General features: G+C 48.2%; 45 protein-coding genes (1 of these 45 cut by a window edge). 33 read left to right on the top strand and 12 right to left on the bottom strand.

Features of this window, described 5'->3' with window-relative positions:
- Positions 1-1,329, bottom strand: partial view of a hypothetical protein gene (locus EXU85_RS28100; RefSeq protein ID WP_142775272.1) — the 5' portion only. The gene continues 693 nt to the left of window position 1, outside the view; only the first 1,329 of its 2,022 coding nucleotides appear in the window; it begins with the start codon at positions 1,327-1,329; its stop codon lies beyond the left edge, outside the window.
- Positions 1,330-1,479: 150 nt separating this feature from the next.
- Complete coding sequence (locus tag EXU85_RS28105) at positions 1,480-2,001, bottom strand: GNAT family N-acetyltransferase (protein ID WP_142775273.1); 522 nt, start codon at positions 1,999-2,001, stop codon at positions 1,480-1,482.
- A gap of 78 nt (positions 2,002-2,079) precedes the next feature.
- On the opposite strand from EXU85_RS28105, the gene EXU85_RS28110 reads away from it, so the two are divergent.
- From EXU85_RS28110 to EXU85_RS28200, 19 genes are all read left to right on the top strand, one after another.
- Positions 2,080-2,679, top strand: a complete 600-nt coding sequence (locus EXU85_RS28110; RefSeq protein WP_142775274.1) for a nucleoside triphosphate pyrophosphatase — start codon at positions 2,080-2,082, stop codon at positions 2,677-2,679.
- A gap of 140 nt (positions 2,680-2,819) precedes the next feature.
- Complete coding sequence (locus tag EXU85_RS28115; protein WP_142775275.1) at positions 2,820-4,376, top strand: alpha-amylase family glycosyl hydrolase; 1,557 nt, start codon at positions 2,820-2,822, stop codon at positions 4,374-4,376.
- A 95-nt stretch (positions 4,377-4,471) separates the two neighbouring features.
- Positions 4,472-4,684, top strand: a complete 213-nt coding sequence (locus EXU85_RS28120) for a DUF2281 domain-containing protein (protein ID WP_142775276.1) — start codon at positions 4,472-4,474, stop codon at positions 4,682-4,684.
- Entirely contained in the window at positions 4,681-5,073 is a 393-nt protein-coding gene (locus EXU85_RS28125; RefSeq protein ID WP_142775277.1) for a type II toxin-antitoxin system VapC family toxin, read from the top strand. The genes EXU85_RS28120 and EXU85_RS28125 overlap by 4 nt, the downstream gene beginning before the upstream one ends.
- A gap of 144 nt (positions 5,074-5,217) precedes the next feature.
- Complete coding sequence (locus tag EXU85_RS28130; protein ID WP_210422413.1) at positions 5,218-6,459, top strand: efflux RND transporter periplasmic adaptor subunit; 1,242 nt, start codon at positions 5,218-5,220, stop codon at positions 6,457-6,459.
- A gap of 22 nt (positions 6,460-6,481) precedes the next feature.
- Positions 6,482-9,682: an efflux RND transporter permease subunit gene (locus tag EXU85_RS28135; RefSeq protein WP_142775278.1), complete on the top strand. Its 3,201-nt coding sequence runs from the start codon at positions 6,482-6,484 to the stop codon at positions 9,680-9,682.
- A 179-nt stretch (positions 9,683-9,861) separates the two neighbouring features.
- Positions 9,862-11,301, top strand: a complete 1,440-nt coding sequence (locus tag EXU85_RS28140) for an efflux transporter outer membrane subunit (RefSeq protein WP_142775279.1) — start codon at positions 9,862-9,864, stop codon at positions 11,299-11,301.
- A 99-nt stretch (positions 11,302-11,400) separates the two neighbouring features.
- Positions 11,401-11,970, top strand: coding sequence for a hypothetical protein (locus EXU85_RS28145; protein ID WP_142775280.1), 570 nt, complete (start codon positions 11,401-11,403; stop codon positions 11,968-11,970).
- Positions 11,971-12,052: 82 nt separating this feature from the next.
- Complete coding sequence (locus EXU85_RS28150) at positions 12,053-12,985, top strand: M20/M25/M40 family metallo-hydrolase (RefSeq protein WP_142775281.1); 933 nt, start codon at positions 12,053-12,055, stop codon at positions 12,983-12,985.
- A gap of 17 nt (positions 12,986-13,002) precedes the next feature.
- A complete protein-coding gene (locus EXU85_RS28155; protein WP_142775282.1) occupies positions 13,003-14,424 on the top strand; it encodes an arylsulfatase in 1,422 nt (473 codons plus the stop codon).
- Positions 14,425-14,943: 519 nt separating this feature from the next.
- Complete coding sequence (locus EXU85_RS28160; protein ID WP_142775283.1) at positions 14,944-15,867, top strand: aspartate carbamoyltransferase catalytic subunit; 924 nt, start codon at positions 14,944-14,946, stop codon at positions 15,865-15,867.
- Between the two features lie 48 nt (positions 15,868-15,915).
- Positions 15,916-16,110 (top strand): type II toxin-antitoxin system HicA family toxin, encoded by a 195-nt coding sequence (locus EXU85_RS28165; RefSeq protein ID WP_246859274.1) that lies wholly within the window; start codon positions 15,916-15,918, stop codon positions 16,108-16,110.
- Positions 16,111-16,125: 15 nt separating this feature from the next.
- Positions 16,126-16,347 (top strand): type II toxin-antitoxin system HicB family antitoxin, encoded by a 222-nt coding sequence (locus EXU85_RS28170; protein ID WP_210422414.1) that lies wholly within the window; start codon positions 16,126-16,128, stop codon positions 16,345-16,347.
- Between the two features lie 265 nt (positions 16,348-16,612).
- On the top strand, positions 16,613-17,617 hold the full coding sequence (locus EXU85_RS28175; protein WP_142775284.1) for an ABC transporter transmembrane domain-containing protein: 1,005 nt from the start codon (positions 16,613-16,615) through the stop codon (positions 17,615-17,617).
- Positions 17,610-18,962, top strand: coding sequence for an HlyD family secretion protein (locus EXU85_RS28180; RefSeq protein WP_142775285.1), 1,353 nt, complete (start codon positions 17,610-17,612; stop codon positions 18,960-18,962). The genes EXU85_RS28175 and EXU85_RS28180 overlap by 8 nt, the downstream gene beginning before the upstream one ends.
- On the top strand, positions 18,959-20,512 hold the full coding sequence (locus EXU85_RS28185) for a TolC family protein (RefSeq protein ID WP_246859275.1): 1,554 nt from the start codon (positions 18,959-18,961) through the stop codon (positions 20,510-20,512). Before EXU85_RS28180 ends, EXU85_RS28185 begins: the two co-directional genes overlap by 4 nt.
- Before the next feature lie 117 nt (positions 20,513-20,629).
- Positions 20,630-22,528 (top strand): CocE/NonD family hydrolase, encoded by a 1,899-nt coding sequence (locus tag EXU85_RS28190; protein ID WP_142775286.1) that lies wholly within the window; start codon positions 20,630-20,632, stop codon positions 22,526-22,528.
- Between the two features lie 261 nt (positions 22,529-22,789).
- Complete coding sequence (locus tag EXU85_RS28195) at positions 22,790-23,893, top strand: VWA domain-containing protein (protein ID WP_142775287.1); 1,104 nt, start codon at positions 22,790-22,792, stop codon at positions 23,891-23,893.
- Positions 23,894-23,901: 8 nt separating this feature from the next.
- On the top strand, positions 23,902-24,579 hold the full coding sequence (locus EXU85_RS28200) for a uracil-DNA glycosylase family protein (protein ID WP_142776864.1): 678 nt from the start codon (positions 23,902-23,904) through the stop codon (positions 24,577-24,579).
- A gap of 152 nt (positions 24,580-24,731) precedes the next feature.
- Here EXU85_RS28200 and EXU85_RS28205 read toward each other — a convergent pair whose 3' ends face one another.
- The gene (locus EXU85_RS28205; RefSeq protein WP_142775288.1) at positions 24,732-25,265 is read right to left on the bottom strand and encodes a lipocalin family protein; all 534 of its coding nucleotides are present in this window, start codon (positions 25,263-25,265) and stop codon (positions 24,732-24,734) included.
- A 178-nt stretch (positions 25,266-25,443) separates the two neighbouring features.
- A complete protein-coding gene (locus EXU85_RS28210; protein WP_142775289.1) occupies positions 25,444-25,959 on the bottom strand; it encodes a lipocalin family protein in 516 nt (171 codons plus the stop codon).
- 176 nt (positions 25,960-26,135) lie between these two features.
- On the opposite strand from EXU85_RS28210, the gene EXU85_RS28215 reads away from it, so the two are divergent.
- Both EXU85_RS28215 and EXU85_RS28220 read left to right on the top strand, forming a co-directional pair.
- The gene (locus EXU85_RS28215) at positions 26,136-27,500 is read left to right on the top strand and encodes an alpha-L-fucosidase (protein ID WP_142775290.1); all 1,365 of its coding nucleotides are present in this window, start codon (positions 26,136-26,138) and stop codon (positions 27,498-27,500) included.
- A gap of 125 nt (positions 27,501-27,625) precedes the next feature.
- Positions 27,626-27,946 (top strand): heavy metal-binding domain-containing protein, encoded by a 321-nt coding sequence (locus tag EXU85_RS28220; protein ID WP_142775291.1) that lies wholly within the window; start codon positions 27,626-27,628, stop codon positions 27,944-27,946.
- A gap of 80 nt (positions 27,947-28,026) precedes the next feature.
- On the opposite strand, the gene EXU85_RS28225 is transcribed toward EXU85_RS28220, so the two are convergent.
- Both EXU85_RS28225 and EXU85_RS28230 read right to left on the bottom strand, forming a co-directional pair.
- Complete coding sequence (locus EXU85_RS28225; RefSeq protein ID WP_142775292.1) at positions 28,027-29,004, bottom strand: SMP-30/gluconolactonase/LRE family protein; 978 nt, start codon at positions 29,002-29,004, stop codon at positions 28,027-28,029.
- A 239-nt stretch (positions 29,005-29,243) separates the two neighbouring features.
- The gene (locus EXU85_RS28230) at positions 29,244-30,770 is read right to left on the bottom strand and encodes a magnesium chelatase (RefSeq protein ID WP_142775293.1); all 1,527 of its coding nucleotides are present in this window, start codon (positions 30,768-30,770) and stop codon (positions 29,244-29,246) included.
- A gap of 231 nt (positions 30,771-31,001) precedes the next feature.
- Here EXU85_RS28230 and EXU85_RS28235 point away from each other — a divergent pair, with 231 nt between their 5' ends.
- Positions 31,002-32,795 carry an IPT/TIG domain-containing protein gene (locus EXU85_RS28235; protein ID WP_142775294.1) on the top strand — a complete coding sequence of 598 codons (1,794 nt, stop codon included), beginning with the start codon at positions 31,002-31,004 and terminating at the stop codon, positions 32,793-32,795.
- A gap of 98 nt (positions 32,796-32,893) precedes the next feature.
- On the opposite strand, the gene EXU85_RS28240 is transcribed toward EXU85_RS28235, so the two are convergent.
- Entirely contained in the window at positions 32,894-33,832 is a 939-nt protein-coding gene (locus tag EXU85_RS28240) for a 2-hydroxyacid dehydrogenase (protein WP_142775295.1), read from the bottom strand.
- 153 nt (positions 33,833-33,985) lie between these two features.
- Here EXU85_RS28240 and pdxA point away from each other — a divergent pair, with 153 nt between their 5' ends.
- The 3 genes from pdxA to EXU85_RS28255 all read left to right on the top strand — a co-directional run bounded on the left by pdxA (position 33,986) and on the right by EXU85_RS28255 (position 37,160).
- Positions 33,986-35,491 (top strand): 4-hydroxythreonine-4-phosphate dehydrogenase PdxA, encoded by a 1,506-nt coding sequence (gene pdxA / locus EXU85_RS28245; RefSeq protein ID WP_142775296.1) that lies wholly within the window; start codon positions 33,986-33,988, stop codon positions 35,489-35,491.
- Positions 35,492-35,606: 115 nt separating this feature from the next.
- Entirely contained in the window at positions 35,607-36,494 is an 888-nt protein-coding gene (locus EXU85_RS28250; protein ID WP_142775297.1) for a YicC/YloC family endoribonuclease, read from the top strand.
- A gap of 15 nt (positions 36,495-36,509) precedes the next feature.
- Entirely contained in the window at positions 36,510-37,160 is a 651-nt protein-coding gene (locus tag EXU85_RS28255) for a DNA-3-methyladenine glycosylase (RefSeq protein ID WP_142775298.1), read from the top strand.
- Positions 37,161-37,216: 56 nt separating this feature from the next.
- Here EXU85_RS28255 and lepB read toward each other — a convergent pair whose 3' ends face one another.
- Positions 37,217-38,386: a signal peptidase I gene (gene lepB / locus EXU85_RS28260; RefSeq protein WP_142776865.1), complete on the bottom strand. Its 1,170-nt coding sequence runs from the start codon at positions 38,384-38,386 to the stop codon at positions 37,217-37,219.
- A gap of 177 nt (positions 38,387-38,563) precedes the next feature.
- Positions 38,564-40,369: a gamma-glutamyltransferase gene (ggt, locus tag EXU85_RS28265; RefSeq protein ID WP_142775299.1), complete on the bottom strand. Its 1,806-nt coding sequence runs from the start codon at positions 40,367-40,369 to the stop codon at positions 38,564-38,566.
- 225 nt (positions 40,370-40,594) lie between these two features.
- Here ggt and EXU85_RS28270 point away from each other — a divergent pair, with 225 nt between their 5' ends.
- Entirely contained in the window at positions 40,595-41,836 is a 1,242-nt protein-coding gene (locus EXU85_RS28270; protein ID WP_142775300.1) for an ABC transporter permease, read from the top strand.
- Positions 41,837-41,888: 52 nt separating this feature from the next.
- Here the strand turns inward: EXU85_RS28270 and EXU85_RS28275 are convergent, their stop codons facing one another.
- Positions 41,889-43,463 carry an NFACT RNA binding domain-containing protein gene (locus EXU85_RS28275; RefSeq protein WP_371731959.1) on the bottom strand — a complete coding sequence of 525 codons (1,575 nt, stop codon included), beginning with the start codon at positions 43,461-43,463 and terminating at the stop codon, positions 41,889-41,891.
- 406 nt (positions 43,464-43,869) lie between these two features.
- On the opposite strand from EXU85_RS28275, the gene EXU85_RS28280 reads away from it, so the two are divergent.
- The 7 genes from EXU85_RS28280 (at position 43,870) to EXU85_RS28310 (ending at position 54,866) form a co-directional block, all read left to right on the top strand.
- Positions 43,870-47,160 (top strand): TonB-dependent receptor, encoded by a 3,291-nt coding sequence (locus tag EXU85_RS28280; RefSeq protein WP_142775302.1) that lies wholly within the window; start codon positions 43,870-43,872, stop codon positions 47,158-47,160.
- Between the two features lie 40 nt (positions 47,161-47,200).
- Positions 47,201-48,937 (top strand): RagB/SusD family nutrient uptake outer membrane protein, encoded by a 1,737-nt coding sequence (locus tag EXU85_RS28285; protein ID WP_142775303.1) that lies wholly within the window; start codon positions 47,201-47,203, stop codon positions 48,935-48,937.
- A gap of 123 nt (positions 48,938-49,060) precedes the next feature.
- Positions 49,061-49,321, top strand: a complete 261-nt coding sequence (locus EXU85_RS28290; RefSeq protein ID WP_142775304.1) for a hypothetical protein — start codon at positions 49,061-49,063, stop codon at positions 49,319-49,321.
- Between the two features lie 113 nt (positions 49,322-49,434).
- Complete coding sequence (locus EXU85_RS28295; protein WP_142775305.1) at positions 49,435-50,640, top strand: AGE family epimerase/isomerase; 1,206 nt, start codon at positions 49,435-49,437, stop codon at positions 50,638-50,640.
- A 121-nt stretch (positions 50,641-50,761) separates the two neighbouring features.
- Entirely contained in the window at positions 50,762-53,209 is a 2,448-nt protein-coding gene (locus EXU85_RS28300) for an endonuclease MutS2 (protein ID WP_142775306.1), read from the top strand.
- A gap of 109 nt (positions 53,210-53,318) precedes the next feature.
- On the top strand, positions 53,319-53,981 hold the full coding sequence (locus EXU85_RS28305) for an HAD family phosphatase (RefSeq protein ID WP_142775307.1): 663 nt from the start codon (positions 53,319-53,321) through the stop codon (positions 53,979-53,981).
- A 102-nt stretch (positions 53,982-54,083) separates the two neighbouring features.
- Positions 54,084-54,866 (top strand): carboxypeptidase-like regulatory domain-containing protein, encoded by a 783-nt coding sequence (locus tag EXU85_RS28310; RefSeq protein WP_142775308.1) that lies wholly within the window; start codon positions 54,084-54,086, stop codon positions 54,864-54,866.
- A gap of 22 nt (positions 54,867-54,888) precedes the next feature.
- On the opposite strand, the gene EXU85_RS28315 is transcribed toward EXU85_RS28310, so the two are convergent.
- Positions 54,889-55,641 (bottom strand): response regulator, encoded by a 753-nt coding sequence (locus tag EXU85_RS28315; RefSeq protein WP_142775309.1) that lies wholly within the window; start codon positions 55,639-55,641, stop codon positions 54,889-54,891.
- A 4-nt stretch (positions 55,642-55,645) separates the two neighbouring features.
- Positions 55,646-57,427, bottom strand: a complete 1,782-nt coding sequence (locus EXU85_RS28320; protein WP_142775310.1) for a histidine kinase dimerization/phosphoacceptor domain -containing protein — start codon at positions 57,425-57,427, stop codon at positions 55,646-55,648.
- Positions 57,428-57,671: the final 244 nt, after the last annotated feature.

A 57,671-nucleotide genomic window follows, 5' to 3' on the forward strand; every position in this document is an offset into this window, starting at 1 on the left:
GTCCTCTGTCCGACCAAATCCATAGATAAGTACATCGCGGGTATATTTACGTCGGGAGAATCCTACACTAAACAGCGTAGTGCGGCTGTCCTGATAAATCTGATTTGTGTCGGCGGTAACGTCGGGGCGTTTGAAATACTCATAGTTTGTATTTCGCAGGGCCACAACGAGCCGTGATCTCCCTTTTTCTTCGGTATCCCGTTGTTTATAAAACAGTCGAAACGATCGTCCTATCCACACATCGGAATAGTTATAGCTGACAGGTACCAGCAACACACTGTCATTTCGGGTGATAAGCCTATTGTTGACCTGTGTGTGGTTTAGTTCGATAGAGCCTGCATACTTGGTATCTGGAGTCAGAAAAGGTCGATACAGTTTAACAGCTACCTGTTTCAGGTCGCGTAGGTACAACATATCGGCCTCGGCAGTTAAAAAAGTTTTTCCAATAAAGGGCACTTTGTAGCGAGCCTGGTATTCTGTTTTCTGACGCGGATCATTCCCTGAATAGGCAAACTGGGCAAAGAGCTGATGGCCCAGGCCACGAAAATTGACCTGATCAAAACCAACGCTGAAATTAGTAAAACCACCAAAGCCGCCGTTGGGCAACAGCGACCAGACATCCTGCGTAATCACATACACATCTACAAACTGCTGGCTGCCAGGGCGTGGCACCACCAGAATACGGGCATCGTGAAAAATAGACGTACTACGCAACAGCCGTTCATTATCGCGCAATATAGTTGGATTCAATGCATCACCCTGCTGAAAAAGAAGATACGAGTTACGAATCACATGCTCACGTGTATTGGTGTGCACGTTGCTGCCAACTCGTTCGATCCAGTTGCCGGGTTTTCGAAGCGTATCATAAACCGTCTGGCCAAATACACCAAGTCGGCGAATGTAAATATCGCCAATAATTCGCCCCTCAAATACCTTAAATGGATTCACTTCTATTTGGCTCACTTCGCCCGTTTGGATACGGCTGTTGTAAACGTCCCGGAATACAGCATCGTAGAGTTGGCGGGTTAGTCGGTGCTTGTACATGGAAGCTTTTAGTCGCGTATAAAAAACACTGTCCCGACGCATCAAAACGCTATCCGTTTGGGCGGTTATATGGATAGCCGCCAGCGAATCTGTTGGTCCGGTTTTAATTCCTATATGCCGAAGCGTATCAACCTGAATTTGATTGGTTGATCCTTGCCCACTCTTATTATTATGCGTTGTATCAATCTGGGCAACTGCCGATAGGACGCATCCAAAAAAAAGTATCAGCCACACCAAAAACTGGCGCAACGCTGACTTACATTCGTTCGGATATACTTGATACATTGGAAAAATAGAACGGTAATTAGAGTCGTATTTGCCGAAATGGTTTAAGCAAGCAGAAGATGAAGTTGTTTCTGTTTAATAGATAACGATTTCCTATATAACGGTTTAATTATAAACCAATTAAAACAATAAATCATATTACCCAACAGCTTAACTGATTAATTGTTTCTGAAGCCAGAAATCCCGCTGACGTTCGGTACCAAACTGAAAATAATGAAAGCCGAATCGCTCGAAGCCCATTCGTTCATAGAAGGCGATGGCGCGCCCATTACGCTCCCATACACCAAGCCATACGGCGTCATAACCCTGCCCGCGCGCCCAATTGAGGCAATACTCCATGAGCATACGACCCTGTCCCTGGCCAATTTGATTTTGTAACAGATAGATTCGCTGAATCTCGATCGCATTCCGGTGCGTCATTCTTCGTGGAGGAGCATGCTGGCGTAGTTTAGCATACCCAACCGGCTGTCCGTCCGATGATTCGACCAGAAAAAAGAAGGATCTTCGGTCAGTCAGTTCAGCTTCCATAACTGGCACGCTTATGGCCGACTGAATATACTCCTCAACGAGTTCGGTGGGATTGTGGGGAGGCCCAAAAGCCTCGCGCATCGTGGTGGCTGCCAGTTCAGTTAGCGAAGCAGCGTCGGAGATAGTAGCAGATCGAATGGTCATAGTATACAATAAGCAATCAACCAATGTACGTAAAAACCCTGTATTTGGGTTAATTTTGCGCTTCGCCTTTCTACGTACATGCTCACCTTACGCTATCCACTTGTGCTGGCTTCGGGCTCGCCCCGACGCAAACAACTGATGACCGACGCCGGTTTTTCATTCACCATCGAAACCCGGCCTACCGACGAACTGTTTCCGCAAACCATGCCAGCGAATGAGGTGGCCGAATACCTCGCCCGTCAGAAAGCCGAGCAGTTTCTGCCTGACTTTGGCAATCGAATCATCCTCTGCGCCGATACCGTTGTGATTTTAGAGGATCAAATTCTAAACAAGCCTCAGGATGAAGCTGATGCCCGCCGGATGCTCCAGGCCTTGTCGGGACGCACGCACCGGGTTCGAACGGGGGTTGCTATTCTGTCGCCAGATTCTACTGGTGAACCCCAGCTTTATTCCTTCACCGACGAAACAAGCGTTCAGTTTGCCTCGTTGACAGATGAGGAGATTACCTATTACATCCGGGAATGCAAACCCTTTGATAAAGCGGGCTCTTATGGAGCTCAGGATTTTATTGGGTTAGTGGGTATCGAACGACTGGAGGGCTCATTTTATACGGTGATGGGACTCCCCACGCATCGGGTTTATCAGGCACTGAAACAGTATAGTACTTTGGTTAACTAGATTCTAGTGGCTCCTATCGATTCTTTAGCTACTATTCTTTCTGATTATTACTACAACAGAATCTAAGAATCCTGGAATCGATAGAATCTATTTGGATCTAGTAACAGTTAGTAAGAACAAAACCGATCAGTTCGCACGGAATGACTTCATCAAACCTAGTTCAATACACTACACTTCCACATCCTGCCCAATCCGACTCAATACCTATCGGCTATACGGGCGTCCACTACGAGATCTTCGTTCGCTCCTTTGCCGACTCCAACGGCGATGGTATCGGTGACCTCAATGGCATTACTAACAAACTTGATTACCTGAATGATCTAGGGGTGTCGGCCATCTGGCTCATGCCGATAAGTCCTTCTCCAAGTTCGCATAAGTACGACGTAACGGATTATTACGGAATCGATCCCGAATACGGCACGATGGACGATTTCAAACGGTTGATTGCGGAAGCTCATCAACGTGGTATTGCTGTCATAATCGATCTAGTATTACACCACACCAGCATCCAGCATAACTGGTTTCGGGAGGCCTCAAAAGGGCCAGAAAACCCCTATTGGCATTACTATAAATGGTTGACACCCGACGAGATCAAACGCCGGAAACTAGCTACCCGCGATATTACTGCCGATTCGGGCGAGAAAAACCCCTGGCATACAGTACGAGGGGCCACTTATCCTGAGCAATATTATGGCATGTTCTGGAGCGGCATGCCCGATCTGAACTTTGACCACCAGCCGGTTCGGGATGAGTTTTTCAAGATAGCCCGGTATTGGCTTAACGAGATCGGAGTAGACGGATTTCGGCTTGATGCGGCCCGCCACCTCTACCGGGAGGCCGAAGAGCCCAAGAATCATGAATTCTGGCAGGAGTTCGGAAAAGTCGTTGAAGCCGCAAAATCGGGAGCTTACACCGTGGGCGAAGTCTGGACACGTCCCGAACGTATAGCGCCCTATTTTCGGGGGTTGAAAGCCAACTTCAATTTCGACCTTCAACTGGCCATTGCCGAAATCGTTGGGCAGGAAAACGACACTGAAGATTTGGTTGAGTTTCTGCAATACGTTCACAATACATTCGGTACTGTCAATCCCAACTTTATTGATGCACTGCTCCTTTCCAACCATGATCAGAACCGGATTGGCAGTTTACTCAAGGGAAATCTCGACCGCTTGAAAGTAGCAGCCAACCTGTTGCTTACACTACCAGGTTTACCCTATCTCTACTACGGCGAGGAAATTGGTATGCTCGGCATGAAACCCGACGAAAACATCCGTGAGCCTTTTTTGTGGGATATTCGGGCGCAGGATACCCAACGCACCCGCTGGCGTCGGGGAAAATATAGTACCAGTCAAACCGTTCGGCCGCTGGCTCAGCAGCAGAGCGATCCAAATTCGCTGTTCAATCATTACAAACGCCTGATTCACTACCGGAATAGTCACCCAATTCTGAATAATAATCTCAGCAAGCTTTTACCATCCGGTATTCGGCAGAAAGGGATTGTCGCGTTTATTCGGCAGGATGCCAGCGGTGGGCCGTGTGTATTATTGGTTCACAACCTGACGAACAAACCCATTGAGGTCGTCTTTTCACCGGGCGAAGAATGGTGTCGGTGCATTGTGTTCGAAACAATTTCAGGCGGCTCGTTCACTGGCGACCGGGTCACGGTACCGGGTTATGGGTGTGTGGTTGTTGAGTAATTCTGTGTCGTAGATCAATCAACGAAAACGTCTTTGAAACCCAATTTTGAGTTGTATATTCGTTAAGCTATAAGTTGATTTTAATAGCAATAAAAATGGACACTCAATCCCAAAAATTAGAGTTAATTCAATGGATTGCCGGACTTAACGATCTACGATTATTAAGTCAAGTCTCAGCCATTAAGCAACACGATGCAGGCAAACAAAAGCTTACAAAACGCCATTTTGGAGGTGGTAAGCATATAATTACTCACATAGATGATGACTTTAACGAGCCATTGGATGAGTTCAAAGACTATATGCCATGAATGAGGCTTATCTTATTGATACGCATGTGTTGCTATGGTATATTAAAGGTGAGAAACGGCTCTCCCAACCCACAAAGGAGCTTATTGATTCGATTGATAACACCATTTATATTAGCAAAGCCAGCCTTTGGGAAATGGCGATCAAGTCATCATTAGGCAAATTGACGATAGGCATTTCCTTGGATAAACTAGCCAGCTATCTTGAAGAGGAAGGTTTTGTCGTATTAGATTTTGACTTTTCGGATCTACTCCAGTTACATCAACTCCCTTTTCATCATGGCGATCCGTTCGACCGCCTTATCATCGCCCAGGCCTTAGTCCACCAGCTGACTATAATTTCTGATGACCGTAACTTTGGTCACTATACAGCCAATCTATTATCGGCATAACCAGCTTCTGCTAACGTCTTTCCGCCCCATAAATCCCCGATTCGCCCACCCAAAATCGGGATTCGCATCCTTTTAATCCCATCCTAATAACTCTACGAGGCTTTCACCTTGTTATTCAGTATCCGATGAGGATACGAATAGATTATGAAAGCGTTTCGAAAACATCCACAATACACGACGAATTGCCAATGGATCATGGTGCTGTTGGCCGGAATTTGCCTGACAGCCTGTAGCAGTTCCGACAAGAAAAAAGGGGGGCAAACTGACTCCACCGCCTTAAAACAGCCGAAGACCTATTCCGTACTGACGCTTGCGCCCCGCAAGACGGTTCTCTACGTCGATTTCCCTACTACCATTCAGGGTGAGCAGAACGTCGAGATTCGCCCCAAAGTAGATGGATTTGTCGAGGCTATTTACGTGGACGAAGGCGCTACGGTCAAAAAAGGACAGCGACTTTTTCGCATCAATGCGCCCCAATATGCCCAGGACGTGCTCACCGCACAGGCGGGGGTTCGAACAGCGCAGGCCGATGTTAGTTCCGCTCTATTGGCGGTCAATAAGGTTCGGCCTCTGGTTGAGAAAGACATCATCAGCAAGTACGAACTGGAAACAGCCCAGTATACACTAGCCTCCAAGCAAGCTGCGTTGGCACAGGCGCAGGCCGCTCTGGCAAATGCCCAAACCAATCTGGGGTACACGAATTTAGTCAGCCCGGTTAGTGGAGTGGTTGGCTCGATTCCCTACAAAATCGGCAGCTTGGTAACCAGCGCAACGACCAATCCCTTGACGACCATTTCCGGTATCAGTGAAGTGTATGCCTACTTCGCCCTCAACGAAAAACAGCTCCTCGACTTTACCCGCGATGTAAGTGGCAACACACTTCAAGAGAAACTAGCTAAACTGCCCGACGTTATCCTCCTGCTGGCCGACGGATCGACTTACAACTACAAAGGCCGGATCAAAACGGCCATTGGCCAGATCGATACCCAAACGGGTTCCAGTAATTTCCGCGCCACGTTTCCCAACCCGCAAGCCCTACTCCGCAGCGGCAATAGCGGTACTGTCCGCGTTCCCAGAACCATTGACTCGGCCCTGGTTGTACCACAAAGTGCCACTTCGGAGCTTCAGGACAAGCGCTTCCTGTTTGTCGTCGAAAAAAATAATACCGTCAAAACCACAGCCGTGCTCGTAACGCCCACCCCCGACGGGCAGTATTTCGTCGTGCAGAAAGGGTTAAAAGCGGGCGATAAGGTCGTGCTTGATGGCGGCACTGGTTTGAAAGATGGCGCATCTATTAAACCGAAGGCCGCTTTGCCAGCCAGCGTTTATAAAACGACAGCGCCAAGCACGACAACCGCCACGACCGACACAAACACAGACTTGTAAGCCATTCTCAACAAACTGTCTTATGCTTCGCATATTCATAGAACGACCGGTATTAAGTACCGTTATTTCGGCCCTCATCGTATTGCTGGGGATTCTGGGCATGGTCAAACTACCCATTGCCCAGTATCCCGATATTTCGCCACCAACGGTACAGGTTTCGGCCAGCTACAGTGGTGCCAATGCTGATGTAGTGCTCAAAAGCGTCATTGTGCCGCTTGAAGAACAGATTAACGGCGTGGAAGGTATGACCTACATGACCTCGTCGGCCACCAACGACGGGGCTGGCAACATCAGCATTTATTTCGCCGTTGGCACCGATCCAAACCAGGCCGCTGTGGATGTCCAGAACCGGGTTTCGGCCGCTACCAGCCTGCTGCCGCAAGAGGTTACGCAGGCAGGCGTAACGGTTCGGAAGCAGCAAAGCAGCAACCTGCTGATTATGTCGATCTATAGCGACAATGCCGCTTACGATCAGACATTTCTGCAAAATTATGCCGCCATCAACGTCATTCCACAACTCCAGCGGGTCAATGGTGTGGGCGCGGCCAACGTGTTTGGCTCGGCTAAAACGTATTCAATGCGAATCTGGCTGAAGCCCGATGTTATGTCCATTTATGGCATTACCCCTGCCGATGTGTCAACCGCATTGACGGACCAAAATGTGGATGCGGCCCCCGGCAAGTTCGGTGAAAATGACAACCAGACATTCCAATACGTGATTCGGTACAGCGGTCGGTTGCAGTCTACGCAGCAGTTTGGTGATATTATCATTAAAACAACCGGCAACGGCCAATTGCTGCGATTACGAGATATTGCGCGAATTGAGCTGGGATCACAGACCTACACCAGTTTTACGACGACCAATGGCAAACAGTCGGTAGGTATTTCGGTGAGCCAGACGCCCGGTTCCAATGCGCGGGATGTGATCAACAACTCCAAGAAAGTCATTGAGGCAGCGGCCAAGTCGTTTCCGGCGGGGGTTCATTTCGTCTATCTGGTCGATATCAATCAGTTTCTGGATGCGTCGATCAGCAAAGTACTGCATACGCTGCTGGAATGCTTCGCGCTGGTGTTTCTGGTGATTTTCATCTTTCTACAGGATTTCCGCTCGACCATTATTCACGGCGTTTCGGTGCCGGTGGCCATTACGGGTACGTTTTTCTTCCTGTACCTATTCAACTTCAGTATCAATTTATTAACCCTATTCGCATTGGTGCTGGCCATTGGTATTGTGGTCGATGACGCCATTGTGGTGGTGGAAGCGGTTCACGCCAAACTGGAAAGCGGCTATAAATCATCCCGCAAAGCGGCCATCGACGCGATGAGCGAAATATCGGGCGCTATTATTTCGATTACCCTCGTAATGGCATCGGTGTTTTTGCCCGTTACGTTCATCACGGGGTCGGCGGGGGTGTTTTACCGGCAGTTTGGTATTACGCTGGCAGTGGCCATTATTATTTCGGCGGTCAACGCCCTGACCCTTTGTCCAGCACTGGCGGCTATGTTCCTGAAACCACCGGAGCACACCGACGATGCCCAACCAAAGAATCTACTTAAGCGATTTGGGGTGGGATTCAACGCGGCTTACGATGCACTGACAGATAAATACACCAAGTCGGTCACGTTTCTGTCCGTCCGAAAATGGCTGGTTCTCGTTGGCATTGGGCTATTTGGTGGGCTGTTTTATACACTCTTCAAAACCACGCCAACCAGCTTCGTGCCCAAAGAAGACATGGGAAGCATTTTCGTAAATATCACGCTGCCACCCGCTTCGTCGGTCGAACGCACCACGGCGATGGCCGATAAGGTAGACTCCATTGCGCATACCATCCCCGAAGTACAAAACAGTCTGCGCAACCTCGGGCAAAACTTCGTAGCTGGAAATGGGAGCGCCTATGGCCTAATTATCGTGCGATTAAAGCCCTGGGATGAGCGACCCGGCGTTAGCGACGACGATGTGATTAAGCTGCTTAAGCAGAAAACAGCCAACATCCGGGATGCCGACCTTGTCTTTATCCAACAGCCAACCATCACGGGCTTCGGCACTAGTGGCGGCTTCACGTTTCAGTTGCAGGATAAAGGCGGACACACCACCGACGAGTTCTATAAGGTGACCCAGAACTTTCTGGCCACGCTGAGCAAACGCCCTGAAATACAATACGCTACGACCTCATTCAATCCAAATTTCCCTCAGTATCAGATGGATGTGAATGTGGCAAAATGCAAGGAGGCAGGCATTCTGGTGGGCGACGTACTCAAGGCAATGCAGGTATTCTACGGCAGTTCGTACGTGTCTAACTTCAACGAGTTTGGCAAACAGTACCGCGTCATCATGCAGGCCGACACAAATTACCGGGCCAATCCAGACGGTTTAACCAAAATTTCCGTCCGAACATCGGCGGGTACGATGGCACCGATCACCGAGTTTATCAACCTCAAACGAATTTACGGTCCTGAGAGTGTTTCCCGCTTCAACCTGTTTTCGTCGATGTCCGTCAACGGGTCGCCTAATCCGAACTATAGCACCGGGCAAGCCTTGCTGGCGATTCAGGAAGTGGCTACCCAGACGCTTCCGGCGGGCTATGGTTTCGAGTATTCTGGTATTAGTCGGGAAGAGCAAAACGTGGGTTCCCAAACGCTGTATGTATTCATTCTATGTCTGGCGTTTGTGTATCTGCTGTTGAGCGCGCAATACGAAAGCTACTTGTTGCCGTTTGCGGTCTTATTCTCCTTGCCGGTTGGCTTATCGGGTGTGTATGTGTTTGCCCGGATTTTTGGGCTGGACAATAACATTTACATGCAAATCTCGCTCATCATGCTCATTGGTTTGCTGGCCAAGAACGCCATCCTGATCGTGCAGTTTGCCGTTGAGCGGAGGCAGACCGGAATGGAATTATTAGCGTCAGCCATAGAAGGAGCCAAAGCCCGGTTACGGCCAATTCTGATGACCTCCTTTGCTTTCATTTTCGGACTGATGCCCCTCATGTTTGCCAGCGGTGCCGGTGCCCAAGGCAACCGATCGATTGGTACAGGTGCTATCGGCGGTATGCTATTCGGCACGTTGCTCGGGGTGTTTTTCGTGCCAACACTGTTCGTCATTTTCCAGGGATTGCAGGAAAAAATAAGTGGCCCACCCGGTCAGCACAATCCTGATGATGAGGAAGAAGAGCCAGCGAAAGTTGATGGTAAAGAAAAACAGGTTGCAACTCCAATGAACACATAGCCTGCACGTTCTCGATTGGCTACGCCGAGTGAGGGCTATTGTTTCAAGGGCCTCTGGCCCGTTTTGATACACTTATTGTAATTCACCGGCCAGAGGCCGTTAAAACAATAGTCCTCACTCGGTATAGCCAAGCGAGAACGTAGAACGTAAGCCATCTGTCTCAGAAGCTAGTACATATCATGAATACGAAACATATAAATCTGGGATTAACACTGCTACTGGGAGCGCTGCTAGCTTCCTGTAGCGTGACAAAACCCTATGAGCAGCCAGGCCTTACGACCAATAAACTCTACAGGGGCCAGCAAACTACGGACTCAAGCACATTAGCCAGTTTACCCTGGCGGCAGATGTTTTCAGATACCATTCTGCAACGGTTAATTGAACGGGGCCTCAGCAATAATCTGGATCTCAAAATCGCCGTGGCCCGAATGCAGGCAGCCGAAGCTAATGTTTTGCAAAGCAAACTGGCGTTCTATCCGACGCTTAGTACCAATGCGGGTTTTACGCTCTCTAAATCATCGTCGGCACAGTTGCGGGCTTTGAACATTCGAAATGCCGAATCAGGATCGAGTACCGTGAGTACGACCTCCATTCCAACCATCAAGCAGTATTCGTTGACAGCCAGCACGAGTTGGGAGGCCGATGTTTGGGGCAAATTGCGGAGCACAAAACGAGCCTATGTAGCAGCTTACTTACAAAGTGAAGCCTACCGACGTGCCGTGCAAACGCAATTAATTGCTAACATCGCCAATGGTTATTATGCATTGCTGGCCTATGATAAACAGCTAAAAATCACGCTGGAAACGGTCGACAACCGAAAGACGGATGTGGAGACCATGAAAGCGCTGAAAGAGGGTGCCATAGTAACGGGGGCCGATGTGGTACAGAGTGAAGCCAACCGCTATGCGGCAGAGGTCACCTTACCCGATATTCGGCAGAATATTCGGCAAACTGAAAACACATTGAGCCTCTTGCTGGCCATGCCGCCCGATAGCATCCCGCGTACACAACTGGATATCCAGCAATCCGTAACGTCATTGCAAACGGGTCTTCCAGCACAGCTATTGAGCAATCGTCCTGATGTGCAGGAAGCTGAGTATGGCTTCCGAAATGCGTTCGAGTTAACGAATGTGGCCCGAACCTACTTCTACCCTGCCCTCACGATTACGGGTACCGGCGGTTTCGCTACTGCGAATACATTGACCGGCTTTTTTGCAGGAACATTTTACGGAAGCCTGATTAGCGGGCTGACACAACCCATTTTCAATCAGGGTATTAATCGCCAGCGACTTAACCGGGCACAGGCAGCTCAGGCCGAAGCCTTTTATACCTATCAGGCCACACTGCTAACGGCAGGTCAGGAGGTGTCCAATGCGCTATTTTCGTACCAGATGGCGGTCGATAAGATGGCTACTCGTCAGCAGCAATTAGCCGCTTTGGAGAAGGCGGTTTCTTATACAAAAGAGCTGCTTAAATACACCGCCAACACAAACTACACCGACGTATTGACCGCCGAACAAAACCTGCTGGCAACCCAGCTAAACGGGGTCAATGACCGATTGCAGCAACTTCAGGCAACCGTAACGCTTTACCGGGCATTAGGTGGGGGCTGGCGATAAGAACAAAAGAAAACTGACTGCTTTAGCAACGTTTAGGCTAAATCAGCGGTACATGCAGATAGTCAACAGTGACGAATTGAAATTAAATCAACGGAAATTATGAAAAACGTACTGATTATACTCGGCCTATTGGTCGGTACTGGACTGTACCAAACCAGCCAGGCACAAGTGAACGTCAATGTCAACATTGGGAGCCAACCCATCTGGGGGCCAACCGGTTACGACTATGTAAACTACTATTATCTGCCTGATCTGGACATCTATTACTACGTCCCGTTACAACAGTGGATCTATAACAGTGGAGGACGCTGGATAACCACCACTGTTTTGCCTCCGCAGTACAACAACTACGATCTGTATCGGATGCACAAAGTGGTCATCAACGATAAGCAGCCCTATCTGCGCAATGCGGTTTACCGGAATCAGTATGCGTCTTTCAAGGGGCGTTACGACCAGCAGCCCATCCGCGATAGCCGCGATTCGAAGTATTATGTAATCAACAACCATCCCATGCACAATCAAATGGGTAAACAGGGTGGCAATGGCCGTCCGGGTGGTAATCCGGGGCAGCAACCGGGTCGACCTAATGGGCAACAACAACGGGCTCAGAACAACAAGCCTCAAGACCGTAATGGCCGGGCTCAGGGCGAACATCGGGGTCCACGTTAAATGGTAAACTAAGTAATCCAATTTATAAGACAGCTTTGTACTGGTACCGGCCTATGAAAACTGGCCGGCACTTCTGTTTTTCATGAAAATCTATTTCGTTTTCTTACTGACTTTACTCACAAACACCACCTTCGGGCAGGAGCCGTCGGCCACACGAATTACGAAGCATATTCATAAACTTGCTTCCGATAAGATGCAGGGCCGGGGAACGGGAAGCCCGGAGAATGCTAAGGCCGCCCGTTATGTCGAGAAATACTTCAAAAAGTATGGTCTGAAACCATTGGGCACAGATGGATATTATCAATCATTTACAGCCAAAGTTCGGCGAGTTGTTGTACCGGATAGCCTGCGAAAAGCAGCAAACGTCATTGGGTTTCTGGATAATGGCGCTCCTTATACGATTGTGATTGGTGCCCACTACGACCATTTGGGTTTGGGTCGGCAGGGAAGTTCGCTGGATTCGTTACCACAAGGAAAAATCCATAACGGAGCAGATGACAATGCCTCGGGCGTGGCTGGGCTGCTGGAAATCGCTCATTACTTCACAAAAAACGGAGTAAAAGAGCCGTATAATTTCCTGTTTATGGCCTTTGGTGCCGAAGAACTGGGCTTACAGGGTTCACGCTATTTTCTGAACAATCCGACCCTGCCACTCGACAAACTAAATTTTATGGTGTGCATGGATATGATTGGGCGGTACAACCCGGATCGGGGCGTGGGCATTGGTGGCTACGGCACCAGCGACACCTGGCCAATCGTATTCAAAGGAGCCGAAAGTTCCATCAAATTCTTTACCGATCGGGCGGGAAATGGCGGCTCCGATAATGCTGCTTTTTACGCTAAACAAATTCCGGTTCTGTTTTTCCACACTGGCGGCCACCCCGACTATCATAAACCTTCCGACGATCCGGATAAGATCGATGCAAAAGCCGAAGAAGCCATCCTCCGGCTGGAAATCAAGCTACTTTTAACTGCCTTGCAGCAGCCTAAAATGACGTTTACACCCGTGAAATAACACTTCCTCTCAACTCTATGCGATATTTATTCATAGCCTTAACGTTTATTGCTTTACAAACGCTGGCCCAGAAACCCGCTCGCCCCAACATTATCTTTATTCTGGCTGATGACCTTGGCTATGGTGATGTAGGCCTCAACGGACAAAACCTGATTAAGACCCCAAACATTGACCGATTAGCGGCCGAGGGCATGCAGTTCCCCCAGTTTTATGCGGGTACGTCTGTCTGTGCCCCCTCGCGGTCGGCCTTAATGACCGGGCAGCACACGGGGCATACCTACATCCGGGGGAATAAGGAAGTGAAACCCGAAGGGCAGCAACCCATTGCCGATTCTGTTACAACCGTAGCCGAACTCCTGCAACGAGCAGGCTACACGACAGCCGCTTTTGGCAAGTGGGGACTTGGGCCCGTAGGTTCAGAAGGAGACCCCAACAAGCAGGGCTTCGACCGGTTCTATGGGTACAATTGTCAGGCATTGGCGCATCGGTATTACCCGGATCATCTTTGGGATAACAACCAGAAAGTTGTACTGACCGGCAACGAAAACCTTCGTCAGGCAAAAGAATACGCCCCTGATCTGATTCAGAAACAAGCGCTGGCCTTTCTCGATTCCCGCAAAACCAGCCAGCCGTTTTTCCTATTTCTCCCCTACATTTTGCCCCATGCTGAACTGCTCGTTCCCGATGACAGTCTCTTCCGTCATTACAAAGGAAAATTTGCGGAAAAACCCTATGCTGGTGCCGACTATGGTCCTGACGCGAAAACAGGCGGCTACGCTTCCCAGGCCTATCCACGGGCAACCTTCGCAGCTATGGTAGCCCGGCTCGATCTATACGTTGGGCAGGTCATCGCGAAGCTGAAAGCAAAAGGGTTGGATAAAAATACGCTCGTGATTTTTACCAGCGATAATGGACCACACATTGAAGGAGGAGCCGATCCGACCTTCTTCAACAGCAGTGGTGGGTTCCGAGGAGTCAAGCGCGATTTGTATGAAGGTGGCATTCGTGAACCATTCGTTGCCCGCTGGCCCGGCGTTATCAAGCCGGGTAGCCGAAACGATTTCATCGGCGCTTTTTGGGATCTGCTCCCCACATTTACCGAACTGGCCGGTGCACAAACGCCAGCCCGCATTGATGGCATTTCGTTTGTGCCATCGCTCCTGGGTAAAGGGAGTCAGAAAAAACATGACTACCTCTATTGGGAATTTCATGAAAACGGTGGCAGACAGGCTATTCGTCAGGGAGATTGGAAAGCCGTTCGGCTGCAGGTGACTCAAAACCCTACTGGTCCCGTTGAGCTATATGATCTGTCGAAAGATCCTGCCGAAAGCCACGACGTAGCGGCTAAGAATCCTGAAAAAGCCGAACAACTTGGTCGGCTCATGAACAAAGCCCACGTCGAATCGCCTTTGTTTCCACTTGTTAGGGATAAACAGTAAAGGCTTTTTTGCTTCAGCCCTGTAAGGGCGACCTGTCAATAGAAAAAAGAAAGCCGCCCCCTTTCAAAGCGCCGTAGGTGCGGCCTAAATCAAGGTAGAATAGGTCGCACCTACGGCGCTTCGGACAGAATTCAACGCCCTTTTTCTATTGACAGATCACCCCTAACGGGGCGAAAAAGATGTATGTATACGCTAGGTGAGGACACAGACCGAGGATATGGAGCGCCTTCAACCTATCGAAAACCGTTTTATCGGTTTAACCTTTCGCTTTATCCCTCAATTTGGATAGTCGTAGACCAAGCCAGAATACGCGAAAAACTCTTTCCTGCACCCACGCCCAATCATGGCTATTAAGCATTAGTTTAGGCAAAAAGCTGATTTACCAGCGAAAAACTCAATGAGCTAACGGAGCTAGAATTAATCCTCGATTACAGATCAATTTAATAAAGTCGCCAGGTAGCAATATTATCTTTAATCGCCTAGACCTATCTTTGCCCAATTTATAGTTATACTGTTCTTATGGCCCAATCCCTCAGTGTCCGCCATTTGGTGGGTATAAAAGACCTGACCGAGTCTGATATTCAACTCATTCTGGAAACGGCCAGTCAGTTTAAGGAAGTCATTAATCGGCCCATCAAGAAAGTCCCCTCGTTACGCGATGTGACGATTGCCAACGTTTTTTTTGAGAATTCGACCCGTACTCGCCTGTCTTTTGAGTTAGCCGAGAAACGATTATCGGCTGATGTTGTCAATTTTTCGGCCTCGGGTAGCTCGGTCAAAAAAGGCGAAACCCTGCTGGATACGGTCAACAACATTCTGGCCATGAAGGTCGATATGGTGGTGATGCGGCACAGTAGCCCCGGTGCTCCTCATTACCTGACGAAACACATCAAAGCCAACGTTGTCAACGCAGGCGATGGCACCCACGAACACCCGACACAGGCCTTACTAGACTCGTTCTCCATCCGCGAAAAACTCGGTGACGTAGCAGGCAAGCGTATTGCCATCATCGGCGACATTACGCACTCGCGGGTCGCGCTGTCCAATATTTTCTGTCTGCAAAAACAGGGCGCTGAGGTCATGGTTTGCGGCCCTAAAACGCTCATTCCTAAATACATTGAAGCGCTTGGCGTGAAGGTTGGGCATGATGTGCGGGCGGCTCTGGCCTGGTGCGATGTAGCCAACGTGCTCCGCATTCAGTTGGAGCGGCAGCAAATCAAGTACTTCCCCTCGCTGAGGGAGTATTCTCTTTACTTCGGCATCTCGAAACAGATGCTCGATGAACTGGATCGACCTATTGTGCTCATGCACCCTGGCCCCATTAATCGGGGAGTTGAGTTGACGTCTGATGCTGCCGATTCGTCGCACTCCATCATTCTGGACCAAGTCGAAAATGGCGTGGCCGTCCGTATGGCTGTGTTGTATTTGCTGGCGCAGTTGTAGGAGTCAGTTGATTGCTTTTTATCCGTAACTTTATTCTATCTTCGACTTATGGCGATGAAAGTAAAAGAGATCATCAGGCTCTTAGAAGAAGACGGGTGGTATTTTAAGCGACAAAGTGGAAGTCATCGCGTTTACCGTCACCCGACGAAATTAGGCATTGCTGTCGTTCCTGATCATGGTTTAAACAAAGAACTTAAACCAGGCACAGAGCAATCTATTTTGAAACAGGCCGGTTTAAAATAAAAGATAATCCTTTTTATGATGCAATATGTCGTAATTATCGAAGAGACGGAAGAAGGTGGTTACTCTGCTTATGTACCAGATCTACCTGTCTGCTTTACGGTAGGTGATACGCTTGATGAGGTAAAGACAAACATTAAATCAGCGATAGAACTGTATCTTGAAGAAATCCGTGAAATGGGAATGGTATTGCCATTGCCCAAGACCATATCGACTCTAGTGGCCATTCAAGCAGCTTGAAACAGCAGAAAATTCTCAGCGTCTATCATTCTGGACCAAGTCGAAAACGGCGTGGCCGTCCGTATGGCTGTGTTGTATTTGCTGGCGCAGTTGTAAAGGCAAATCAGGTAATCTAATTGAATTCTAATCTTTTTTCGCTTTTTTTAACAACTCCACCTTCGAATCGTACTAAATCAGACTGAATCGTACTAAACTAAACGCCTGATCCATCAGTTGTTATAAATAGGATTTTAATGCCTTTTTAATTTCAACATTCTCGATCATCATGGCGGTTAGTACACACCTGCAGCCACCTCCGTCGCCTTTGCAGCGGCTGATACGGTTACTGGGAACCGAACGAAAAGATATTGTCTATATTCTGTTGTTCGCTATTATTACGGGTATCATTGGCCTTACCCTACCTCTCGGTATTCAGGCTGTTTTTAATCTGGTTTCAAGCGGCATGCTCTTCAGTTCGGTCTATGTAATGATCGGGCTGGTTATTGTTGGGGTCCTGGTTGGCGGTCTGCTCACGATTGTCCAGTTTACACTCGTTGAAATCATTCAGCAACGGCTTTTTGCCAAGGCTGCTTTTGAGTTTACTTACCGGTTGCCCCGCATCCAGCCAGAAGCGATGGCCGATTACTATCCGCCCGAACTGATGAATCGGTTCTTCGATGTAGTAACACTCCAAAAAGGCATGACAAAGGTTCTGATCGATCTTCCAGCTGCCGCTGTACAGATTCTTTTCGGCATCGTTCTCCTCTCCTTTTACCACCCGGTCTTTTTAGGATTTGGCCTTATTGTGCTGCTGGTTATTTATGGTGTTATCCGCCTGTTCGGGCCAGAGGGAACACGCACGAGCATCAAAGAATCGAGCGATAAGTACAAAGTGGTCGACTGGCTCGAAAAGTATTCGATCGACCTGTCAGAAAAGCGCTCGACTGAAGGCACACAAAATCCAATCGGCCAGATTGATCGCCGACTAGCCAACTACATAAACCATCGGAACGACCACTTTACTGTCCTGAAACGCTTCTATTACAGCTCCGTTGCGTTTAGAACACTGGTTACCGGAGGATTGCTTATTCTGGGTACATCGCTGGTTGTCAGCCGCCAAATGTCGCTGGGTCAGTTCGTTGCGTCGGAGCTGGTCATTGTACTTATTACCGGGGCCGTTGACAAACTCGTATCCAGTGTCGACACGATATTTGATATGCTGGCGGGTGTAGAAAAGATTGCGGCTGTAACTGACTTGCCCTTAGAAACCGATACGACAACACATGCTTAATTTATCGAATCAACAGATTGATGAGCAGATGTTCGGCGAATATCCGCTCAAAACGTTACAGGAACTGCCACACCCCCGCAGTAGTCGTCGGCTTGGCCGATGGATGCTCTTTTTTCTGTTCCTGACTATAGTCATCCTGTTCCTTCCCTGGCGTCAGAATATCAGCGGGTTGGGAAGCGTAACCGCTTTGACTCCACAAGACAGACCACAAACGCTCCAGAACGCCATTGCGGGTCGAATTGAGCGCTGGTCGGTTCGGGAAGGCCAGTTTGTCAAAAGGGGCGATACGCTACTGGTCATTTCAGAAATCAAAGACGAATATTTCGACCCCAATCTCCCCGAACGACTCGGCGAACAATTGGCCGCCAAACAGGGCACCAGAGTGGCCACGGATGCCAAGATTCAAGCGCTCGACGGGCAGATGAAGGCATTGAGCACAGGCGTACGGGTAGATTTGGCCGAAGCCAGAAACCGGGTTCAGCAGGAACACCTGAAGGTACGTATAGACAGTGCCGATCTGGTAGCGATCCGACGCAATTACCAGATTGCCGTTGACCGACTGGAGCGGTATGAAAAGGGCTACCGGGATGGCTTGTTCTCACTCACCGACCTCGAATCCCGGCGGCTCACAATCCAGCAGGACTATGCAAAGGTCATTGTGCAGGAAAACAAACTGAACGTAACACGGCAGGCACTGGCCAACGCCCGGCTCGATTTAGAGTCTATTCAGGCAAAATATGAGCAAGACATCGCCAAAACGCTATCCGATCGAAGTTCAGCCTTGTCGAGTAAGGCCAGTGCGAACAATGAGATTGCCGTTATGCGTAACAAGATCAGTAATGTTAGTGTAAGGCGTGGTATGTATGTTGTGCGGGCTCCGCAGAATGGCTATATCGTACGATCGCTGAAAGCGGGCATCGGCGAAACCATTAAAGAGGGCGAGGCTATAGCAACCCTGCAACCCGCCAATCCAACGATTGCTGTGGAGTTGTACGTGCGTGCGATGGACGTGCCGCTGATTCAACGTGGACGCCGGGTACGCATCCAGTTCGATGGCTGGCCCGCCATTCAGTTCTCAGGCTGGCCTGCGGTGGCGGTCGGTACGTTTGGAGGGAAAGTGGCGGTTATTGACGCTGTGAGTAGCACAAATGGCCAATACCGGCTGTTGGTTACGCCAGATGCGCTACCTGGTGACCAGCCCTGGCCTGAACTGTTACGCGTTGGGTCTGGCGTGGTTGGGTGGGTAATGCTCGACGATGTGCCCATCTGGTACGAACTATGGCGTCAACTCAATGGATTTCCACCAAGCCTAAAAGAAGAACCCGCGAAGCCAGAAAAAATATGAAGCTATTCGTTTTTCTGCTCTGGCTCAGCAGCATGGCACTTTGGGTAGAATCGGCTTTAGGGCAATCGGTTCCGGTACCCTCAGATGTTTTGTCGCGCACAGCCATTGCTACATCAGAAACCTCAACCGGTAATGTACCATCGTCGCTGTCTGCACTGGCAGGCCTGCCGTTAGCCGATACGGGGATCGTGTTCACTGCCGAGGAGTTTTACCAGGCAGTGTTGCAGCACAATCCGATTGTTAAACAGGCGGCTTTACTAAATCAGGAAGCGCAGGCGCAGGTCCAGCAGGCCCGTGGTGCGTTTGACCCCAAGCTGTTCTCGGCCTATAATCGTAAAAACTTTGGCAACACGCTTTATTACGACAAATGGCAGTCAGGGCTGGCCGTACCGATCTTGCCCGGTGGCCTTGATGTAAAAATGACGTACGACCGGAATACGGGAAAGTACCTGAACCCCGAAAACAACGTGCCACCCACGGGGCTGATTGCTCTGGGGGTTAGTGTACCCATTACGCAGGGACTGCTCATCGATGCACGCCGAAACACGTTGCGCCAGGCTCAACTGGCCGTTAATCTGGCCGAGGCCGATCGGATTTCATTAATCAATAAAACCCTGCTCGATGCGGCCAAAGCGTATTGGGACTGGTATCTCGCGTATCAGCAGTTTCGCTGGATTGAGCGCGGGTATCAGTTGGCTCAAACGCGTTTTGTGGCCGTTCGGCAACGGGCGCTCATTGGCGACGCAGCTCCCATTGATACCACCGAAGCCCTGATTACGGTTCAGGATCGGCTGGTTCAATTTCAACAGGCGGCTGTCGATCTGCAAAATGCCCGACTCAGTCTAACAACGTTTTTGTGGAGTAGCCAAGAAGGCGCAGTTCCCCAACCTGTCGATTTGCCAGGTACAGTTATTCCGCAGGCCGCTCCCCCCGACCAGACCAGTCAGGTACAGCTTCAGGATTTACTCAACCGAGCTGCCGAACGGCACCCAGACCTGGTTAAATTGGTCAATAAGCAGCAACAATTAACCATTGAAGAGCGCTACCGCCGGGCGCTGTTGATGCCCAAAATAAGCGTTGAGGCTAGCTTATTGAGCCGAGGTCCACTCTCAGAAGCAACTACTGATGGATCGGGTTCGTACGGCTTTCAATCGGGTAACCACAAGATTGGCGTCGATCTGGCCTTTCCTTTATTTCTCCGCGCCGAACGAGGAAAACTTCGTCAGGTGCAGTTAAAAAACCAGCAAACGGGACTGGAACGGCAACAGACAGGCCGCGACATTGTTAACGACGTACAACGGGCCTGGAACGAACTGGTTGCCCTTGAAAAACAGATTACTACCCAGCAGCAAACCGCCACCAATCAGCAGATTTTGGTCCAGGCCGAAGTAAGCAAGTTTCAATTGGGCGAGAGTTCGTTGTTTCTGGTCAATAGTCGGGAAACTAAACTCATTGACTTACGGATAAAGCTGGAGGAGCTACGCACCAAGCACCAGAAAGCCCTTGCTAATTTATGGTACGCTGCCGGTTCCAACGTTGGTAGCCGGTGATTTTATAGTAAGGACAAGCTACATACAAAGCAGGATTGCTCTCAAAAGGCAGTCCTGCTTTGTTTTATCCCCATAAATTCGCTACTTCACAGCCTTTCATCTCTCCCAAACTAATTAATGAAAAACCTCTCCTCTTTCGCAGGGCGGCTAGTGGCTCTCGTCTTGTGCTTTTCTCACTATGCTCACGCCCAGGTACAGGAAGACGTTCTTAAAAAACTACAGGAAATTGCCATCATTGAGCAGAAAGTCATGATGCCCATGCGGGATGGCGTTCGGCTGGCAACGGATATTTACCGGCCCAAAACCGACAAACCCGTCCCGATTATTTTCTCTAAAACACCCTACAATTTCAACGCCTGGGGCGATGGAGAGCTTCGACAGAACTCGTACCTGGGCGCGCTTGACGCTGTAAAGCGGGGCTATGCCTATGTGGTTCAGAATGAGCGGGGCAAGTTCTTCTCCGAAGGCGACTGGGACATTCTAGGCCCACCAACCACCGACGGCTACGATGCCTTTTCGTGGATGGCCAAACAACCGTGGTCGAACGGGAAAATCGGGACGCTGGGCTGCTCTTCTACCGCCGAATGGCAAATGGCGGTAGCCGCCTTAGATCACCCGGCACACGCGGCTATGGTGCCTATGAGCTACGGCGCGGGTGTGGGACGCGTAGCTCCCTTTATGGAACAGGGCAACTGGTATCGGGGTGGGGCGCAACAAATGCTCTTTACCACCTGGTTGTATGGCACACAGGTCGACAATTTTGCCCGGCCGCTTTTCCCGAAAACCGCCAGCAGTGAAGACCTGACCCGCGTATCCCGATTCTATGATCTAGCGCCCGAAATGCCCAAAGTCGACTGGGCACAAGGATTGAAATATTTGCCAGTTCAGGACATTATCAAAAATGCGAATGGAGCCAAGGGAGTTTACGAGAAGATGATCGTTCGCAAACCAAACGACCCGGACTGGTACAAAGGTGGTCTATATCATGACAACATGCCCTTCGGTGTTCCGAGTTATTGGTTCGCGTCCTGGTATGATGTCTCGACCGGCCCGAATATAGCGTTGTTCAACCACGTCCGTAAAAACGCGGCAGACCCACAAATTCGCGACAATCAGTTTCTGGTTATTGCCCCCACACTGCACTGTGCCTACAAACGAGCCACGGCGAATACCATTGTTGGCGAGCGTAGTGTGGGGGATGCCCGACTGGATTACGATGCGCTCACCTACGGCTGGTTTGACTACTGGCTCAAAGGAGAAAACAACGATGTCCTGAAAAACACACCCCGTGTCAGATACTACACGATGGGTTCCAACAAATGGCAGACTTCCGATACCTGGCCACCCGCTACGTCCGAAATGACCACCTATTACCTGTCTAGCGGAGGACACGCGAATAGCCTGTACGGCGATGGCAAACTTACTCCAAAACCAGTCGGTAAAGACGAAAAGGCGGACTTGTTTGCCTATGACCCGGCTTACCCGGTGCCTTCCTATGGCGGCAATGTTTGTTGTACAGGAACAGCGATACAAGGCGGGGCTTTCGATCAACACCAGATGGAAACCCGGCAGGATGTGCTGGTTTATACAACCGAACCCTTTATCAATGGTGTCGAACTAACCGGCTCGATTGAAAGCACGCTTTATGTTTCTTCCGATGCCAAAGACACTGATTTCACGGTCAAACTGATTGACGTTTACCCTGATGGAAAAGCGTATAATCTGGATGAGACCATTCTGCGCGCCCGCTATCGGGATGGCTTTGAGAAAGAAATATGGATGGACAAAGGGAAAGTGTATAAACTGACCCTAAGCCCAATGTCGACCAGCAATTATTTCGCACCGGGCCACAGTATTCGGGTTGAAGTATCGAGCAGTAATTTTCCCCGTTTTGACCGAAATATGAATACAGGTGGCGATAATTATAGCGAAACAAAAGGCGTAGTAGCTCACAATCAGGTGTTTCATTCAGCGCAATATCCGTCGCAGATTCGATTGCCGATTGTGAAGAAATAGCAGGTTTATTCTGGTCCGTCCCGATTGATCTCGGAGACGCCCAAACAGGCGAACAAATCCGGGAAACGTGCTGTTCTTTTAGAACAATCAGAAACCGCTAGGCACTTTACGAATAAAGAACTAGCTAAAACGTATTCCTTAATTAGCTTAAAACTACCCCCAACCCCCTAAAGGGGGCTTTGCCTATCTCTAAGACTGACAAAAGCCCCCCTTTAGGGGGTTGGGGGTAGTTGGCAATTCGCTCAATCACTCATTAGCAATATGAAAGGCTTTCAATTTTCCGATTTCGTGCCGCCCGAACAGAAGGGAGGCAGTAACTTCGATAAACTGCTGAATATTTTCCAGCAGTTATTACTGCTGACGTCCGGCGATGTGGAACAAGCCATGTCCTGGATGAGTCAGCTTGACCGGCAATACGGCCTTACCGATGATAAATACGGCATTGGTAATTTCTTCGATGATCTGAAAGAGAAAGGCTATCTGACCGAAGATAATCAGGAAGGCAAAATCGTGATGACGCCCAAGAGCGAACAAACGATTCGGCGAAGTGCGCTGGAAGAAATTTTCGGTAAGCTCAAACGGTCGAAGTCGGGCGGGAGCCACAAAACACCCTATACCGGCACCGGCGATGAACTCAGCAGCGACCTTCGAACTTATCAGTTCGGTGATTCTCTGGAACAGATTTCAATGACCGAATCCATCAAAAACGCACAGATCAACAGCGGTGTGGAGGAATTCAGACTGATGGAGCGCGATCTTGAAGTGACCGAAAAAGAGCAGAAGACGCAAACCTCGACCGTGCTCATGATCGACATCAGCCACTCGATGATTCTGTACGGTGAAGACCGGATTACACCCGCCAAGAAAGTGGCGCTTGCCCTTGTTGAACTCATCAAACTGAAATACCCTAAAGACACGCTCGATATTGTTGTGTTTGGAAACGATGCCTGGCAGATTCAGGCCAAAGAGCTTCCGTATCTGGAAGTTGGTCCCTACCACACCAACACGGTTGCCGGGCTGGAACTGGCGATGGACTTACTGCGTCGGCGAAAGAATAAGAACAAGCAGATTTTCATGATCACAGACGGGAAACCGACCTGCTTGAAAGAAGGCATCAAATACTACAAGAACTCATTTGGGCTGGATCGGAAAGTAGTGAGTAAAACACTCACGCTGGCCGCCCAGGCTCGTCGGCTGGAGATTCCGATCACAACATTCATGATTGCTTCGGACCCTTATCTAAAGCAGTTTGTACAGGAGTTCACGAAGGTCAATAACGGCCGGGCTTACTACAGCGGGTTGCAGGGCCTGGGTAATATGATGTTCGAGGATTTTCAGCGGAACCGCCGGAAGAATATTAAGTAGGCTACATGCTGACAACCTTCGCCGATCAAGCCATTCCTTACTACAACACGCTCGCAGCACCAGCAAATTTGCCAGCCGATGTGGGCGTCATAAACCCCTACCAACAGCCAGAAGTCGAGCACATTGTAAGCGAGTTCTATACCCGATTTTTCAGCGATACCAATCCGCGCGTTTTTGTACTGGGTATTAATCCGGGACGATTTGGGGCGGGCGTAACGGGCATATCTTTTACGACGCCACAAAATCTGCGTCGCTACTGTGGCATTGAAAATGACCTGCGCGATACGCCGGAATTATCGAGTCGGTTTATTTATCAGGTTGTGGAAGCCTTTGGCGGAGCGGAGGCATTTTATGGACAGTTTTTCCTGACATCCCTCTTTCCATTAGCCCTGACGAAAGCGGGAAAGAACTACAATTTCTACGACGACCGCGGAACAACCGAAGCGCTCTGGCCTGCCATTACCGAAACCGTTCGAACGCAAATCAATTTTGGCTACAACAGAAAGGTGGCCGTGAGCCTGGGGCGTAAAAACGAAACCTATTTACGTCGACTCAACGACCAGCAGGGCTTTTTCGACCGCATTGTTACGCTCGACCACCCGCGTTACATTCTGCAGTATAAAACGAAGGATATGCCAATGTACCTGGAGCGCTATATTGCGACATTGCATGAATGCATTGACTAAATAGGTGCGTAGCTTTAAACGAAATTACATTTTGTATGACCCCGATGGGGGTCAAATGTTTATAGAAAGATACTATTTGCTATAGACATCTGACCCCATCGGGGTCATACCAGGCAATAAATAACCAACTTGGCCTTTACCTAATTGCTTTCTTATACCTTCGTTAGCTCCAGCGTAACGGTGTACGTTTCATCCTTACCATCGCCGTCGAAGTCCTCCAACTCTTTACCCGACAGTTTCAGGACATTGCCACTAATAACCGTATCGTAGACGGTTACGTCGGTTCCGCTGGTAAGGGTTAGCTTGTTGCCGTCTAACTTCCAGGTAGAATTATCTTCAACCGGATTCATATCTGTTGAGGCAGAGCATTTAGCCCCCGGCGTTCCGGTAACTTTTCCACCCGAATTAAATATAATTGTCGTACCCGTTAGACAGTCAACCAGATCGTTCCCAAGCCCATTCGGTAAGGATCTGAAATAGGCCAGCACATCATTGCTTTTCTGGCCAGTTCCCAGGAAATCGACCCCAGGATCAATTTTATAGCCTGATATTTTCCAGCTTCCCTCAACGGATGATGTGGTGGGTGTTACTGCATCGTCACTCCCTTTCTTACAACTACCGAACCACATTGGCATAGCGACGACTAACGCCCAGGCCATCAAACGGATTCCATTCAACTTTTTCATAATCGTACAATTTGTTAGAATTTGTATTCGCCCCGAAAGTATTATCTCGGTTTGCACGGCCTGAAATGTGTTGAGTAAACGGTAAGTCGCACTTCGTAAACGGTCGAAACGAAGAATTCAACCACAAAAAAACCGACTCGTCATAGAGTCGGTTTTAGATATTGGAATTATAAGACGATTACTTTTTCGTCAAATCCATTGTATAGGTATACGCTACCTTTGTACCTGTACCCAGATAATCCTGGCTATCCTGCCATTGAACCTGCAGAACGGTACCCGTCTTGAGAACGGTATATGCCGTTTTCGTACCATCACTTTTAGTAATGGTCAATGTGTTCCCACTATAGGCCCATTTGCTGGTGGCATCAATACCTGTGATTGTACCCGGTGGAACAGTGCTTTTCTGGCAGGTCGTTGGGTTATCAGTGGCAATAGCACCGCCCGTCTGGAAGGTTAAGGTAATGTCATTCAGACAGGTAGTAGTTAAGATTAACGGAGCAGCGGCTAACAAATCTTCGTAGATACCACCTACTTTAGGATTAGCTTTCAGTGCAGTAATCTTATAACTACCCTCAATTGTTGTAGTTGGGGTAATAACTGGATTCTCATCATCTTTTTTGCAACTATCAAACCATAGGGGCATGGCAATGAGTAGTGCCCAAATGAACAGGCGGGATGAACGCAAATTTTGCATTGTTTCTGGTTATAAGAGGTGATTAATTAGGTTTGACGTCAAAATAGGCAAATAAATAATAAACTTGCGTAGCAGATAGTCAAACCATCTGAATAATTAGCAAATGATCTATCTAACGAACTAAAAGTATAAAAAAGTACCGGTCTACTTCCCCAAAAACTCCCAATCCAATAATCATGCGTTTATTTCTGCTTGGCTATTTTCTCTATATAACCCTACCAGTGCTGGCCCAAACGGCCTACCAACCTAGCGCTGAAAACCTGGCGGCCCGAAAAACCTTTCAGGATAATAAATTTGGAATGTTTATCCATTGGGGGGTGTATAGCATTCTGGGTGATGGCGAATGGGTGATGAACAATCGGCAGATTTCAGCGAAAGACTACGAAAAGCTACCCACGTTTTTTAACCCTATTGCCTTCGACGCGAAAGAATGGGTTTCAATAGCCAAAAATGCGGGCATGAAATACATTACCATCACGAGCAAACACCACGATGGGTTTGCCATGTATGACTCAAAAGTGTCTGACTACGATATCGTTGACCGGACACCCTATAAAAAAGACGTACTAAAAGCCTTAGCCGATGAGTGCCGGGCGCAAGGCATCAAACTGTTCTTTTATCACTCCCACCTTGACTGGCACCATCCTGATTATTACCCACGTGGTCGAACTGGACAGAAAACAGGTCGTCCCGAAAGCGGCAATTTCGAGAACTATCTCAAATACATGGACACCCAGCTAACCGAATTGCTGACCAACTACGGCCCGGTTGGAGGTATCTGGTTCGATGGCTGGTGGGATCAATCTGCCGATGATGCAGGGCATGTAGGCAATTCAGCACCGGCTAGTAAAACCGGTATCGACTGGCATTTAGACCGGACTTATTCACTCATCCATAAACTACAGCCAGCCGCGCTGATTGGCAATAACCATCATGTAGCTCCTTTTCCTGGCGAAGACTTTCAGATGTTCGAAAAAGATCTGCCTGGTAGCAAAACAACGGGCTTCAATGAAGCGCAGACAATTGGGCAACTCCCGCTCGAAACCTGCGAAACAATGAATGGTGCCTGGGGCTTCAACATAAAAGATAATCACTACAAAAGCACCAAAGAACTCATCCAGTATTTAGTTAAAGCTGCTGGTCATAATGCCAATTTCCTGCTCAACGTCGGCCCCATGCCGAACGGTAAAATACAGCCTGAATTTGTGAAAACACTCGGCGAAATTGGCCAGTGGACACAACAAAATGGCGAGACCATTTACGGTACACGCAGTGGTCCCGTTCCCGCCCGCAATTGGGGCGTTACTACTGCTGTTGGCAATCGGGTGTTTGTGCACATACTCGACTGGTCTGACCGCCAACTGACGCTGCCCGCCATTCCAGGTAAGGTTCGCTCAGCTAAGCTGTTTGCAGATAAGAGTATTGTTAAAGTTTCTCAAACACCCGAAGGAGTAGTGCTAACCATGGCCACGGCTCCCGCAGATGATGCTATGGATACTATTATTGAGCTGGAAATGAACTCAGAGACCGCAAAAAAATAAGCCTAAACAAGTTTTTTCACGGTTGTAAGGTATAGCCACAGGATGAATGGTGCCTACAAATACCTACAACTACCTAACTTTACATGTTTGAATGGCAGATTGTTTCTTAACTTCTCTCCTCTTGTATGCTCGTAACCACTACCTCTAATATTGAAGGCAAGCATATCACAAATTATATAGGTCTGGTAAACGGGGAGGCAATTATTGGCGCTAACCTTGTCAAAGATTTTTTTACGAGCATCCGCGACGTAGTTGGCGGACATTCAGGCGCTTACGTGCAGGCCTTACGCGAAGCAAAAAGTATTGCCCTCAAAGAAATGGTTGATCAGGCTACCCGGCTGGGTGCCAACGCAGTTATCGGTGTTGATCTGGATTACCAGACCATTGGTGGAAACGGTGCCATGCTGATGGTAAGTGCCAACGGGACAGCGGTAATTGTAGCGTAATGCTATGAGCGTATAAAACGATTTGCCTACTGTATGTATAGCACCATACAGTAGGCAAATCGTTTTATACTGCCTGGTCCTTATTTAAATCGCTGGATGCTATAGTCGTTCGATTGAAGTTTAGACCGATCGCCCATAGCCGCACCTACTTCGCCAATCCGGCCATTTAAGGTGAAAATCTGATTATTGACCGCTACACTCGTTGTGGCCTGGAAATAGCCATTTGTATCTCTTTTCAGTACGACGGCCGATTGCCAGTTGTCATTGCTATGCAATTGGGCTACCTGGCTTCCACTGCCCGTTACAACATACAAATCGTTATTCAGCAGCGTCAGTCCATCGCCAGGTAGGGGCCCTGTCCCAATTACTTCCGTAACAGCATTCCCATTTTTCAAATCCACCTTATACAACTTGCCCTGACCCGTGTTGGCCACAATCAGGTAACCGTCGGGATGGTACACAATACCATTCAGGCCAAATGTAGGACTGGTAAATCGTACATCGTCCCGCACCAGAACACTAGCCTGTCCATTGCTGGTAACTTTATAAATAACTGGCGAAAATGAGTCCGTCACGTAGATCGTACCATCTGGTGTAATAACCAGATCATTAGCAAGATTGGGTTCAGCGGCTGGCAGTAAATCGTCAAGATCAATTCGACGCTCCAGTTGGCGGGTACTAAGGCTGAATACGAACAGTTCGGCCGTTTGGCGAGTCGTTTGGGCTGTACTTTTATCCGATGCACCCTGGTCGTTGTTCGTCACGATCAACCGGTCACCGGCTACTTTTAGTCCATTCACACTAATCAGGCCAGGGTCCGACAACAGATCCTCATAGCGGCCATCAGTAGTGACCGTACCGATTTTACCCTGTGTCACGGACGAAATAACAAACCTATCCAACTGGGCAGAATAGGCAATTCCTTCCGGATACTGGCGTCGGGCTACGAAGTCAACCCGCTCCGGGAAGGAGGCATTCGGGCTAAGCCGGTGATCTTCACAGGCGGTCAGGCAAACGGCGAATGTACACCACCCGATTAGCTGGTAAGCGTTTTTCATAACGAATTAGTTGAGTAGACAATAAAACGTTCTAACCCTGAACAGATCGGTATGTTTCTATAACTTAGCCAAATCAGCTATTTATGAGCGAATGACCACACCAAATCCGTGTCTTATGAGTAAGTGGTTCACCCAAATAGCTGATCGTAACTATAAAACCAGCAACAAAAAAGGCGTCAACCAAAGCCAGAATGACTTTAGTTGACGCCTGCTAAAACCTACCTATTTACCGATTCGGCTTAATATCGATCATCATCTTCCTCCTCCTCCCCAAAGCCTGTGCCTGGGTTGAACATGGAACCCAACAGGTCCTTGAATGACAGACCGGTATCCATCGCCTTTTTGCCAACAAGCGAATGCTCGGCTAGGCCATGCAGGGCAAACTCCATCATAAACAGTTTCTCGGCTTTACTCAGACGCGAATGAAACTGATCCACCACATCATCAAGACCATCAATTGTACGGAGTCGGGCTTCGTAGTCGCGGTTGGTCAGATCGTTTAGGATGTCCATTGTGTTACCATCACCAAACCAGTCCGTAATTTTCTTGTACGGATTACCGCGCTTGTCTTTTTTTGCTTTTTCGGGATTCGGGAAGTACTGCAAAAACTGGTTCCGAATCGCTTTCCCAATCAGGTTCTGCGCTACAATAACCGGTCCTTCTACCTCGCCTTCATAGACCAGTTCGACCTTACCGCAAATGGCGGGTACAACACCATACAGATCGGCAATGCGAACATAGGTTTCTTTTTCGCCGTTGAGCAACGCCCGCCGTTCGGCAGAGGAGAGTAAATTCTCATAAGCCGAAATGGTCATCCGGGCCGAAACACCGCTTTTCGAATCGACATATTCACTCTCACGAGCTTCCAGTGCGATTTGCTCAATCAGGTCAGCAATCAGCTCATTCGTTTTCACCATGCCCGCCTGTTCCGTTTTCACGACAGCTTCCTGCATGGTAATCTTTTTACCGATTTCGATAGATTTCGGATAGTGAGTCACAATCTGCGAATCGATCCGGTCTTTCAACGGTGTTACAATGCTGCCCCGGTTGGTATAATCCTCTGGGTTAGCTGTAAAGACAAACTGAATATCTAGCGGCAAACGCAGTTTAAAGCCTCGAATCTGGATATCCCCTTCCTGCAAAATATTAAACAGTGATACCTGAATACGCGCCTGTAAATCGGGCAATTCATTGATCACAAAAATGCAGCGGTGCGAGCGCGGAATCAGGCCAAAGTGAATGGTCCGTTCGTCGGAATAAGGCAGTTTAAGCGTGGCCGCTTTAATGGGGTCTACATCGCCGATAAGGTCAGCTACCGATACATCGGGCGTAGCAAGTTTCTCGGTGTAACGATCACTTCGGTGCATCCACTCAATGGGGGTCTGATCTCCTTTTTCGGCGATCAAATCGATGGCGAAACGCGAGAGCGGTTGCAACGGGTCATCGTTCAGTTCAGATCCGGCCACCACTGGAATATACTCGTCTAACAAATTGACCATCAGGCGTGCAATCCGGGTTTTAGCCTGCCCACGCAGCCCCAGGAGGTTAATGTGGTGCATCGACAAAATGGCCCGTTCTACATCGGGAATGACGGTATCTTCGTACCCCCATATTCCCGGAAAAACAACTTCCTTTTCTTTAATTCGCTCAATCAGATTGTCGCGTAATTCCTGCTTAATTGAACGGGTTTGATACCCGGCGGCTTTGAGTTCGCCAAGTGTAGAGATCGCTAGTAATTTTGATGCTTTCAGGCTGCGGTAGTTCATTCGCTGATTCTATGTGAAGAGTGTAGCATACAGAAGAATAAAAAGATGAATCGGGTCGTTTTCGAAGAATCAGCTTTACCAAATCTAGCTTTGTCTTTCGGTTTTCATTCACCTTTTCACAGACTATATACTTCATTAGGTCTAACAGGCTTTCGGAAGAAATGGTTTTTTGACACTCAAATTGACTAATTTTACCCATCATGCGTCGGGTATAGTCTCCCGTTGCCGTTTATGAACTCGATTGTATCATTTTTCTTTCTCTTTATTGCATTTATCGCTGTATCTGGGTGCCGCGTACAGAATAGTCCACCCGAATTAACCGGATTATCGACTAAAGAGGCCTTTGTTGGTGATGCAATTACCCTAACTGGTTACCAATTTGGCTCTGATCCTGTTGTAACTTTTGGTATTGCTTCCTCCGCTGTTACGGCTCAAATTAGCAGTCACGACGAGAATACCATCCAATTAACGGTGCCCTTAGTTCAACCGGGAAATACGCAGATTCGCGTTCGTACTGACGAAGGCACCTCAGATCCACTCCTGCTTAAGGTAAAGCAACCCGTTCCTGTATTAACAACAATTACCCCCGGCAATGGGCTACCTGGTTCTCTGGTCGTTATTACGGGGGCTTACCTCAATCAAATTAAACGGGTTCGCTTCGACGATGTCACGGCAGAGATAAAAGATAGTACAGCCCAAAAGCTCACTATCGTTGTTCCGCCCAAACTACCCCACGGCCCGGTAGCACTCGCTATTGAAACAAAAGGCGGTGAATCTACCAGTAAATTTATTGTAGCGGGAACACCTCAGATTACCAGCGTTAGTCCACTACGCGCCAAACCCGGTGCGGAATTAGTTATACAAGGTCAAAATCTGATAGATGGTATTGTAAGTATCAATGGGCTTCCTACCGAAAAATCACTAACAACAGTAAAAGACACGGAGATTCGGACGGCAATACCGGCAACGGCTACATCGGGTGTGATAACGGTAAAGGTATTCGAGACATTAATAGCTACCAGTGTCGATACGGTTAAGATCATCCAACCCCCTTTCATTACTAATTTACTGGCTCAGGATGGTATTGCCGGAGATAAACTCCTTGTGAATGGCCGTAATCTCCGTGATGTAACCGGTATGACAGTAGGCAATGTGGGAGCTATATTTCGCATAATAAGTGATACACAGCTTGAAGTCACAATACCTGCCCTGACATCGTCGGGACCGGTACAGATTTCGGCCAGTAGTATTGGCGGAAACACTACCGCTACAGATCTTTTCTTTTTCTATCTGCCCCCTTCTAACCTAGTTATTACGCCAGCACGTCAACTTCGCGGGCGAACACTCACCGTTTCGGGCAAGAACTTGTATCGTATTACTGCGGTCAGTGTTAGTGGTATTACGGTGCCCATCACCAGCAGAAATGAAGGTGTTGACTTACTTATTGGCGTGCCAGAAACTGCAGTAAGCGGCCCTATTACCGTTTCAAGCCGGGCAGGTACGGCTTCCGCTCCGTTAGTAGTCGTGCAACCGCCCGTTGTTTCTGATATTCTACCCGCAAAAGCACGACCGGGAGAACGGATTGTTGTACGGGGAGATTTCCTGTTGAACGCACAAATTTTCTTTACCGGTTCAGCTACACAAGCAGTTGATGGAGGGAAAAATGAAGATACCGAGCGCTGGATTCTTGTCTCGGCCGATGCACAATCAGGCCCATTACGTGTGGTAAACGCTGCCGGTGAAATTGCGACACCCATGTTTTTTTCGCCTATCCGATTAGTAACCATCACGGACTTCCTGCCCAAGACGGCTAAAATTGGTGATGAGATTACCATTACCGGACAGAACTTATCATCTGTAACAGCCGTGCGTTTTAATGGTGGCACATCAACTCCGGCAACCTTCAGGCTATCGGGCAGTGCGCTACTTGCAACGGTTCCAACGGGGGCAGTTACAGGTCAAATCTGCCTTACCAATGATGCAGGGACGGTTTGTACAAGCGCTAATCTTACAATAACAAAGTAGAGCCCAGTCGGCCGTTGCCCCATCCTTGCGGTTCTTGTTCACCAGTAATACCGTCTGGCAAGTGGAACCGCAAGGATGGGGCAAGGGCCGACCGGGCTCTACATCTGCTTGATTTGCCTTATCAGTACTTCGTTGATACGAACGTAGCTTTCGTGGGTCCAGCCTGCTATGTGTGGCGTTAGTACTACCCGATTCGACTGGCGCAGGTAATCAAAGGCGGCTTGCTGATCGGGCGTTAGTTTTGCTAACTTTTCGTTTTCCAGTACGTCTAAACTAGCCCCACGAATTTTGCCACTTTCCAATCCACGGACAACGGCTGCCAGTGACACAATTTCGCCCCTGGCTATATTATTCAGGTAGAATGGTTTGGCAACTTGGTCGATGAATGAATCGTTAATCATCATCCGCGTTTCATCAGTCAGTGGCACATGTAGGCTCAGTACATCCGCTTCGGCCATAATCTGGGCTAGTGAAGCCTCCTGAGCAAATCCGTCTCCATAGTTCGTCAGAAATTTGTCGTAAGCCAGTACGCGGCATCCAAAGCCACTGAGCCGCTGAGCGGTAGCCCGACCATTGTTGCCGTAGCCAACCAGACCAACGGTAAGGCTACCGAGTTCATACCCTCGGTTGCCCTCCCGATCCCAAATTCCCTGACGCACTTCACGATCGGCTTTCAGGATATTGGCCAGGAGTGCCAGCAACATACCTACGGTATGCTCGGCAACCGCATCTCGATTTCCTTGACCTGCGTGAAAAACGGCAATACCTCGCCGTTCGGCAACCTCAAGGTCAATCAGATCTAAACCAGCTCCAGCCCGCCCAATAAAACGTAGGTTAGGGGCCTGACTTAGCAGTTCCTCATCGACAGTCGTTTTGCTCCGAATAATAAGACCGGTAAAGGGTGCAAGGCTCGTTATCAGCTCGGCTCGGCTAATTTTTGGTTGATACTCATACAAAAAGCCAGCTTCTGTAAGCATGGCAAAGAGCGACGGGTGCATTTCGTCGGCAATCAGAATAGATGGTTGATTCTGGGACATCCGGGGGGTTTTCGTAACTTGCAACAATCTTAAGTAATGAATAATGAACAGTGGATAATGAATAACGATTAAATAGCGCTTCATACCTCTCCTTCATTATCCATTATTCATTCTACTTTATTCATTAACTATTGGCGAAACTACGAAAAGTACATGGAACAACGCCAACCGAACGAACCGAACCAATCCCGCAATACCTCTTCAGGTGGGCCAAAACCTGATACCCGCTCAACCGATGCGCAAGTACAGCCATCGACAGAGCAACGGCAGAACAATCAGCCCCGCAATAACCGCCAGGATGTTCCTTATCAAGACAACCGAAAAAAGGATAATGCGGTAAATGATGCGCCAAATCGGCCTGAGCGATCGTACAAACCCGTGCAGAATCAACGGGAGAACCGACAGCAACCGGGCCGAACTGACGAGCCACGGTCCAAGAATCAACGGGATAATCGGCAGCCCAACAACGGTCAGCGCCCCAACGAAGCTCGCCAACGTGATGAAAACCGGCAGGATCGGGATCGGAATCCGAACAACAACCGGAATCAACCTCGCGAATCCTTACTAAGCGAAGGAGGATCGCGTGATTTTGGTAATCAGGCAGCTCAGCCAACCGAATATGCAGGTCGAGAGGATCGGCTAGTGATCGGCATTTCGCTGGGCGATTATAATGGCATTGGTCCCGAAGTAATTCTAAAAGCCCTTCAGTATAACCGATTGCAAAAAATCTGTACGCCTGTTATCTACGGCTCCATGCGGATTTTGAATCGGTATCGGAATTTGTTGAACCTGAAAGACTGGAATCTGAATGGAGCCCAGACGATTGGTCAGATCAGTCATAAACTGACCAACGTAATCACCTGCTGGCCCGATCAAAATCAGGAAATTCAGCCCGGCCAAGTGACTCCCGAAGCGGGCCAGGCCGCATTGGCTTGCTTGCAACGGGCCGTTGATGACCTGAAGAATGGCAAGTTAGATGCCCTCGTAACCGCTCCAATCAACAAATACAACATCCAGTCGGAAGAGTTCAAATTCCCTGGCCATACCGAATACCTGGCGCAGGAATTTGGGGTTGAGGATAATCTGATGTTCATGGTCAGCGAAACCTTACGGATTGGCGTTGTAACAGGTCATGTCCCCCTGGGGCGCGTCCGGCAGAATGTCACGCGTGAGCGTATTGTCCAGAAACTGCATATGATGATGCAGTCGCTGAAGCAGGATTTTGGCATCGAAAAACCGAAAATTGCGGTACTCGGTCTGAACCCTCATGCGGGTGAAGAAGGACTACTAGGCAGTGAGGAACAGGACATTATTAAGCCACTGCTCACCGAATTGGCCAACAAAGGAGAACTGGTTTTTGGACCCTACCCTGCTGATGGTTTCTTTGGCACCAGGGCTTACAAGAAATTCGACGCAATTTTGGCCATGTACCATGATCAAGGTCTGATTCCGTTTAAGGCGATTGCCTTTGAGGAAGGCGTGAACTTTACGGCTGGCATGCCCGCCGTACGAACATCGCCCGATCATGGGACCGCCTATGATATTGCTGGCAAAGACCTTGCCGACGAAACCTCCATGCTCCAGGCCATTTATACCGCCATTGATGTTGCCCGCAACCGCAAGGAGTTTTTAGAACTAGAAGCAGGAGCCCTGAAGTAGGGCAATTGGTTATTGAATCAGTGATTTATTGAGTTATACATCTTATGACTTACTTAATAAACTATGGCGCGATAATCTATTAACTTAACAACCCATACAAAACCATACCAATCGAATGCTCAAATCAATGACTGGCTTCGGCAATGCAACAGTGGAAGCTGGTGGCTTGTCTGTAACGGCGGAAATTAAAACCCTGAACTCAAAGTTTTTAGATATTTATTGCCGGATGCCCCGGCAGTTTTCTGATAAAGAAATTGAGTTGCGTGCCTTGCTGACTCAGCAGTTGGAACGCGGCAAAGTAGAGCTTTCGCTCAATCTGGCTCGTACCAGCGGCATACGACCGGGTGTGACCATTAATCGCCCACTGGTGCAGGCGTATGTGAGTGATTTAAAGGAAACTGCCAACACAATGCTCATGAGTATACCAGACAGCGATGTGCTGCAACTGGCTCTCCAGCAACCGAATGCCTACCTGACCGAATCCGCCGACCCGACGGATGACGCATCGGACTGGATAACCGTTCAGGCCGCTGTGCAGGAAGCATTGCGCCGGTGCGATGGATTCCGTAAGCAGGATGGGGCCGTTTTGGAGAGCAAATTTCAGGAGTATATCCAGATCATTACCGACCGATTGGCAGCTATTGAAGAGCAGGATGTTCGGCGGATTCCGGGCGTTCGGGATCGGATGCGAAACTCGGTAAAAGAGCTATTGGACAGCGAATCGTTCGATCAGAACCGCTTTGAACAGGAGTTGGTCTATTATGTTGAGAAGTTCGACATTTCGGAAGAGAAAGTCCGGCTCAAAAGCCACCTTAGCTACTTCTTAGAGGTGCTTTCAACAGAAGAAGCCAATGGAAAAAAACTAAATTTCATCTCGCAGGAGATTGGTCGGGAAATTAATACGATTGGTTCCAAGGCCAACGACGCAGCCATTCAGCGGCTGGTTGTACAGATGAAAGACGAGCTGGAAAAAATCAAAGAGCAGACGATGAATGTGATCTAAAAACTCCTGCTACTCTTGACAATTCTTGACCATACCTTCTATCAGTCACACGACACCCTAACGCTGGCTCAACTCCTGCTCGGTTGTGAACTCGTACACGAGAGCCGTGGCGACGGACCGCTGGAAGGCACAACAGCAGGCATTATTGTAGAAACGGAGGGCTACTTAACTGATGATCCAGCCTGCCACGCTTATCGGCGGCAAACAGCCCGAAATGCCGCTATGTTTGGGCCAGCCGGAACATTGTATGTCTATCAGATTTACAACCACTACAACTGTATCAATGTCGTAACAGGCCCCGAAGGCGTAGGAGAAGCGGTGCTCATTCGGGCCCTCGAACCTACAGAAGGCATTGGGTTGATGGGACTCCGGCGTAACGAAGCCTTTAAGACCGGCTTCGAACGCTACCGTAACAATACCATCAACGCCACCACCGCCGATGGTCAGCGTAATCTCGCCAACGGACCAGGCAAACTCACCATTGCGATGGGCATTAGTCGGGAGCATGATAATGCCTCATCGTTGGTAACAGGTTCAATTTATATTCGTGGGCCGGTATTGCACGACTTCGATATGGTCACCACAACCCGTATCGGCCTAACGCACGGCGCTGATTTGCCGTATCGATATTATATAAAAGGGAATCGGTTTGTGAGTAAGAAATAGATAAGAAGAACTACATAGTTCTTCTTATCTATTTCTTACTCCTCAGTTAAATCCTCCTAGTTAATCACACGGAACAAGCGATCCCAGCGTACTTTGTGCCAGATATCAGCCGGAACAGGATCGATTGACATCCAGACAAATACCGCTTTACCAACAATATGATCTTCAGGAACAAACCCCCAGTAACGGGAATCCTCTGAGTTGTGCCGGTTGTCGCCCATCATGAAGTAATAATCCTGTTTGAAGGTATACGTGCTTATTGGCTGGCCGTCAATGCGAATGCTCGTTGGCGTTACCTCTACCGTCTGATTCTCTTCATACCGCTGAATGGCAGTCCCATATACGGCAATTGTTTGAGTATTGATGGGTATTGTAACCCCTTTTTTAGGAATGGTAAGCGGACCGAAATTATCCTGATTCCAGGGATAAGCTGACCCACCATAGATGCCCTGTGCAGCTAATCCTTTCGGCTCCATTATGGGTTCAATTCCCTTCACCCAATCGAATCCGGCAAATTTATGCCTGACTTCCTCCGTCATATTGACTCGGTAGCCTACTAGTGTAGACGATTTCGTTGACTCATTATAGGACTCAAGCGGCTGCCAGTTAATGAACGGTCCCTCCGGCGATTTGAAATCATTGACGATATCGTATTTCCGAAAAAATCGCTCGTCAAGTACCTCATTGGTTTTCACAAAATAAGTCGTTTCAGATCGGGCTGGCGTTGGGAACGCCTTACCATTAACATATACCTGCTCCTGACGAATCTCCACTACATCGCCGGGAATACCGATACATCGTTTTATAAAATTGGTTTTTAAATCGGTTGGATAGGCAGGTTCTCCAGCTTTAGGCGGTGGGTAATTGAAGACCACAACATCCCCATTTTTCACATGCGTAAAACCAGGCAACCGATAAATTGGCAACTGAATGGCTGTGCTATAGGATGGTAGATCGGTACCCCAGATTTTCTGATGGGTAAGCGGTATTTGCAGGGGCGTTTTGGGGGTACGAATACCATAATGCAGCTTGCTGACGAATAGGAAATCGCCAACCATCAGGCTGTTTTCCATGGAAGGTGTCGGAATGGCGTACGCTTCAAAGGTCAGAAACCGGATAAGCGTAGCGGCAATAACTGCAAAAAGTACCGAATCGAACCATTCCCGGATGGGTGTTTTTTTGGATTTAAGGGGCTTAGTCGCCTGCTGTTTTTTCGCTTTGAGCATATCCTGAGGGGTCGTGAATGTAAGAACGAGTATCTGAAAATGAAATATAACCATCGGTGTAATAGGCTGATACCTATTTTACACCGATGGTTATATGACTAGCTGAACGCCTTGTTCTGTATTCTACACTCAAATCCAGCAACAGGAAGCTGCCTGTTCACGGATCAACTGCTCGCATTAATACCCCCTTGCGGTATTGTCAGCTCTTGGGTCAGATGCGCCCTCATAGGAGCCGTCGGGGCGGATCAGTACGCAGTCCATACGACCCAATGTATTTGTGAGTTTTTCCAGAGTATAGCCCCGGTTTTGCAGCGCCTGAATCGTGGCGTCGGAAAAGGCTCCATTTTCGAAAATCGTTTTATCGGGTAACCACTGATGATGGAACTTGAGCGCATTAACGGCTTGCTGCATGGTCATACCATGTTCTATAACGTTCAGAATGGTCTGGTATACCGACGTAATAATGGTTGAACCACCCGGCGTTCCCACCACCATAAACAGTTTCCCGTCTTTTTCCAGAATAGTTGGAGTCATCGACGAGAGCATGCGTTTATTAGGCGCGATGGCGTTGGCCTGATTTCCAATTAAACCAAACATGTTTGGAACGCCTGGTTTTACACTAAAATCATCCATTTCATTGTTCATGAAAAAACCAGCGCCACCTATAACCACCCGGCTCCCGTAACCACCATTCAGAGTTGTGGTGATACTTACGGCATTACCCTCTTTATCGACCACCGAAAAGTGGGTAGTTTCGAGGCTTTCGTATCCAGGAATAGTGCCGCCCTTCACGTCTTTACTATCGGTAGCCTTAGCCCATGAGAAATCCGTCCAGCGCGTACGTAGGTAGTCCGGGCTTATTAATTGGCTGACAGGCACTTTCACAAAATCCGGATCACCCAGAAACTTAGCCCGGTCGGCATACACACGACGCTCGGCCTCTATCATTACCTGCACCGTACTGTCGCGATTCCAGCCCCACTTGCGGAGCGGATATGGCTCTGTCAGGCGCATCATTTGTAGTAAAGCAACCCCACCGCTTGAGGTTGGTGGCATCGTAATAACATTGTACTCTTTGTATTTCGCCTGAATTGGCTCCCGCCAGACAGAATGGTAATTTTTCAAATCTTCTTCCGTAATCAGCCCTTTTCCACGAACCATCTCTTCTGCCAACAGCCGGGCCGTTTCGCCTTCATAAAACCCGGCTCTTCCCTGCGCCTGAATCCGCTGTAGCGTTTTTGCTAAATCAGATTGCACGAATAATTCGCCTTTATGCCAGGTAACTGTATCCGTAAGAACGGCACTTTTTAGGAAGTATGTTTTACCAGGGTTAATTGTATTCAGGTCGGTTTTGATCCGATTTAGGCCCAGTGCATCACGTTCGGTTAGCGCAAACCCTTTGGCAGCCAGATCGATAGCTGGCTGTATTACCTGTGCCCAGGTTAGTTTCCCAAAGCGTTTATGGGCTTCGGCCATTCCATCAACTGAACCGGGAACCCCACTCGCCAGATGCCCGCTAATGCTCAAACCGGGTCGAACATTGCCCAGTGAATCAAGATACATATTCTGGGTGGCACGGCCGGGCGCTTTTTCACGATAGTCGAGCGTATACGCTTTACCGACATTATCCCGATAAACCATAAACCCACCACCCCCGATATTGCCGGCACCCGGATACACTACAGCTAATGCAAACTGTACGGCCACAGCCGCATCCACCGCATTCCCTCCCGCTTTCAGGATGTTTAGTCCTACCTGCGATGCTTCGGGATGGGCCGATGCCACCATGCCATTACGCCCGGTTACGCCTACCCGATCAGAGAAAAAGGGTTTTACAGTTGGGTCTTCGTCACGATATTGATAAACACCCTGACTCTGCGTTACCTTCGTATCGGTCGTTGTTGAAGGGGCTTGCGTTTTGCAGGCGGTTACTCCTAACGTAAAAAGCAGGAATGGTAAATAGTATGTACTGCATTGTTTCATAGGTTACGCTTCAGTTAGGTTGTATTAGGCCGTAAACTACAAAAATAACGGTATCCCGCTGATACCCAAATCAACCACTTATCCGCCAGAAGTTTATACTTGTCCGAAATTCGTTGGCGATGCAAACCTCATGTCGTACTTTCATTGCTTGGAACCTTGTAGGCAGCATGGCTCTAGGGCGTGCTAGACTAGGCTGGTTATTCACTTTTTCGCTCTTTATACCAGATGCGATTTATTCGTCAGACTTTTGAAAGTTTTCGGTTCGCGTGGCAGGCACTTCGCTCGAACCTTCTTCGTACAATGTTATCGCTACTTGGGGTAACCATTGGTATTTTTGCGATCATCGCCGTTTTTACGCTGGTCGATTCACTAGAACGAAACATCAAAGAAAGCCTGTCCTTCATTGGCGATAAGGTGGTGTATGTAGAAAAATGGCCCTGGGTCTTTAGTGGCGATTTTCAGTGGTGGAAATATTTTCAACGGCCAGTACCCACTTATAAGGAGTACCGCTTTCTAAGTGAACGACTTGAAAATGCTCAGGCGGTTGTAGCTATGTCTTTCAAAGGTCGGATTACGATCAAAAAGGATAACAACAGCATGATTGCCCTCATTCAGGGAACAACATTGGATTACAACAAGATCTCGGATGTGCCGGTTGAACAGGGTCGTTATTTTACCCAGCAGGAAGTTGACGTTGCCCGCAATGTAACTATCATTGGGTCCGACGTGGCCGAAAACCTCTTTCCAGGTCAGGATCCTCTTGGCAAGTCGTTTAAAATAAATGGCATGAACTTTTCGGTCATTGGTGTTCAGAAAAAGAAAGGTGAAAGCATCCTTAACGTAGGCGGTAATCCAGACATCAAATGCCTGATTCCTTATGGTGCCTTTGCGAAGATGTTTCACTCCCTCAATCCGAATATTACGCTGGCAATCAAAGGGTATGATACGGATGAGGGATTGCTCGAACTGGAGAGTGAAATTCGCGGGTTGATGCGTACCCGACGTGGATTACGTCCTACGCAAGATGATAATTTTGCCATTAACCGACCCGAAGCTGCCGCACAGGCAATCAGTGGTATTTTTTCCGTTTTAACCTTAGCAGGCTGGGTAATTGGTGGTTTTTCGATTCTGATCGGTGGCTTTGGAATTGCCAACATTATGTTCGTCAGTGTGAAAGAGCGCACCAATATCATCGGTATTCAGAAATCGCTGGGAGCAAAGAATTACTTCATTCTATTTCAGTTTTTATTTGAAGCTGTGCTATTAAGCTTGGTTGGCGGGTTAGCTGGTATCTTTCTGGTTTACCTGCTGTCGTTCATGGATTTGGGAAGCCTTGATCTCCAGTTAACAGCGGATAATATCGCATTGGGGCTGGGTGTTTCTAGTATCATTGGCATTATGTCGGGAATTATTCCCGCATTTTCAGCGGCCCGTCTCGATCCCGTAATTGCCATACGGGCAAAGTAAGTAGGATGTATGATGTAGATGTCCAGTCTGAATCCATATATCATATATCTTCTCACTCTCCCTTTGGTGCAACCAGGACAACATCTTCTTTCTCCACAATCACTTGCCCAGGAGCAAGGCCTTTCGGCTTACGAACAAATTTTTTGGGAGTAACAATAACAGGGCATAAGCTATCAGTTCGGCGTTTTGAGTACCATGCAGCTAACTCAGCGGCCCGTTCGATAACATGACGAGGAAAGGTCTTACCGGCCTGGTATTTCACAATTACGTGCGAACCAGATACATCACGGGCATGAAGCCAGAGATCGTCTTTGTAAGCATATTTCAATGTTAGTAAATCATTATTTTTCGCATTCCGGCCAATCAGAATACGAAAGGCATCAATTGTTACTTCTTTAAATATAGGCCCGGCATCATTATTGGGCGAAATTCGGTCCGCCGAATCCGTGAGTAAATTTTGTTGTTTCACATAGCGACGTAGTTCTTTCAGGGTTTGAATTCCGGCTAAATCAACTTTCTGCTGGTTAATCCGCGCTATTTCCACTTCACGGTTGGCTACTATCTCTGTCAAGTGTTTCTCTTCAATTTTTTTATTCTTTGCCTTTCGATAAAAGTTCTCCGCGTTTTTCTGAGGACTTAGGTCAGGCTTAAGTTTTAGGATTATTGGTTGATCGCGATAGAAATCGTATAGTGTTAACCGTTCAGGAGATCTAGCCCCTGGTGCCTGTGGTACATCATGAAGATTTGCCATCAGTATATGTCCCATTTCTTCATGACTCGCTCCCTCTTCACGCGATATAAGTCGTTGCATAGCGCCCGTAAGCTGTCCTTCTGCCCGTTTCTGACGCTTTTCGAGAAGGCGTAATAGGTTTGCTTTCTCATGCTCAAAAATACCTAGTCCGTTATAAGTAGTATAAAACCGATTAGCGGCCTCAATAGGATCGTCAAACTCTTGCAAATAGGATCGATTGGAAGCCTCTCCAGCGTCTGGATCGACCATTGGTAACAGGCTCAAGGTTGGCGTATGATGCAGTTGCGTCAAGTAATACCGGGGGTGTTCGAGTAGCCGCAAAGTATCCTGAATAATAGTCCATTGGGGTTTACCCTCCTCTAGATTTTCCGATTCTTGCTTGCTGATCCATTCATTTACAACTTTCCCGAAGGTTGGAAACAGTTTTCGATGGTCGAAATTAGCCCGCTCGAAAGCCGCATAAGATTGATCGATTGGGCGGTCAATAGACGAGAAAAGGAGATGCTCATCACTTACTAATTGGCGGTTAAACAGATCGACAACCTCATTATTGAAGAAAGCCAGTAAGTTAGGCCGGTTGCCGAAAAATTTAAATACTAATGAGAAACCGCCCTCCAACAAAATAGCCAGGCAGCGCTCGTTCAAAAATGAACGAACACCAATAACTGCCCGTTCCTGCCCCGTTTCTCCAACTACTGTTTCAAATAAATCAACACTATTCGTTCGTGCACGTTGCACAGACTCAGGAAAGAACAATCCAGAGAAATCGGGGCGTAACGTTGCTTTTATGTAGAATGGTTTGTAGTAATTGTTTTTCCCCCTGGCCTGCGCAAAAACGAGCACAACTTCATCACGGTCCTGACTGAAACACTCCATGAATAGGAGCCCCTTTGAAAGTGAGTTAGCAGTCCCTGAAATTAACGCAAAATTACCTAGTAAATGAGATTCGAGGGCTGGAGCAAGCTGCCGTAGAAAGTAATAGTTGGTATGCATACAGCGACAAAAATACGCCTATAATTTCTTAAGCCACTCTATAGTCAATAACTAGTTAAAACAGAACTATATTAAAAATATATATAACTAATCTAACATAATATAATTTTAACTACATACAATGATTTGATTATCAGATTGTTGCTAATATTTCAATATGGTTTTTTTAATAATTGATATTTTTTTAATCAGCTAGCCAGTGTACATTTATTAAGATTTCACTTTGAAGTATAACTAAACTAACTTAATATTGATGCGTTTAACTCAATATATAACCAACCTAATCTTCATGAAAGCAACGCTCTACAGGTTTCTGCAGACCGCTTTTCTGGGCGCAGTTCTACTGCTCTGGGGCTTATCAGCCTCTGCCCAAGACCGTCGATTGACGGGTAAAATTACGGGTACTGATGGTCCCGTACCAGGTGCCAACGTGGTCCTAAAAGGGACCCAAACGGGTACCAGTTCCGACGCAAGCGGTAACTTTGCCTTAAACATCCGGGGCGCCAACCCGGTGCTGGTTGTATCAGCTATTGGCTTTAAAACCCAGGAAATTCAAGTAGGTAACCGTACTGCCGTAACTGTATCTCTTGAAGATGACGCAACTGCTTTAAGTGAAGTAGTAGTAACCGGGTACTCCACTGAAAATCGTCGGGATGTAACTGGAGCCGTATCCACTGTGAAACCCGCTCAATTGAAGGTTGTTCCTTCGGCAAACGTGGAGCAACAGCTACAGGGCCGTGTAGCCGGGGTAACTGTGATCACTAACGGACAGCCAGGTACCTCCAGCCAGGTTCGAGTGCGGGGCTTCGGTTCGTTTGGGGGTAACCAGCCTTTGTATGTAGTTGATGGTGTACCGACCCAGAACATCCAGTTTCTTGCTCCAGATGATATCGAAAGCACCACGGTGCTGAAAGATGCGGCCTCAGCTTCTATTTATGGAGCACGGGCTGCTTCGGGTGTGATCGTGTTGACAACCAAGAAAGGTCAGCGTCGGGCGCAGAAATTAAGTGTTAGCTACGATGGTTTATTTGGTGCTACCGATCCAGGCAAAAGCTTACCAATCCTGAATCCACAGGAGCAGGCCGACTGGAGCTGGCAGGCCCGTAAAAATGACCTGTACCAAGCTGGTACAACCCCCGATGCGACGAGCTTTGCGGGTATTGCCGGTGGTCAGTATGGCTCGGGCTTAACACCTGTTCTGCCAGATTATCTGTTGGTTGGTAGCCGTTCGGGCTTGTCGGCTTCGCAGGTAGATCTAACGGCTGAAGCCGCTAAGTATAACGTCAATTCGGCTAACGGTGCGATTTACAACGTAATTCCATCTAACAAAGCAGGCACCGACTGGTATGCAGCCATTACCCGTGTAGCTCCATTAATGCGCCATCAGCTTGGTTTCTCGGGTGGTACTGAATCGAGCCGATTCTATATTAGCCTGGGTATGCAACAGCAGTCAGGGATTGTTATTAATAATGAATTTAAAAAATACAATCTCCGTGCTAATACCGAGTTCGATATCACCAAGAAACTCCGGTTCGGCGAAAATTTCCAGATTTCGTATGTTGCAACCAAAGGCATTTTGGGCGGTGTGGGAAACCAATTGGGTAATGCTACCAATAACAACTCAAGTGCTGCTTCGGACGAAAATGAAGTGTTGTCGGCGTTCCGTATGCCGCCAATCATCCCGATTTATAACTCCTTCGGTGGGTATGCCGGTACAGCCGCCCCAGGTTTTAACAACCCCCGTAATCCGGTTGCTGACCGTATGGCCAACGCTAACAATGGCAACTTCAACATCTTCGGCTTTGGGAACGCGTATTTAGAATACGATGTACTTCCATCCTTAACCCTGCGCAGCAGCATTGGTGGTACGTATTTCAGCAACTATTTTAATAGCTACGGTCGGGTACAGTACGAAAACTCGGAGAATAACACCACCTACACCTACAGCGAAGGATCGGGTTATGGCTTAGCCTGGACCTTTACCAACACGGCTACTTTCAAACAGAAGTTTGGTCGCCATGACATCTTTGCGTTAGGCGGTATCGAAGCGCTGAACACAGGGCTGGGTCGTAACATCAACGGATCGGGTCAGAACCCATTCTCGCAGGACCCTAACTACGTGACCATCAACACAACCACGCCAGGCGCCACCCGCGGTGTTGGAAGTAACTATTTCCTCGGGAATAAATTTTATTCCTTGTTTGCGCAGGCTCGTTATACCTACAATGACAAGTATATCCTGACGGGTGTTATCCGCCGGGATGGTTCGTCTCAGTTTGCGGCTTCCAACCGGTACGGGGTGTTCCCTGCTGCCTCAGCAGCCTGGCGTTTGTCGGGCGAGGAGTTCATGAAAAACCTACCCTGGGTATCAGACCTGAAAGTACGGGGTGGGTACGGTATCATGGGTAACTCAAACTACCTGAGTGCTACTAACCAGTTTAACCTCTACGGTGGTGGGGCTGGTCAGGGTTATGACCTCGGTGGCACCAATAACTCGATTTCGCAAGGCTTCTACCGGAGCCAGATCGGGAACCCAGAAGCTAAGTGGGAATCCAGTATCACCAAGAACATTGGGGTCGATGGAACCTTCTTCAACAACAAGTTGGAAGTAGTGCTCGATTTCTGGCAGAAGGACACCAAGGATCTGCTTTACCCATTGGCGTTGCCGGGTGTCGTAGGCGTTCGGTCGAGTGCTCCCTACAAAAACGTAGCCAGCATGACCAACAAAGGGATCGACATTCTGGTGACCAACCGGGGTACACTCTCGGGGGATCTGACCTATGAAGTAACGGGTATTGCCAGTTTCCTGGACAACAAGATCACGGCCATTGACCCATCGGTTCCGTACTTTAACGCGGGTGGTACTCGTTTAAGCACCAACGTAGTTCGGAACCAACCTGGTCATGACCTGTCTTCGTTCTTCGGATACAATGTAATTGGTCTGTTCAACAGCAAGGAAGAAGTGGCCGCTGCGCCAACGCAGGATGGTGCCGCTCCGGGTCGTTTCCGTTACCAGGATACGGATGGAAATGGCAAGATCAATGATGACGACCGTCAGTTCCTTGGGAGCCCTATTCCGAAGTTCACGGGTAGTATCACCCTGACGCTGAAGTACAAAGGTTTCGATCTAAACACCAACCTGTACGCATCGCTGGGCAACAAGATCTTCAACAACCAGCGCTGGTTCACCGATTTCTACCCATCCTTCACAGGTGCTGCTATGGGTGGCCGTGTACGGGATTCATGGTTACCAACACACACAAACACCACAGTGCCCATTTTCGAGAGTGCTTCGAACTTCAGTACCAACACCCAGGCCAACTCGTACTACGTAGAGAACGGTTCATACGCCCGGATGCAGTATCTGAACTTAGGCTACACCTTCCCAGCGGTGGTTCTGAACAAAGTGAACCTGAGCCGTTTGCGCTTATCTGTATCGGCCACTAACCTGTTCACCATCACCAAATACTCGGGTCTTGATCCAGGCGTTGGTGGTTCGGCTGACCAGAACTTCGGTATCGACGTGGGTAACTATCCGGTTCAGCGTGGCTACAACGTGGGCTTAAGCTTCGGTTTCTAACATAACTCAAACTCATCTTATTTCTTAGGCAAATCGCACTATGAAAAATCCGATTACAAAGGGGACCGTAGCCACTGCTCTGATGATGCTGGTTACCTTCGCCTGTCAAGATAAATTCCTGGATGTACCGGCCACGGGTCAGTTATCTGGGGCTCAGTTAACCTCCAAAGCTGGTCTGGACGGGCTCTTGGTTGGCGCTTATGCCCAATTGAATGCCCGTGGTTTTTCCCAATCCGCCAGCTCGTTTAACTGGGTTCGCGGTAGTGTTTCCGGCGGAGATGCCAACAAAGGCTCTAACTCCGGGGACTTTAACGCCCTGACGCCATTTCAAACCTATGGCATTTTAGCCACCAGCGGTGAAGTAAACGCCAAATGGAACGCTATGTACGAAGGAGTTGCCCGGTGTAATTCGACCTTGCGCTCACTGGCTTCAGCCGGTTCAGATGTAACGGCCGCCGACAAAGCCCGCATCTCGGGGGAAGCTCGCTTCCTGCGCGCTCACTACTACTTTGAACTTAAGCGTTCGTTCAACAAAGTTCCGTATGTGGATGAAACGAAGGATTACGGTACGGGTATTGAAGCCGTCCCCAATAGCGCCGACATCTGGCCTAACATTGAGGCTGATTTCAAATACGCTGTTGACAACCTGCCTGCTAGCCAGGGAGCCGTGGGCCGGGCCAATAAATGGGCGGCTACAGCTTATCTGGCTAAAACGTACCTCTATGAGAAGAAATACGCTGAAGCCAAAGCGCTCTTCGATCAGGTCATCGCCAGTGGAGTTACCTCGGATGGTAAAAAGTATGCGTTGAATACAAACTTCCAGGATAACTTCAATGCTGCCAAGGATAACAGCTCGGAGTCGGTGTTCGCTATTCAGGCGGCTGCCAACGCGGGTAACTCAGATAATGCCAACCCTGACCTCGTACTGAACTTCCCTTACAACACGGGTTCTAACGGTCCGGCTGGTTGCTGCGGATTCTTTGCCCCTAGCTTTGAACTGGCCAACTCGTTCCGGGTAGATGCCAATGGCTTACCCTTACTGGATGGCTCCTACAATTCAGCTGCAAACCAGTTGAAAACTGACCAGGGAATTGCGTCAAGTGCGCCGTTTACACCCGATGCGGGTCCAGTAGATCCTCGTCTGGACTGGTCGATAGGCCGTCGGGGTATTCCTTACCTGGATTGGCAGGTGCACCCAGGTCTGGACTGGATTCGTGACCAAGGTTTTGCTGGTCCTTACTCACCGATCAAGTTTGTGTTCTACAAATCGCAGGATAAAGTACTGACCGATGGTAGCTCGTGGACGGATGGTTACTCGGCCATCAACTACAACATCATCCGCTACGCTGACGTGCTGCTGATGGCGGCTGAGTGCGAAGTGGAAGTAGGTAGCTTAGCAACCGCTCTATCGTATGTAAACCAGATTCGGAGTCGTGCCAAAGGCACTGCTTACGTGAAAACGGCAGCTGGTGCTAATGCAGCTAACTATCAGATCGGTTTGTACACAGCGTTTGCCGACAAGGCTGCGGCTCGTACGGCGATCCAGTTTGAGCGGAAGTTGGAGCTGTCGGGCGAAGGTCACCGGTTCTATGACCTGGTTCGTTGGGGCACGGCCTCTACGGTGTTGAACGCCTTCATTGCTTACGAAGGCAAACTGTTGCCAGTGGGTTACACGGGTGCTAAATACACCACCGGCAAAGATGAGTATCTGCCGATTCCGCAACAGCAGATTGACTCTCAGGGCAAGAGCATACTTGCTCAGAACCCAGGGTACTAAGCCAATAGCTTACCTAAATAATACAGAAAAGCCCGTCCTAACTAGTTAGAACGGGCTTTTCTGTATTAAAACAATCTGCCTTTTGGCTAGTTATTTAGTCTATACAACAAATAGACAATTATCATGGCTAATCACAAAACCACAGATCAGCCGGGCTCTAATGATTTGCAGCCCGGCCGCGAACGAAGCCGCAATCAAAACGCTCAGAACAGCGGTGGTCAACGGCCTAATGGCGAGAAAACAATGACCAATGCCAACAAAAATAAGCAGGGCCCCGAAGACGAACACCTGTGGCCAACTGAGAGTAAAGCCGAACTTACTGAAGAACGGGGAGGTCACAGCCACTCAGGACACAGTGGCGACCGTAATGGAAGTAGGAAGTAGGTCCTAATGAATAATAGGGGTCGCCCGTGCGTAGAATGGATAATGAGTAGTGTTTCACGCCCGTGGACTTCATTATCCATTCTACATTATTCATTATTCATTATTCATTGCCCATGGATATAAACCAACTCCGCGCAGAATTAAGACAGGAGCATAAAGATATTCTGGCCTATTGGCAACGGTATGCACCTGATGCCGATCACGGTGGATTCTATGGTCGAGTCAATTACCAGAATCAACCTGATCCTAAAGCAGACAAAGGCATCGTACTGAACGCCCGTATCTTGTGGACATTCTCTGCGGCACTTCGGCATACCCATCACGAAGAATACCGAGCCACCGCCAATCAGGCTTTCCAATATATTCGTCAATATTTTATCGATCCGCAGTATGGTGGCGTGTATTGGTCAGTTGATGCGATGGGCCAGCCCAAATATCCCCTTAAGCACTCCTATGGCGAAGCTTTCGCACTTTACGGCTTAAGTGAATATGTACATGCCACAAACTCCGCTCCTGCCCTAGCCCTCGCGAAGACTCAATTTCAACACATGGTGAAGCATGCCTTTGATCAAAACAAAGGCGGCTTTGTCGAAGCCCTCAACCAGGATTGGTCACCGGCAACGGATTACATCATTAGTAAATACGACAATCAGGAGATAAAGACGATGAACACGCACCTCCACATTCTGGAGGCTTTCACCTGTCTGTATCGCGTCTGGCCTGACAAATCCGTTGCCGATCAGATACGGGGCCTATTGCACATGTTTCTGGAGCATATCATTGATCCGAAAACGTATCGCATGAATTTGTTTATGGATACGAACTGGGCAGTTCGGCGAACGGCAATTTCCTATGGTCATGATATTGAAGCCTCCTGGCTATTACCCGAAGCCGCCGATGTATTAGCGGCTAGAAACCCCGGCGATAAGCCTCTCCAGAAAACAGTTCGGGATGTGGGCGTGAGAATGGCAAGAGCCGCTTCTACCGGGTTCGATCCTACCGATGGTGGCATGAACTATGAACTTGAGCCCGATGGTCACCTCAATAGCGAACGGTCGTGGTGGGTACTGGCCGAGGCCATGGTGGGGTTCATGAATGCTTACCAGCTTACACACGATAAAGCGTTTTTAGATAAGTCCATTAAAAGTTGGGAGTTCATCAAAAAATATCTGCTTGACCTCAAAAACGGTGAGTGGTTCAGTGGCGTAACCGTAGCGCACAAAGTCCTTGGCAACGACAAAATCAGTATGTGGAAATGCCCCTACCACAACAGCCGGGCCTGTCTGGAAATGCTCGAACGTTTAGAGCATTTGCGGTAATCGAACCCATAATCCATGCGCGCTGTTATTCATAAAATGCCGCTCCTATCCGAGTTGGCTATGAAAAACTAGTCTAAACAGTTGTGATCATCAGCCGGCCTGGCAGGGGCGGCTCTACGTAATGCTTTACCCAAATACCTTAGAACAAAAATTAGGTTTCGATACCATCCGCGAACGTCTTAAAGAAGCCTGCGTCAGTCCGCTGGGACAGGATTATGTTGAGAAGATTCGGTTTACGGATAATGTACAGCTTATCGACAAACTACTTCAGCAAACAACGGAGTTCAAACAGATTGTTCAGTATGAACCCGACTTCCCGAATAGCAATTACATCGACGTTCGACCACATCTGAGCCGTGTCCGTGTAGAAGGGCTGGCGCTAACTGAAGCCGAATTTTTCGACCTTAAACTAGCCCTTAGAACCGTTCAGGACTGTTTGCGTTTTTTATCCCGCCAAAGTGACTCCAAACGGGATGAAAGTACGAATTTCCCATTCCTTCGCGAATTAGCGGGTCCAGTTGGCGTCGATAAAAAGCTGACGGAAGCCCTTGAGCGCGTCATTGATGATCGGGGAAATGTCCGGGATTCTGCTTCGCCCGAATTAGCCAGCATTCGTCGGCGTATTATCGGCGAGCAGGCTAATCTGCGCAAACGGCTCGATAGTATCATTCGGCAGGCCCGGCAAAATGGCTGGATTCCCGACGATCTCTCGCTAACCGTTCGCGGAGGACGGCTGGTAATACCCATTGCCGCCGAGCACAAACGCAAGATCAAAGGCTTCGTTCATGACGAGTCGCAAACGGGGCAAACAGTGTTTCTCGAACCCGCTGAAGTCTTCGATGCCAACAACGAAATTCGGGAACTGGAGTATGCAGAACGACGCGAAATCTATCGTATTCTGCTCGCCCTTACTGACCAGGTTCGCCCCCATTTAGACGACTTAAGAAAGGCGATCAATTTTCTGGCGCAAATCGACTTCATTCGGGCAAAGGCCAAATTGGCTGTTCAATTGGATGCGATCATGCCTAAGCTCCACGACCGACCTTTTGTTAATTGGATCAATGCCCGGCATCCATTGCTTTATCTCTCATTTTCGAAGCAGGGGAAAGCGGTTGTACCCCTCAATGTTCGGTTAGATGAGAAAGCGCGCATTCTGATTATTTCAGGGCCGAATGCAGGGGGTAAATCCGTTGCCCTTAAAACAATTGGCTTGTTGCAGTACATGCTGCAATGCGGGTTACTTATACCGATGGCTGAGTACGCAGAAATGGGCGTTTTTCAGAATTTGTTCATCGACATTGGCGACGAACAGTCACTTGAAAATGACCTCAGTACGTATTCGTCGCACTTAACCGCCATGAAACAGTTTCTGATTGGCGCTAACAAACGGACGCTGTTTCTGATCGACGAATTTGGTACAGGAACAGAGCCTGGTTTAGGGGGAGCCATTGCCGAATCCATTCTGGAAGATCTCAACAAGTCCGGCGCTTATGGTGTGATCAATACACACTATACTAACCTAAAGGTTATGGCCGACAAAACGTCGGGGCTGATTAATGGCGCCATGCGCTTCGATGGCGAGCATCTGGAACCGCTGTATCAGTTAGAAATTGGTCGGCCGGGCTCTTCGTTTGCGTTTGAGATTGCTCAGAAAATTGGGCTGCCGAAAGGCGTCATTGATCGGGCGAAAGAAAAGCTCGGTAATCAGCAGGTGAATTTCGAGAAATTGCTGAAAGAACTTGATATCGAGAAACGGGTTTTCTCCGAGAAAAACATCGAAATCGGCATCAATCAACGGAAGCTGGCGCAGCAGTTGGCCGAATATACCGCCCTGAAAAATCGCTTAGACAACGATCAGAAGAAGATTGTTAACGACGCCAAACAAAAGGCGAAAGCCCTCGTTCAGGAAGCAAATCAGCGGATTGAAACTACTATCCGTGAGATTAAGGAAAATAAAGCCGAGCGCGAACCCACGAAGCAGATCCGACAGGAGTTGGAACGGTTCGAACAAAAAGAACTGAAGCCAGAACCCGTTGTTGTCGAAACGCCCAAACAACCTGAGGAGGAGTTTGAAAACGATGGTGGAGCTATTACCGTTGGCAGCTATGTTCGCATAGCAGGCCAGAACACCGAATCCACGGCGGCCATTGGCGAGGTACTGACTCTGCGTGGTAAAGATGCCGAAATCCGTATCGGGGATCTGAAATCGAATGTCAAACTAAACCGACTTGAAAAAGTAAGCAAGAAGACCTTCAAAGAGGCTACTGACGTTCGGGACGACCGGCCCCGCAGCCAGGGTGTTGATATAAACGAAAAGATGCAGAACTTTAGCTTCAACCTAGACATTCGGGGCAAACGGGGTGAAGAAGCCCTCGGCGAAGTTGATCGTTTTTTTGATGATGCGTTGATGCTCGGCTACCCAGAACTCCGCATCGTTCATGGTAAAGGCGACGGTATTCTACGCACCCTCGTTCGGAACCACCTTCGAGGGTATAAACAGGTGGGAAAAATGGAAGACGAACACGCTGATCGAGGTGGCGCGGGTGTGACAATTGTAAAGATGAGATAAATGGTTTGACGTTTGACGTTCGAGGTTTGAAGTTACCTGACACACGAGATTGTTCACGTCAGGCAACTTCAACCTCGAACGTCAAACGTCAAACCCCAAACTACAATTTATGAAAGCAGTCATTTTTGACATGGATGGGGTCATTGTTGACACCAACCCCCACCACCGCATTGCCTGGCGGGAGTACTACCAGCGCAATGGAAAAACCTTAAGCGACGACGATTTTGTACACTATGTTTCAGGAAAACATAACACAGACATTGTTGCTCATTTATTTGCCAATCAATCACTTACTCCCGAAGAGGTACACCGGTTAAGCAAGGAAAAAGAAGCTCTATTTCGAGAATTATACCGCCCCGCCATTACGCCGGTTACCGGATTGATCCCGTTTTTGAAAGCCCTGAAAGAAGCAGGTATCCGCACAGCAGTGGCAACATCGGCTCCGGTCGAAAACCTTGACTTTGTCATGGACGCTCTGAACATTCGGCCTTATTTTGATGCACTACTAAATGAAAGTATGGTTAGCCATCCGAAGCCTGACCCCGAAATTTATCAGAAAGCAATGGCTATGTTAGGCGTTGAACCAGCGGATAGCGTCATTTTTGAGGATTCAATGACGGGTATTCAGGCAGCTAAAGCATCGGGCGCGTTTGTTGTTGGTATGGCTACCACTCAATCTCCTGATGAACTCCGGCCATTCGTAGATGATGTGGCAACTGATTTTACCGAGTTATCACTCGATCGGATACAAAAACTGGTTAAGTTTTTTTAACAGCATTTAACGCTGCCAAGCCGTATTTTTGTAATTATGACCTTGAGTCCGACCACAAGTGTGGTTTTCGAACTTGTTTAGGCTTCACTTACCGACTGTCTTATGCCCTACAAACGCCTTTTCATTCTTTGCGTTGCCAGTTTCCTAAGTTGGTCAGGTAGCGCGTGGGCACAAGGCAAATACGTAATTGGAACAGTCATTGACCAAACCACTAAAGGTCCTGTCGACAAGGTACTGGTTGTGAATCAACGCACCCGGCAGCGGGCTCGTACCAATGCAAGTGGACGTTTTTTCCTCACGATTCAACCGGGCGATTCGCTTATTTTAACCAGCCAGCTTTATAACCGTACCGGTATCCGTTACGATGGATCAGATAATCCAACGATTGTTGCCCACGCGCTTCCACCTATGCCCTACCGAGTGGTTGACCTTGCGGAAGTAACCGTAACGGGTAAGCGCTATGAAGAAGTTAAACGCGAAATTCAGCAACTACTCGACGAGCCAACAGCCTCGAAAAAAGTAACGGGTGAGCAGGCCTTTGATCGGCTAGCCGATGGCGCGGGCGTAACTTTACTTTACGAAATGTTTGGGAAAAGGCCTAAATCAGATCGGAAGGCCTATTATATCATGCAACAGGATCGGCGGCATGCACTGGCCCTGGAGCGATTCCGGTTACTGGTTGAGCAGTCAACAACGCTACGAGCTGATGAAGTTGATCGGTTCTTCGACTTCTGCGATTTTGATGATGATTACCTGCTTAAAGCTGAAGATTACGACCTGATAAACACTATTCAGCAGCTCCGAAATCGCTTCCAGAACGGGATTAATCGGCGTCCCAGTCGGATTGCACCCGACCCAAATCAGTCCACGCCTAAACAGCCATAGATTTTTCCTTTCGCGTAAGCACTTAATGAGAGGGAGCCTTCTTTGTCCGAACCACTCTGAGCTTATTCATCAATTCTTTGCGACTTGTAGCCGGAATGGGAATGGGAGGCTCGTGATTGACCAGGTACAGATGGTTAGGCTCCAGGCGTTCCAGATAGTTTAAATTAATAAGAAGTGATCGGGATAATCGGTAGAAATTAGGTGTTGGAAAATATTGGGCCAGATGGCCTAAGTTCATGCTAATGTAGTATGTCTTTTTGCTGGCCAGAAAAATCTCTACGTACGACCCATCCGCTTCGATATAGAGCACATCGTTAGGATCTATTTTTTCATGCCCATTATCAACCGGGAAATATAAATAGTTAGATACTGGAATATCACTGGATTTGGTCAGTGTATATTGAAAATAATGATAGGCCATTTCAATCTGTAACTTCAGTTCATCGTGTCGAAATGGTTTTAGTAAATAAGCTACAGGTACTGTCTCTTTTGCCAATTGAAAGGTTTCAGGCTCAGAATTAGCCGTCAGATACATAATTGGCATCGAATGAATTTCCAGTAGTTTCTTGGCGGTCTCAATACCGTTCGCAGATGAACCCTCCAGATGAATATCGACCAGGGCTAGATCAGGGGGATTATTCTTAACAGACTTCACGGCATCCTGAAACGTACGGGCAATTGCCGTAACAACATGACCAGCTTCCTGGAGGGTTTCGCGAAGATCCATTGCGGTAATGGTTTCGTCTTCAACAATCAAAATCTTAAGTGGCGTCATGGGTCTATACGCTGAATTCCATCGTAAATACGACACCTGAAGTTGTTCCTCTCAGGTGCGTGCTAAATTGATACGTTCCGTTTACCTGTTCCACCTGAGCTTGAATAAGTTGCATACCAAATGAGCTGGTTTTGATAGCTTTTGAGGAGGTGAAGCCGAAGCCATCCAGCCGGGTATCAGTCCAACCAGGACTATCCATTCCGGGGCCGTTATCAGATACAGTGAGTTCTATCTTCTTGCCCTTTCGATGGCATATGACCCACAGTTCAGGAGTTTCATTGTCAGGGAAAGCATATTTACAGGCATTGGTAATCAATTCATTTAGGATTAACCCTAAAGGAACTGCCTTGTTAGCCGATAACATAATTTCGTCAATAGCAAAGTGTACTGTTACAGCAGAACTCCCATACGCTTTCAGAACTCCCCGTACCAACTCCTGAATAAAGTCATTCAAGTCCACTTCGGCTAACCGCTCCCCGTCATACAGCCGTTGATGAAGTATGGCCATTGACTGTACGCGTAGGCGGCTTTCCTCTACAGCTTTCTTTGCCGTTGGATCTACCAACCGTTTCGATTGCAGACTAAGTAAACTCGAGACTACCTGTAGATTATTTTTAACCCGATGATTCTGTTCTTTGATCAGGTCCTCATTCCGGCGACTAATCCGTTGGTTTTTTCGATACAACCGAAAAAAAACGACACTCATTCCAGCAGCTATCACAAACAGAGCGAAGGTGACAACACTAAAGTATTTCTGTAACCGTAGATTTTGGGCATTCAAATCAATTTCTTTCTTCTGTGCGCTTAGGAGTGCTTCTTTTTTTTCTGTTTCATACTCCATATTCAATCGGGTAATGGCCCCGTCACGATCTGCCAGAAGTCTGATGCGCTCTAATTCATTCAATTTTCTCAGCCGCTCAAACGCTTTATCCCACTGCCGTGTGGCCTCAAAATAGGCAACAAACTGCGTTTCAAGACCCAGTTGAATCTCGTAATCGGTTAATTTTTTACTGGAATAGAGGCTTTCCGCCTTGACTAATGTTTGGTAAGCCTGCTCAGGTTTATCGAATGTTAAATAAGCAGACGCCAAATGCACCATCGTATTCACCAGAATACCATCTTTGTGTTTGAGGGTAAATAGATCCTGGGCCTTTTCCAGATAAGAGAGTGCTCGTGGATCTTTAACCTGCGAAAAAAGTGTTCCCAACTCCAGGCTTACTTCTGCTACACCCACAGTATCTCTTAACTTCACACACAGCAGCTCCCGTTTTTTATAATACAAAAGAGTTCTCTCAAACGTTGATTGCTTACGTGGCACTTGTGCACTCCAGATGGTTTCATAGGTTTGGGCTAACGCTCCGTAAGCACGTATTAAGGCCATAGCCTGATCTTTCCGAATATGTTGCGCAACCTTCAAGGAACGATAAGCATACTGCAGAGCCTGCGTTGAACGGCCCAATCTGTTTTCACTTTCACTTAGTCGCACATAAAGTCGACTCAATTCAAAAGAATAGCCTTTAGGCTCTTGGATGCGAAGCGCTTTTACATAATAAGACTGAGCAGTCCGATAATCGCCCACAAAGACATACGCTTTCCCGTATAGGTAATACGCTTCTGCCAGGATCAATGAGTCGTGTTTAGCAATAGCTTCCTTCTCCAGTTGTGCGGCTTTCTGAATTTTTACTGGATTTAGGTGTAAATGAACCGGTACTTGCGCCTTGGTCAGGCCCGAAATAAGCATCCAAAAAAGGCACACATAACGAATTTCGGTAACAAATCGAGGCATTTAAGCAACTAGTTTAGAGCGAAAGCGCAGTTTCTATTGTCTTTATTAAGATCATAAGTTTCGTACCAAATTTACTAAAGTATGCATTAATCATCATAGGTATTTTCCCATAAGAAAGATAGACTGCTTGGTAAGAAAAAGAACGCTATTGGTAAAGTGGCCGTTGCAAATGATTGGTTAATAAAGCAAGTTTGAAAGATTGCCGAATAGAACTAACTTATGATACTAAGTAAATGTACTTCTT

The sequence above is a fragment of the Spirosoma sp. KCTC 42546 genome (genome assembly GCF_006965485.1).
Classification (GTDB): Bacteria; Bacteroidota; Bacteroidia; order Cytophagales; family Spirosomataceae; genus Spirosoma.

Coding starts and splice junctions, on each gene's coding strand:
- EXU85_RS28105 (WP_142775273.1), bottom strand. CDS start 2,001: ATGACCATTCGATCTGCTACTATCTCCGACGCTGCTTCGCTAACTGAA.
- EXU85_RS28110 (WP_142775274.1), top strand. CDS start 2,080: ATGCTCACCTTACGCTATCCACTTGTGCTGGCTTCGGGCTCGCCCCGA.
- EXU85_RS28115 (WP_142775275.1), top strand. CDS start 2,820: ATGACTTCATCAAACCTAGTTCAATACACTACACTTCCACATCCTGCC.
- EXU85_RS28120 (WP_142775276.1), top strand. CDS start 4,472: ATGGACACTCAATCCCAAAAATTAGAGTTAATTCAATGGATTGCCGGA.
- EXU85_RS28125 (WP_142775277.1), top strand. CDS start 4,681: ATGAATGAGGCTTATCTTATTGATACGCATGTGTTGCTATGGTATATT.
- EXU85_RS28130 (WP_210422413.1), top strand. CDS start 5,218: ATGAAAGCGTTTCGAAAACATCCACAATACACGACGAATTGCCAATGG.
- EXU85_RS28135 (WP_142775278.1), top strand. CDS start 6,482: ATGCTTCGCATATTCATAGAACGACCGGTATTAAGTACCGTTATTTCG.
- EXU85_RS28140 (WP_142775279.1), top strand. CDS start 9,862: ATGAATACGAAACATATAAATCTGGGATTAACACTGCTACTGGGAGCG.
- EXU85_RS28145 (WP_142775280.1), top strand. CDS start 11,401: ATGAAAAACGTACTGATTATACTCGGCCTATTGGTCGGTACTGGACTG.
- EXU85_RS28150 (WP_142775281.1), top strand. CDS start 12,053: ATGAAAATCTATTTCGTTTTCTTACTGACTTTACTCACAAACACCACC.
- EXU85_RS28155 (WP_142775282.1), top strand. CDS start 13,003: ATGCGATATTTATTCATAGCCTTAACGTTTATTGCTTTACAAACGCTG.
- EXU85_RS28160 (WP_142775283.1), top strand. CDS start 14,944: ATGGCCCAATCCCTCAGTGTCCGCCATTTGGTGGGTATAAAAGACCTG.
- EXU85_RS28165 (WP_246859274.1), top strand. CDS start 15,916: ATGGCGATGAAAGTAAAAGAGATCATCAGGCTCTTAGAAGAAGACGGG.
- EXU85_RS28170 (WP_210422414.1), top strand. CDS start 16,126: ATGATGCAATATGTCGTAATTATCGAAGAGACGGAAGAAGGTGGTTAC.
- EXU85_RS28175 (WP_142775284.1), top strand. CDS start 16,613: ATGGCGGTTAGTACACACCTGCAGCCACCTCCGTCGCCTTTGCAGCGG.
- EXU85_RS28180 (WP_142775285.1), top strand. CDS start 17,610: ATGCTTAATTTATCGAATCAACAGATTGATGAGCAGATGTTCGGCGAA.
- EXU85_RS28185 (WP_246859275.1), top strand. CDS start 18,959: ATGAAGCTATTCGTTTTTCTGCTCTGGCTCAGCAGCATGGCACTTTGG.
- EXU85_RS28190 (WP_142775286.1), top strand. CDS start 20,630: ATGAAAAACCTCTCCTCTTTCGCAGGGCGGCTAGTGGCTCTCGTCTTG.
- EXU85_RS28195 (WP_142775287.1), top strand. CDS start 22,790: ATGAAAGGCTTTCAATTTTCCGATTTCGTGCCGCCCGAACAGAAGGGA.
- EXU85_RS28205 (WP_142775288.1), bottom strand. CDS start 25,265: ATGAAAAAGTTGAATGGAATCCGTTTGATGGCCTGGGCGTTAGTCGTC.
- EXU85_RS28210 (WP_142775289.1), bottom strand. CDS start 25,959: ATGCAAAATTTGCGTTCATCCCGCCTGTTCATTTGGGCACTACTCATT.
- EXU85_RS28215 (WP_142775290.1), top strand. CDS start 26,136: ATGCGTTTATTTCTGCTTGGCTATTTTCTCTATATAACCCTACCAGTG.
- EXU85_RS28220 (WP_142775291.1), top strand. CDS start 27,626: ATGCTCGTAACCACTACCTCTAATATTGAAGGCAAGCATATCACAAAT.
- EXU85_RS28225 (WP_142775292.1), bottom strand. CDS start 29,004: ATGAAAAACGCTTACCAGCTAATCGGGTGGTGTACATTCGCCGTTTGC.
- EXU85_RS28230 (WP_142775293.1), bottom strand. CDS start 30,770: ATGAACTACCGCAGCCTGAAAGCATCAAAATTACTAGCGATCTCTACA.
- EXU85_RS28235 (WP_142775294.1), top strand. CDS start 31,002: ATGAACTCGATTGTATCATTTTTCTTTCTCTTTATTGCATTTATCGCT.
- EXU85_RS28240 (WP_142775295.1), bottom strand. CDS start 33,832: ATGTCCCAGAATCAACCATCTATTCTGATTGCCGACGAAATGCACCCG.
- pdxA (WP_142775296.1), top strand. CDS start 33,986: ATGGAACAACGCCAACCGAACGAACCGAACCAATCCCGCAATACCTCT.
- EXU85_RS28250 (WP_142775297.1), top strand. CDS start 35,607: ATGCTCAAATCAATGACTGGCTTCGGCAATGCAACAGTGGAAGCTGGT.
- lepB (WP_142776865.1), bottom strand. CDS start 38,386: ATGCTCAAAGCGAAAAAACAGCAGGCGACTAAGCCCCTTAAATCCAAA.
- ggt (WP_142775299.1), bottom strand. CDS start 40,369: ATGAAACAATGCAGTACATACTATTTACCATTCCTGCTTTTTACGTTA.
- EXU85_RS28270 (WP_142775300.1), top strand. CDS start 40,595: ATGCGATTTATTCGTCAGACTTTTGAAAGTTTTCGGTTCGCGTGGCAG.
- EXU85_RS28275 (WP_371731959.1), bottom strand. CDS start 43,463: ATGGAGTGTTTCAGTCAGGACCGTGATGAAGTTGTGCTCGTTTTTGCG.
- EXU85_RS28280 (WP_142775302.1), top strand. CDS start 43,870: ATGAAAGCAACGCTCTACAGGTTTCTGCAGACCGCTTTTCTGGGCGCA.
- EXU85_RS28285 (WP_142775303.1), top strand. CDS start 47,201: ATGAAAAATCCGATTACAAAGGGGACCGTAGCCACTGCTCTGATGATG.
- EXU85_RS28290 (WP_142775304.1), top strand. CDS start 49,061: ATGGCTAATCACAAAACCACAGATCAGCCGGGCTCTAATGATTTGCAG.
- EXU85_RS28295 (WP_142775305.1), top strand. CDS start 49,435: ATGGATATAAACCAACTCCGCGCAGAATTAAGACAGGAGCATAAAGAT.
- EXU85_RS28300 (WP_142775306.1), top strand. CDS start 50,762: ATGCTTTACCCAAATACCTTAGAACAAAAATTAGGTTTCGATACCATC.
- EXU85_RS28305 (WP_142775307.1), top strand. CDS start 53,319: ATGAAAGCAGTCATTTTTGACATGGATGGGGTCATTGTTGACACCAAC.
- EXU85_RS28310 (WP_142775308.1), top strand. CDS start 54,084: ATGCCCTACAAACGCCTTTTCATTCTTTGCGTTGCCAGTTTCCTAAGT.
- EXU85_RS28315 (WP_142775309.1), bottom strand. CDS start 55,641: ATGACGCCACTTAAGATTTTGATTGTTGAAGACGAAACCATTACCGCA.
- EXU85_RS28320 (WP_142775310.1), bottom strand. CDS start 57,427: ATGCCTCGATTTGTTACCGAAATTCGTTATGTGTGCCTTTTTTGGATG.